Source organism: Lacrimispora indolis DSM 755 (assembly GCF_000526995.1).
Classification (GTDB): Bacteria; Bacillota; Clostridia; order Lachnospirales; family Lachnospiraceae; genus Lacrimispora; species Lacrimispora indolis.
Genome location: NZ_AZUI01000001.1, coordinates 2,997,664 through 3,055,334, shown reverse-complemented (window position 1 = coordinate 3,055,334; position 57,671 = coordinate 2,997,664). Strand labels below are relative to the sequence as shown.

Here is a 57,671-nt window from a genome sequence, read left to right as displayed (position 1 = left end):
TGTCATTTCTGGATAAGGATTCCCCGACCTCCCTGGTAATGCGCTCAATCTCTATAATACATTGATATTTGTTCTGCATTTCCTTTAGAATCTCAATCAGCATTGAATCGTCCATGTCATCCCCCTATCTACATATTTAAAAATCAAAACGGCCTGGGAGGAATGCTTCCTCCCCTCCAGGCCGGATTTTTTAACTGTTTAACCGCTGTGCCTCCTTAAAAGCCTCACGTAAATCGATAATTAAGGGCCTGACCTCCTTAATCACTTCTGAATTTCTTCCTGCCCTTATCCGGCTAAACTCATACAGAAAAAAGTCATACATCCGCCTCAGTTCAGCACTGATCTCATAATTATGATTCAACGTATCCTTTAAATAAGTGACAATATCCACCGCCCGCTGAACAGACTGTTCAAAAAGCTCAAAGTCTTCCTTTTCCAATGCGAGCTCTGCCCTAGTCAGCCGTTTAAGTAATTCATCATAAAGAAGATTGAGCATTTCTCCTGGAGTCATTGTATTAACCGTCTGTTCTTTATAATGCTGGTATCCGTATGATGCCATAATCTACACCGCCATTTCTTATGAACCGAATGAGCTCAGCCAACTGCTTTGGGAATTCATTTGTGAAATCAATGATTCCAAAGTAGTAAACTGCTTCACATAACGGTCTGTTTCTGTTGATAATTGATCCTGCAAGCGGTCTATGTAATCGTTGACGCTGTCTATACTCTTCTGTAGGTAATTGGACAGGATACTGGTAGGCGCATAAACGGAACCAGCCCTTTCAATCAATATACCCTTGGTAGCACCTGTTGTGGAAGCATACTTCTCAGTAATTGTAGTAAGACGGGCCATAACGCCGCCCTTGTCCCCTGTGGTAGTATCTGCAGTCCTGGTAAATAATTTTTGTAAATCTTCTGCATTGGATTCAAGAGCTGCACGGAACTTGGTTTCATCGAATACCAGCTTTCCGTTATCTCCATAATTGGAGCTTGTGGATATCCCGAAAGACTCCAGCATGGCTTTATCCTCAGAACCACTTTCAAAAATGAAACGCATGCTGTCTGAAAGGCCTCTCAAATCAGAATCATTGAACAGCATTCCTGCCTTTGCCTTTTCTTCCCATTTAGTGATCTGATCTTCCGTCATTTCCTCTTTCTGCTCATCTGTCAGAGGTTCATAACTCCTGTTTGGTTTTGTGGTGACCTCATCATTTACTAATTTGATGATTTCATTGTAGTCTTTGATCATATCGGAAATGGCGGATACGATTTTGTCAGAGTCTGTTTTGGCATTGAACGTGACAGAATCCGTAGTATCCTGAGAATAGAAACCACCGGAGGCCTTTACAAGCGTTCCATTCTCTGCCATTACATACTCTCCGCCAGTAACTTCATTTCCATCTTTATCATAACGCTTTGCAATATCATCGACCTTTAAATAACTTCCGTCATCAGCCTTTACATAAGATCCGTTTGTGTCGTCTTTTTTATATCCAAAAGTACCGCTTACAGTAATGTTTAATCCATCCAGGCCAAAGGAGTTGCTGCCTCGTATCAGGTCAACAACCTCATCGGAGCCAGTGTATTTTACACTGACAACTGCATCCTGACCCTTGGTAACGGTATAATCTACATCTTTTTCTCCAAACAAAAGCTCTGCATCACTGCTTCCGCTAAAATCTATACTTCCGGCAGCTCCGCCTGCTGTAGATATAATGGAAAACTTGTCTGCATTCATCATATAGCTCATGGTAACGCCCGCATCGGAAGCATTAACCTTGCTGATAATATCATTAATAGTGCTGTTGTAGGAAAGTCCCTTAATATCGACGCCATTAATTGTAAGCTTCAGCTCTCTGTCGCTTACATAAGTTCCCATGGCTGTCTTCAAGTCCCCGGCCGTTGCAGCCCCCTCTTCCTCAAAATGATCGATCGCTTCATAGACACTGCTTAAGACCGTATCCGATAACTGGGAATAATTTGATGAAATCAAATTCTTTAACGTAGCAGCATCCATTCCATCTGTGACTTTGCTTCCAAGATTATCGATCAACTCCAAGGCCTTTACTGATCCCGAAAAATAAGTGGTTTCATAATCATCTAATTTAGATCCAAGTTTATCTGCAATTCCATTTAATCCGGAATTTATAAGAGAAGCTGAAAGATTCAGACGATTCGACTCCCCATACTCCACTTTCAAAGCTCCCGTCTTGCCGATCACTCCATTGTCAGCGGAGGATATGGACAATATAGAGGAGTTGTCAGCCGTATTGGTAGCCGGATTCATGGTCTCAAATTTCAATTGATAACCACCGTTCTTGGTGTCCTCCTGAACTCCTACCTTGATTCTGCCTGTTCCGAACGCCTTGCCCAGCTTTGTTTCTAAATCAGCAGCAATGGATTCTAAGGATGCTTTATCATCACTGCCTATCATTGCCTGAATCTCCTCTGTACTGGCAAATTGTATGGATTTGGTGGTTCCATTGTAAGTAAAGCTGATGTTCTTTCCACCTACCCGCTCTGCAAAAGACTTCTCTTCAAAAAAGGACTGCGTCCTGCCCAGCAGTTCCGATGACAGTCCTTCGGAAGTGATGGTTTTATCCGCTTCAGATAGACTGTCAATATTATTAATACCAAGAGCTGCAAGCGCCGTTTTACTTCCCCCTGCAAGCTTAATGGTATTCCCTGCTTTATCAGCAGATTTGAAATTCAGTTTAAAAGGAGTACCTGAAGGATCCCCGGAATTTGACGGATCAGCTTCAACTTTAATAACATCTGCCAATGTCTTTCCATCTCCAATAGAAACATTCTTAAGAGCCTTGGTGATGGATTCCTGCGCTTTCGCGCCATTGGAATAATCGTAGGTAAAGCCATCTTTTGTCGTACCGCTGCTTAAGGAAACAGTATACGTCTTGCTGCCATATTGAAAAGAAAGACTCTGTCCCTCCAAGGTGCTGACATCCTCTGTTCCCAAATTAATACTGCCTGTTGTCAGCAACTGATCGGATACTGCTCCTGTGGAAGACATACTGGCATCCTTTGCCAGCTGCTTCACCCCCACGATGGACATGGAATCTGCAAGGGATGAGCTTCCTGATACGCTGATATACTTGCTGTTGTCCCCAATTGCCGTAATACTGCTCTTTGCCCAAAAGCTGGGGCTGGAAATATTGGTTGACTGATTGACATAGGAGGTATACTTTTGTGAAAATTCCACAAGCTTGGAGCTGATGGAGCGATAAGCCTCCTGCTTCCATAAGTAAGTTTGTTTTTGTTTCTGCTGCTTTGCAATCTTAGCTCTTGTAGCCGTAGTCATTCCCTCGATCAGGCTGTCCCTGTCCAGGCCGCTGACAAGACCGCCGTAGCCCCGGATAGAAGAAACACTGCTGACGCTGCTTGAAATCGATGCCATATAGAACTCCTTTCTAAATATGTACACAAGCCAATTTTCGTCAAAAATCGGTTTTTTTATTGTTTTCGCTATACTTATTTATCGACATATTGTATACTTAAGATAATAGTATTATCTTAATTTATGAATGGAGGAAACGAAGTTGTCAACTGTAATTGCTATTACAAATCAAAAGGGCGGCGTAGGCAAAACAACCACTTCCTGCTCTCTTGCCTGCGGTCTGGCCATGCATCATAAAAGAGTCCTGGCAGTAGATTTGGATCCGCAGGGTAACTTAGGCTTCAGCCTTGGCCTTGAAATCGAATCCTGCGCCACCATATACGAAGTCCTCAAAGGAACCGCTACCCTGCAGGAGGCAATCCGGTCTTCAAAATACTGTGATGTAATATCTTCCAACATTCTCTTAAGCGGAGCTGAACTGGAATTTTCAGGAAAGCAGAGGGAATGCATGCTGAAAAACATACTCTCTACCGTGGCCGGTTATTATGATTACATTATTATTGATACTCCTCCTGCGCTGAACATTCTGACCGTCAATGCCTATGCGGCGGCAGACTATCTGATCATTCCCATGGTTCCGGAGATTTTAAGCCTGTTAGGGGTTTCCCAGATCAAGGAGACGATCAATACAGTCCGTTCCTCCGTCAACCCGGACCTGGTTGTTTTGGGAATCCTGCTTAATAAATATAACCCAAGAACACTTCTTTCCAGAGAAGTAAAAGAGATGGCACAAAATATTGCGGTTCAGATCGGCACCACCGTATTCGACACTCATATCCGGTCCAGTGTTTCCGTTGCGGAAGCACCTGCTCAAGGAGAAAGCCTTCTGGATTATGCGCCCCGATCTAATCCTGCCTTGGACTATAAAGCACTGGTTGCTGAGGTCCTGGATCGGATTAAACAGCGCAAGAATTAACACCTTGAGAGGAGCTTAAGCAATGGCAAGAAAAAGCAGTAAAACGGCCCATGTCATGAATCTGTTGGCCGGCGATGATTCCGAATCCTCAAAAACAGAAGCGGCAAAGGAAAATATTGCCGCCAGCCTCACAGCAGAACCGGGCGGAACTATTAAGGAATTGACAGTTTTGGCCCAGCAGGCCTCTATCCAAACCCAGGACGGACCATTGACTCCATCCCCCATTTCCATTATCGATATGTCATCCACAGCACCTGACCCTGTTGCAGAATTAATAAGACATCAGCTGGAGGAGGAGGAAAACAGCGGGGAAGATTCATCGCTTTCCATACAGGAGATGCCGGACGATCCGCCTTCTCCTTCCTCAAAAGAAGAAGATTTAAATGCAGAAGACTCTCCCTTAGAGGAGACTCAGCTCCAGAATGAAAGACCTTCTGACGAAGCTCTTTTATCTGAATCGCCCGTTTCCAAGCCCTTAGACTATAAGTACTTGAATGTCATGGAATATGTGGTAAAAAGCAAGGCAAAGGAATATATGGAGAAATTCGGTGTATGCCTGTGCGACCATTGCATCGCTGACGTAACAGCCCTGGCCCTGACCAACCTTCCGCCCAAATATATTGTTGTGGAACCACCTTCCGCATCTCCGCTTTTGAACTTTTATTCCAACCGTTTTTCCCAGCATATCATTGTGGAACTGACAAAGGCCTGTTCCGTTGTAAAAGAAAACCCACACCATTAGGCGTGGGTTTTTTCTTATTAGTTCTCCGATTCCTGAGATGCACTGCTTGTAAGACCTTTCCATATCTCATTTACGGCTTCCACACAATCCATATATGTTTGTGCCAGCAGGCCGGAAGGTATACCTAATTGATCTGCTAAAGCTTTCACATTCTTCCATTCCGCTTTTTCATAACTCAGAATGAGTTTGTAGAGAGTTCCGCAAATTCCCTCCTGCCTGATAAGCGCATCCTTTATTTCCTGGGCCACCGGCACTTCCTCCAGTATTTCCTCTAAAGGAGCATCAATCATATACTGCAGAGTAGAGAACATTCCCATCATATAGATCTCAGACCGGATGATCGGAAGGCCCTGTACATGATCGGAAAGAGCCATGGCAAAATTGGCCCGCAGGAAGGACACCTTCATGGTGGCCTCCAGGGATTCATCATTGTCAAAATCATTATTAAAGCTTAAGAGATATACCCACTGCTTTAACTGGCTGATTCCCATGGTTACCAACGCCTGACGTATGGAAGATACTCTCCGGCGCAAAGCAAAGTAAGCGGAATTGACAATTTTAAGAAGAGCATAGGTCAATGCTGCATCACGCTTTATGATTTCTTCTATCTGCTCAATATCCGGCTCATCCTTTGATACTTCAACAACCAGCTGGAAGAAGTTCCCTTCCAGGAATTCCATACGGTTCACCTTTTTCGCCATTGCCTCGGCTACATAGCTGCCTTCCGCAAAGTCAGCTCCAATTTCCAGAGCCAGATCATAATCTTCCTTTGTGTTGACCCCGGTTGCAACGCATCTCTTATCAAAGCCCTTCATGGTATTGATAAGATTCATCAGCGAAATCCGCTCTTTTGCATTATTTTTATTTCTGATATCAATCTTTATGTAAGTGGCAAAATCCAGCATGGAAAAATATTTGGGAGAAAACTGAAAATCATTAATGGCAAAAACATAGCCTTCTGCCCTGTATTTCCTGATGATGGTAGGTGACAAGGGATGGATCATCACATGGTCTTCAATTTGAATTACCATTTTCTCCTTGTCAAAAATCTTTGGCGTATTACGAAACAGCAAGGAAGGAGTAAATGTTACAAAAGTGAGCTTATCACGAAAAATACTTTCCGTATTTTGCATCAGAAAACCAGCAATGGTATCAGCCGCTGCGACATCGGAGCTGCTGTATAGCGAGTCATAATCTTTCTGAAACAATATCTCATAGCCGATAATCCTGTCCTCCTTCAGTGCCTTTATGGGCTGCCGGGTGACATACTTATCCATTCTTTTCCCTCCTTTGAAGCAAATGATCGATTACTTCAACCAAATGGCCGATCTCCGGTTTGCTTAACTGTTCGTCAGCTCCTAACTGCTTTCCTTTGATCATTAATTCCTGATTGATCATGGAAGAGAAAATGACCAGAGGTATATGCTTTAAGTTCTTATCTTCCTTTACCAGCTTGGTCAGGCGATGCCCATCCATTTCCGGCATTTCAATGTCCGTAATGATCAGGCCTACCTTCTTATTTAAATCTGAATCGGACCGGACCTTAACCAGGAAATCCCACGCCTCCTGACCGTTATTTTTAAAGGTCAGATTATTATAGCCGGCTTTCTTAAGAGCCGCTTCTATCATCTTTGTCAGAAGGATGGAATCCTCTGCAATGAGAATCGGGCAGTCAATGGTCTCTCTTTGCCCCAGCTTGTTGATTTCATCTAACTGGATCCCGGTTTCCGGCGCAATGTCCGCCACGATCTTTTCAAAGTCCAGAATGGTAACTAAATCAGAACCGCACTGCGCAATTCCTGTTGCCACGCCTTCCTCCCCCCGGCTTATAGTATCATCCGGCTTCTGTATGTTCTTCCATGAGATACGGCTGATTCCAACGACGCTGTGAACCCGGAACGCAATGTGCAGCTTGTTAAAATTCGTGATAATGAATAAGTCCTTGCTCTGTTTTTCCGTTGCTTTTCCGGTCAGGTACTGAGGAAGGTCAATCACAGTAAGAAGGATATCTCTCGGCTTAAAGATACCTTCTACAGAAGGATGGGCATGAGGAATGGGCTTCACCTTATCTGACATCATAATTTCACGTACTTTGGCAACATTAATTCCATACAATTCACCATAAATGGTAAATTCCATTATTTCTATCTCATTGGTTCCTGACTCTAATAAAATATCTGTTTCTGCCATAGCTCTTCTCCTTTATCCCAATATAATCCAGCAAAAACATCTGCCTAATAAAATATCGGCATCCTTTAGCCGGTTCATAATGTTTACAAAACAATTTCCGCTCTGCCATAAGTCCGAATTTTCACCATACCGGTGCTCACATCAAAGGTCATGGTCCGTGCATAATTTTCTCCCACATCCGCAGCAGCAAGCCGGACTCCCTCTGAGTGAAGAATCTGTTTCACACTGACAATATTACGGGCACCGATATTCCCAAGCGTGCTGTTTCCCTGCAATTCGAACATTTTGGCCCCCCCGGCAATTTTAGCGATCAGTCTGGGTTTCCTGGCTCCCATTATTTCAATTTTTCGAAACGTTTCTGCAAGTCCTGTATCTGCATACTTAAATATATTGCCGTCTCCCGCTCCAAATACCTCGGGCAGCATAATATGCACAAGGGCTCCCAGCTTGATCATGGGATCATACAGACTGATTCCGATACAGGAACCAAGTGCATAAGTAATCAGAATACCCTCTTGCCTTGCAAACTTCATGTCTGCAATTCCAACCGTTAATTGTTTATCCATTGGCTATCCCCAGCTTTTCCATTAAAAAGTTCAATGACTGTATATCCGGCATCATCAGCAAGTCACTGTGAAGAACTTTCCCCCCTATAACAAATTGGCCGCTGATCATCATCATCTTATCTGTCTGATAACCAAATTCCACCATTGGCACGCTTAAAATTCCGCCCAGCATATTAACGGCGATATCAGGAACTGATAAATTGATCGTAACGTCGCTAAGGGAGGACATGGCATTCACATAAGAAGAGATGATGATATTTCCGATCTCCTCCAACGCTGAGGTTTCCAAAACATTCAGCTGGTAATAATCTTCAATATTCTGCTGCATGACACTGGTTAAGACTTCATTGATAAAATCCAGCTTCAGGATAAACAGCATCAATCCATTAATCTCACCGGTCATCTTGACCAGAATAGCAGCTACAATTTCTTCCGGATCTCCCAGATATTTAATGGCTTCATTATAGCCCAGGATCTTCACATCCGGAAGTGTCATACGAACAGTTTTCCCTAACAAGGAGGACAGCGCAGTGGCCGCATTTCCTGTGCCTATGCTGCCGATTTCCCTGATGAGATCCAGGCCCAGACTATTCATTTCATCGTAACGCGTTATTTTCATGATATCGCCCTCTTTCCTCATTACTCACGGGATTTACCGCAGAGAATTTATTGTCGACTCAACCTCATCAGAAGTCTGCACCATTTTAAGCGCATAGGAATATGCTCTCTGCGCCTCGATCAATCTGGTCATCTCCTGGGCAAAATCCACTCCAGACTCCTCTAAGGCTCCCTTTATTACCTTGGCTTTTTCAAGCAGAATCGGTTCTCCGCTTTTTGCGGTTACCGTGTAGACATTATCTCCCTGACTCTCTATGCCGTCCCTTCTTGCAAAGGTATACACCCCTATTGCCCGGGGATCATGCTCTCCTTCCTCCAATTCCGTCTCTTCCTCTTCTTCCTCAGTCTCATCTCCCGGATATGTGGCAGGCTTTACGTCATAGGAGATCTCTTCCTGGTCCATATTAAGGACCCGTTTGTTGTCTGAATTCACCAGATAGAACTTGTCCTCCATTTGTGACAGCTGGAAGCGCCCGTCACGGGAATAGGAAACTTCACCGGTAACAGGATCTTTTAGCATGAAAAAGCCTTCACCGGCAATGGCGTAATCGTGGTCAAGGCCGGTTTCCTTATAAGCCATGGCAGTAAAATCCGTCTTTGACTGGTCAACCCTTGTCCCGCTTCCGGATTTCGCTCCATCCTGTCCCTGGGCATTTCTAAGCTCAGCATGCACCAAATCTGAAAAAACACTGTACTGGGCTTTAAAGCCTACAGTATTTACATTAGCCACATTATTTGAAACTATATTGAGCTTTGTCTGCTGGCCTAAAGCCCCTAAAGCACCTATGTAAAATGACTGTTCCATTTATCCTTCCTCCCTTATACTCTGCCTATATCACTGACAATCCTGCCCATAAGCTGGTCATACATCTTAAGCACCTGCGCAGCACTTTGGGAAGCCCTTTGGCTGCTTATCATGGAAGTCATCTCATCAATGGGATCAATATTAGAACGTTCTATCGCTTTCCATTGGACTCCCCCATTGGCTGCAGTTCCCTCCGCCGTGGTTGTAAATGTACCGTTATCACCCTTAACAAGCTGGGTATAATCTGCAAAATCCACTACTCCGATCTTTCCTAAAAGGACAGGTTCCGTATCCTCTGAGTCCCCGCCGTCTTCGTCAGTTCCCAGGCCCTTTAAGGGTTCTTCATAAATATTTCCTAATTGATCAACGGTAATATGATCTGAAGGAAGCTCTATGGGGTTTCCGTCTTCTCCCAGAACCCTTCCCAAAGAGGATAAACAAAGATACCCCTCGTCATCCAGACGGAAGGAACCATTTCTCGTATAAAGATGATTTCCGTTTGAATCCTCAATGGCAAAAAATCCAGGCTTTGTAAGGGCAAAGTCTAGATTTCCCCCTGTCTCCTCCACCGTTCCCTGGTCATAAGACGTTTTCGTGGTTCTGGCGGTACGAATCATGGATACTGATCCGATCTCCACAGGATTGCTTTTATCCCGGTTGCCATTTCTGTAGAGCATCTCATCCTTAAACGTGGTACTGACCAGCTTGTCTGATTTATAGCCTGGAGTACTGACATTGACCATATTGTTGCTGATCACATTTAAATTACGATTCTGATACAGCATTCCTGATGCCAGATTATAAAATCCATGAAACATAGCATTTTACCCCTTTCCTGTTACCCATTTATAAAACCCGTCAGATACAGCTTCAGCTTTTGAATCGCATTAGAATGAATCTGTGAGATTCTCGGCTCGCTGACATTCATGACCTGTGCAATCTCCTTCATATTTAATTCGTCCATATAATACAACGAAATAACCTTTTGCTCATTTTCTTTTAAATTATTTATTGCATGAACCAGGATCTGCTTAAATTCTTCCTGCAGATAATGATCTTCTGGTTGTTCATTTTCATTGACAGCCGGAAGCTGCACCGTTTTTTTATTGTCGTTTCCTGCCTCCAGAACCATATCCAGGGACAGCACACTGTAGACATTGGTTTTGCCAAGGGCTTCCTGGTATTTTTCCAGGCTGATGTCCATATATTCCGCGGTTTCCTTTGGAGAAGGAAAACGGCCCAGGCGGTTGCACAATTCCATAACCGCATTATCCAGCTCCTTGGCATTCTTCCTCACACTTCTTGGAATCCAGTCCTGCTTTCGCGCCATATCAATGATCATGCCGCGGATCCTCTTGGAAATGTAGGTTTCAAATTTAACGTTCATTTCCGGATCAAATTTCTCAATTCCGCTCATAATGGTCAGCACGCCTTCATTGACAATATCCTCCACCTGGGCAAAGCTTAAATATACATCCCTCATCTGAATGGAAATACTTCTGACCATATACATATAGCGCATGACCAGCTCATGCTTCATCTTGATATCTTTTGTCCGCTTATATTTAATTAATAAATCTTCATTGGTATATTGGGTGAAATCCTGTTCCATTCCGACTAACACCGCCTTTCTGACATAATACCCTGTCAAATGGTGATATTTCCAACTGCCTGAATCTGAATATTATTTGCAATCTCGTTAAATGAAAGGACATATACATTGGGATAGAACTGTTCGATCAAACGGTAAAAATACAGTCTGACAACCTGGCTTGTAAGGATGACCGGCTTTTGATCTAAGTCGCTGAATTTCTTGATCTGATCCCCCAGCTGACTGACCACAGACTGCATTACATCCGGACTGAGGGCCAGATAAACGCCCTGTTCTCCCTTTGCCATGCTTCCGATAATGTTTTTTTCCAGCTCTGCATCCAGAGTAAGAACCTTCATTTGTCCTCCGTCACAGAACATCCTGGTTATGGTCCTCTTTAAGGCAATTCTAATATTCTCAGTAATAACATCCATATCTCTGGTAGTTGGAATCGAGTCTACAATGGTTTCCAGTATAGTCTCCATATCCTTGATGGGTACGCCTTCCTTTAAAAGATTGTTGAGAATCTTCTGGAAGCTGCTGTAAGTAAACTGATTTGGAAACAGTTCATCAACCAGTTCTGCAGAATGCTTCTTTACGTTTTCTAACAGCTGCATGACCTCCTGACGCCCTAACAATTCATAGGCGTGCTGCCTGATGGTTTCAGACAAATGAGTCAGCATAACGGAAAGGGGATCAATGACCGTATAACCGTATATTTCCGCCATTTCCTTGTTCTCAGGACGGATCCACTTGCTTGGGATTCCATAAGCCGGTTCCACTGTTTCGATCCCGTCAACTTCCCCGGAAAGAGTGGGAGGCTCTAATGCCAGATAATAATCCACCAGGATCTCTCCTCTGGCCACTTCTTCGCCCCTGATCTTAATAATATACTGATTGGTGTTTAAGCTTGAGCTGTCCCTCAGCCTGACGGAAGGTATGACAAATCCCATGTCCTGGGCATATTGCCTTCTGAAAATGACGATCCTGTTAATCATCTTGCCGCCGCTGTTTTCATCAATCAACGGAATCAGACTGTAGCCGAATTCCATTTCTATAGGCTCAACATTGATGAGCGAATATACATTGTTTACATCCCGGTAATAGGATTCTTCATCTGCTGCAGGCTGAGCACTTTCTTCCATCATGGAGGCTGCCGCAGTTTCCTGGTTTCTCACTGCCGCCTGCCTTACCTTCTGCTGCAAATGGTAACCCGCCGCCACCAGCATGACTGCCATAATCGCCAGCTGAACCTTTGGCATTCCGGGAACCAGTATGAGAATGGCCATAACAAAGCCGGTGATCATAATGGCATTAGGCTGAGCCAGGAACTGAGCAGAAACGTCTTCATTCAAGCTGCCTTCTGAAACAGCTCTGGTAACGATCATACCTGTGGCCGTTGAAATCAAAAGAGCCGGAAGCTGAGAGACAAGTCCGTCACCCACTGTTGCAATGGAATAAACGGTTAAAACCTGGTCAAAGGGCATATTTGACTGCACCATACCAATGATGGTTCCGCCGATAAAGTTAATGGCGGTAACGATTATGGACATGATGGCGTCTCCCTTTACAAACTTGGTAGCACCATCCATGGCTCCGTAAAAATCCGCTTCTTTCTGGATCTTATACCGTCTTAATTTGGCTTCCTGTTCATTGATCAGGCCTGAGCTTAAATCCGCATCAATGGCCATCTGCTTACCCGGCATGGCATCCAGAGTAAATCTGGCCGCAACCTCTGATACACGCTCCGTACCCTTTGTAATAACAAGGAAGTTTACCAATACGAGGATCAGGAATATGATAAAACCAACGACTATATTTCCCTGTAATACAAAATCACCAAAGGCCTTGATCACCTGGCCGGATGATCCCTGGTGGGATAAGATGTTACGCGTGGTAGACACGTTTAACCCCAGACGCAGCAGGGTGGTAACCAAAAGCAGAGCCGGAAAGATGGAAAACTCCAATGGCTCTCTTATGTTCATGGTTATCAATAAGATTATCATGGAAAGAGAAATATTTATGATAATCATTACATCCAATAAAAATGGAGGCAATGGGATAATCAACAGAAGTACGATCGTAATAACAAAAAATACTACGGAATTTTTCAGTAAATTCTTCATTCTTTTACACCATTTCTTTCAAGTATCTCTGCCGCTTTTATCTACTCAATAATCTTGTTATTCATACGGTATACGTAAACAAGAATTTCGGCAACCATGCCGTAATATTCCGGCGGGATCTCAGCTCCCACCTGGGTGCCGGCGTAAATCCCTCTGGCTAAGGGCTTATTCTCAAGCACATACACCCCATTTTCCTCACCTACTGCTACAATTCTAAGAGCCAGTTCATCCTGGCCTTTTGCCACCAGTACAGGTGCACTGTCCTTTTCAATATCATACCGTAACGCCACCGCGTAATGGGTAGGATTACGTACAATCACATCTGCAGTAGGGACCGCCTGCATCATTCTGGAACGGGCACGTTCTCTCTGAATGTTACGGATCCTCCCCTTGATTTCAGGGTTTCCTTCCGTCTGTTTGTATTCTTCCTTTAATTCCTGCTTTGACATCTTGATCTGGCGTTCAAAATCCCACCACTGGTAAAAATAGTCAAATCCGGCAATTGCCAGAAATATGATAGACACCTTTACGATCATTTCAAGAATGGCATTCAGCACATAAACCGCTGAATCCTGAAGTTCCATGTCAATGGTCCTCGCCACCGCTCTTAAATCCCCTTTAATGATCTGGTAAAGGATCAGGATCAAAATTGTGATTTTTATTATGCTCTTTAACAGCTCCACAAGGCTTTTAAACGAAAGGATATTCTTGATACCTTTAAGCGGGTTCAGCCGGTCGAATTTAGGAGCCATATTACTTTGGGTAAAAAGAAATCTTGTCTGTACTCCTGTGGCAACCACTGCCAAGAGGACCGAAACCAGAAGAATGGGAAGAGAAGCCTTTGCAACGGCTACCACCGTATCTATATATGCCTTTGTCGTATAATCGGACAAGGTCTCAGCCGATGCTGCCAGGCTTACGTACTTTATCATGTAATTCCGCAGGGTTTTGTACATGAGCGGAAACAACAGCTTAAGCATCATGAATATGCCGAGAAGGGAAGCAACCATTACCACATCTTTACTGACGGCAACGTGGCCCTTCTTTCGTTCATCCTTCCGTTTTTTCGGTGTGGCTTTCTCGGTTTTTGAATCACCTGCCATTGCCGTTCATCACATCCTTTCCTCTTTTCCGGACATGCTTTCCGGACAGGGACCGTCCAGCTTTAGGGCCTGCCCCGCTTTATCGGGCACCAGGCGTCAAGTTTATACCCGCAGGGTGTTTACTAAACGCTTATAAAAGCCTGATCATGCTCTGGACCGTAAGAAGCATCTGAGTTATTACATCGCCCAAATAATCTGACATGGGAGAAAACAGGAAAACCAGCATAAGAAGCCCAAGTATGAGCTTTGCCTGTATATTTACAACAAACACGTTGATCTGAGGAATCATTTTCATCAGGATTCCAACTGCTATTTCCGTTATAAATTCAATTGCTATAATAGGAAATGAAAATTTAATGGCCATGATTATGCATTGAATGAATACCTCAATCATCGCCCACGCCACTTTTGTTCCTAAAACTACCTGCCCGTAGGGAACTGTCTCGGCAGATTTGATAAGCAGCTTGATCAGAGCCAGATGGCCATCCACCGCAAAGAAAAGAAGAATGAAATACACATTCCAAAGGCCTCCGGTAATAGCGACCTGAGCGTTGCTCTGAGGGTCATAGATTGTTGCCATGGACAATCCCATCTGGAAATCAATAATGGAGCCTGCAAAGGTGATGACCATGAGAAACAAGTCCATAACAAAACCAATGATATAGCCCATGATAAACTCTTTTATTATCAGTACCGCAAATTCTATGGAATTGACCGGTTCCGGTACCTGGGCTGCTGAAAAGGAATAGATCAGGAGAGTGAATACCATGACCATTCCGCCCTTTACAACATTGGGAATATTCCTTCTTCCCAGAATCGGATTCAGCAGGATAAAGCCTGACATCCTCATGAAAATCAGGGAAAACAGCATCATTTGTCCTATTTCCGGCATTTAAACATTCCTTTCCCTTTATCCTAACATGGTGCTGAAAATATGTATGGTAAAATCGCAAAGAGTATCCATCATATTGCTCCCCATCATCAAAAGGATCAGCCCTATGACGATCAGCTTGGGGACAAAAGTAATGGTCTGCTCGTGAATCTGTGTTGCGGCCTGCAGAATGGAAATAATAACACCGATCACCATACTCACCACCAGTACCGGACCAGCCAGCTTTACAGCCAGCCCAAACATCTCATACATCAAACTGCTAAGTGCAACTTCCGTCATATTCTATCCTCCCGTCAGTAGTGAAAACTCTTCACCAGATTTGTAAACAAAAGCTCCCAGCCATTCACTGTCACGAATAAAAGCAGCTTAAAGGGAAGGGAAATCATAGCCGGAGGAAGCATGACCATACCCATGGACATAAGGGTACTTGATACAACAATGTCCACCAGCATAAATGGCAGGAAGATCATAAAACCGGCCGTAAATGCCCTTTTTAACTCAGAGGTCATAAATGACGGAATTACCACTGTCATTGGAAGATCCTCTATGTTTTCCGGCATATCCGTATTTGACAAATCAACAAAAAGATTCAGGGTCGTTTTCTCTGTCTGCTTCAGCATAAACTTCTTCATAGGAGCCTGAGCCCGGTTCAGGGCCTCTCCCTGGCTGATTTCCTCCTTTATATACGGCTGGTAAGCGTTGGTATTCACATCCTTTATTACGGGATCCATAATAAACAAAGTCAAAAACAGCGCAATCCCTACAAGCACCATATTGGGAGGAGTCTGCTGGATTCCCAAGGCATTTCTGGTAAAAGATAAGATAATGACAATCCTGGTAAAGGATGTCATCATCACTAATATAGAGGGCAGCAATGAAATGATGGTCAGAATGAGAAAAAGCTCCAGGGTCGGCACCCTTCCGCCGTTTATATTAACCAAGGCATCTGTATTCATTCCATTCCTCCTCACAAATCTTTCTTGTGTCTGTCTGTGTATTTCTTTAATATGTTTTTAAAATTTTCGTACCCATCTGCCCCAAAAGAAGGAGGAGCACCTGTCTCTTTGGGAACTTCCTCTTCAGAAAGCTCCGCAAGCAGAGTTATTTGAGAAGAAGCAATACCAATCAGATAATAACGGCTCCCAGCGCGGATAACCGCTACTGCTTTATCCTGTCCAAGGGGAAGCCTGTCCAGCATCTGCATACAGGTTCCGCCCCGCTTCATACCGATTCCATTTCCAAGGCTCTTTGTAAACAGATGACTTAAGTATAGAACCAAAATGGTAAGAATCAGTACCGATGCCAGACTAATTATACTGCTCAATAAAGCCACTTCCTCTCTAATCTACGTTCTTCTTCGTGATTTCCGTGATACGAATGCCGAAATTATCGTCAACCACGACCACATCACCTTTGGCGATACACCGGCCGTTTACATATAAATCCACCTGATCACCAGCCAGCTTGTCCAGTATGACCAAAGAACCCTTGGTAAATTCAAGAATTTCCTTTACCAGCTTTCTGGTTCTGCCGATCTCAACAGAGACCTCCAGAGGCACGCCCATGATCAGTTCCCGGTTTTCCTCCTGCTCCTCATAAGTCGCCTCGCCTTCCCGTAAACTGTTCTGGGGAATCGGCTTGACGTTTATGGTCTTAGGTTCCTGAACTTCCTTCTTTGGAGTGCTTTGCTGCCCGCTTTGCAGCTGCAGGATCATCTGCTGCATTTGCTGTATCATCTGCTGCTGCATCTGCATCTGCTGCATCATCTGCTGAACCGCCATCCGGTCCGTTTCGGACATCTGACTTGCGGGAGCCATAGACGGAGCCGGCTGCTGCTCTGTTTTAGGTGGTTCCGGAGCCATGCTGCCCGCCAAAAGCTTCTCGATCTCTTCCTGTGATAAAATGCCGCCACTTGAATGAACTGGCTCCGGTGCCTTTTGAGGTTCTGGGGCCGGTTCAGGCTGTACGCTGCCCGCTAAAAGCCTTTCGATCTCTTCCTGAGAGAGAATTCCTCCGCCTGACATGGAAGGGGCCGGCTCTGGAGCCTGTGTTGGTGTTGGGGCCGGTACCGGTGCCGGAGCTGGTTCCGGATCCTGTGCCTCGTTCTCCTGAGGAAAAAAGTCCTCCAACCAATTCCTTTGCAAGGCTTGGAGGCATTACATTAATAAACTCACTTTCCAGCTGGTCTGCAATCTTTAATGTGAATCCCACGACTACCATAAGGTCTTCATTATGATAATATTTTTCCTTGAAATCATTGATATCTGCAATTTCAAAGGAAGTTGGGGTTGAAATATTAACGGTCTTACTTAGGAATTCAGACAGAGCCGTTGCAGATGAACCCATCATCTGATTCATGACCTCACAAATAGCACTGATATTCAGTTCATTCAGCTCAAACTCTTCCTCAGGGGTTTCCATCCCCATCAGCATATCTACAATTACTTTTACATCATGTCTCTTTAAAAGCATGAGATTACTTCCGCTAAGTCCTGCTATGTAAGTAATCTCCACCCCTATCGCCGGTTCCAGGTTTGAAATTTCAAATTCATCCTTTGACAATACCTTGACCACTGGTGTGGTGATATCAACTCTGGCATTGAGCATGGTAGATACTGCTGTGGCTGAGGCACCCAGGCTTATATTCAGTATTTCACCTATGGCATCAATCTCAAATGCGCTAAAATTCTTCGAATCCATACAACTCTTCTCCCTCTATACTCATTTAGCCCTCTATGCCATATACGCATTACTTCCCGATTTCCAACGCCTTGGAAGCCATTGTCTTCACTGCATTAAATGCAGTTATGTTGGCTTCATAAGACCTGGTTGCAGACATACTGTCCACAGTTTCCTTAATCAGGTCCACATTAGGCATCTGCACATAGCCATTTTCATCCGCATCTGGATGTTCCGGGCTGTAGACGGACTTGAAGGGACTGGTATCTTCCACGATCTGTGAAACCCGAACTCCTCCGGTGCTCTGCTGCCGGCCTAAACCAGCCGCATTCATCAGGACCCTCCGGAAATTGTTTTCACTCCTGGCCTCAAGAACTACCATCTTTCTCCGGTAAGGGCCACCGGCTTCTGTCCTTGTAGTATCAATATTTGCAATATTCTCCGATGCAATATCCAGCCGAAGACGTTGTGCCGTCATTGCCGACGCACTGATGTTCATAGAACTTAAGAACGACATATGTACCCTCCTCCAGTATAAGACCTAGCCGATGATACCTGTGACTGTTTTCAGTATACGGTCTGGTTTGAAAGGTTTCACTATAAAGTCCTTTGCGCCGGATTTGATCGCTTCGATTACCATACTCTCCTGTCCCATAGCGGAGCACATAACAACAGCCGCATTGGGCGCTTTGGCCTTGATAAGCTTTAGTGCCTCCAGCCCATCCATATTGGGCATGGTAATATCCATGATTACCAGGTCCGGATTAATTTCTGAAAACATCTGTACTGCCTGCGCTCCATCGGAAGCTTCATACAAATCGGTATATCCGTTCTTTGTCAAAGTATCCTTAATCATCATTCTCATAAAAGCCGCATCATCTACTAATAATATTTTCGCCATTTCTTTGCATCTCCTTTTATCATCCTTAATTCTTTATGTAATCCCTGACTCAGCTTTCACCGGTCTGGTAATTTCCTTCTTCAACAAGGTCTTCGATCCGAACCGCCACATTCCGTTTATGGACGCCAAGCTGGCCTCTGAACCATGGCTGGTTTTCCACATACAGCTGTACGTTTGAATCCTTCGGGGTGCCTAAATTAATGACATCTCCCACATGAAGATTGTATACATCATCAAGGGTAATCACCGCTTCTCCTACCTGGGCATGAACCAGTAAATCGGAAGCCTTAATGCTGTTCATGATTTCCTGTTTATTATCCTGACTGTTAGCCTCATCCCCCATAGCACTGTGCTTCCGTTTATCCATGGTATCAAAAATGTTCATGAGCAGATTTCCCGGAATGCAGACATTAAGTCTTCCTGAGCACTCCTTCATATCTACATCAATGACAACGATAGCAATGGTTTCATCCACACCAATTTCCTGGAACATGCTTGGATTTTCCTCCAGCCTGTCCAGTTCAAAATTCAGATTAATATAGCTTGACCACGAATCCTTTAACGCACCTATTATATATTGGATCACTCTTCGGTATAAAACCACCTCAATTTCCGTATAGGTATAAGATGCGTCAACAGCCGTATCATCTCCCACTCCTCCCAGCATGCGGTCAATAAGGCTTAACATCAGTGTCATGCTGACATTGATCAAAAGCGGAGGGTTCTTGGAATTATCCGGCAGCGATACATTGACAATCGTAAGAACATCATTATCACCAAGCGCATTGCCAAACTCATAATACCTTTGTTCCTCTACAGTAACTACCGACAATTCACTGGATGTACGGAATAAACTGTTGATCTGGGAACCGGCAATTCTGGAATAATTGTCAAAGATACTTTTTAAAATTTTTAATTTATCCTTTGTAAACTTTTTAGGACTGTAAAAATCATACTTCCTGTATTTTATTTCATTTTCTTTCTTTTCAATCTCCTCGATAGGCTCATCTGTTCCCTGCAGGGAATTGAGCAGCGCGTCAATCTGACTTTGGGATAATATTTCAGCCATCTGTTTCACTCCCGCTAATTATTTAATTGCCTGTTTCTTCCTGACTGTTATGATATACCTGGTTATAGTATTCCTCCAGGGACTTTTCTACCGTATCATTCTTGGTTATCAAGATTTCCACACGACGGTTTTTGGCCCGTCCGTCTTCCGTATCAAACTGCGCAATCGGACGGAACTGTCCAAAGCTTAAACCCACCAGCTTTTCCGGTGAAACGGCATTTTTGCTTTGGAGATAGATAATAACTTCCGCGGAACGCTGGGCAGACAGCATTCTGTCATTACGGATATTATTCGGCCTTGCCGGGTTCCCTTGGGATGTATGCCCCAACACCTGAACTTCTTTTATAGAATTATTTGCCTGTAACATAGCAGCAGCAAATTGATCGAGAACGTCTTTTCCTTCCTGCCTGAGAACCGAACTGTCTCCGTCAAAAAATACTTTATCACGAAATGAAATAAATGTGAAGCCGTCCCCTCGACTAATTTCCACACTATCCTGCATATTTCGCTCCTCAACGATCTGTTTCAAGACCAGATACAACTCATCGAAATCTGTAGCCCCGCCGCTCTCGTCGGGAATGCCGCCTGTCAAGTCCCCCTCGCCTTCCGTTACCTTGGCATCCAGTACAACCTGGTCCGATTCTTCCAAGGCGCTGGGATTAAAGCTTTGCACCAACAGCTTCCATTTGGACTGGTCAACGGAGGACATAGAATACAGAAGGACGAAGAAGCACAGCAATAATGTAACCATGTCTCCATATGTATCCATCCAGCTTCCAAGCTCTTCCGGCTTCTTATCTTTCTTTATCATACAACCACCTGTTTCCCTGTTTTAAGTAACCGCCCATGATCCAAAAGGGCCTATGATGCTGCCGAAGCATCTTCTTTTCCGGTATTGCCGGTTTTTTTCTTCATAATTTTATTCTGTTGTCCCTGGGACAGATAAGACAGCAGCTTTTCTTCCAGATACTTGGGATTATCTCCTGCCTGGATGGACAATACGCCTTCAATAATGATTTGTTTATATAACATTTCCTCATCATTTCGGATACGAAGTTTTTTTGCCATCGGTCCAAACAGCAGATGGGCCAGAACACAGCCATAAAAAGTGGTAATCAAGGCAACCGACATATCAGCTCCCAGACTGTTTGAGCTTCCGCTTTCCATATTCATACTCTTCAGCATATTAACAAGTCCCACCAAAGTGCCGATCATACCAAAAGCCGGAGCCACTGAGGTTCCCTTTTCGTACATGCTGACATCCTGATCATGGCGCTCTGACATGGCTGCCACCTCACTTTCCAGCATTTCCCTGATCTTTTCTGCATCCATTGCATCCACGATCAGCATAACGCTTTGCTTAAGAAAGGGGTCCTTAATTCCGTTCGCCTGTTCCTCTAAGACTAAAAGTCCTTTTTTTCTGGCTGTCTTAGCCATCTCCACCAGGGTGTCAATGACCTTTTCCGCATTGTACCTTTGGGGACTGAGCATGATTCCGATATGCTTCGGAATCTGTGCAAGAACTTTGAATGGGTAGCTGGCGATCAAAGCTGCGATTGTACCTCCAACAACAATGATAACACTGGGCATATCAATGAAATTTCCGATTTTCTCCATCCCGATTCCATAAATAATCAAAACAATTCCCAATACCCAGCCAACAATCAACGATATATCCATGAATAACCTCCCATAGCCCAGGCAATGCCTGGATTAAACTTTCATTCTCTGCGCGCATGCATATATTCGGGCATTATACTCAATCACTCGGTTTATGATCTCATCTACACTTTCTTTTACCACATAGTGCTTTCCGCTGACCAATATTACATTTGATTCCGGTATGGATTCAACCCTTTCAATCTGTCCGCAGTTAATTACAAATTCCTCGTCATTGAGCCTTGTCAGACGAATCATAGCTTTCTCTCCCTTTAGTCCGGGGAGGCGGCCTCCGCCTCCCCGAATCACTGTAAAAGCATATTATTAACGCTTCATATTAACCAGTTCGTCAAGCATTTGGTCTGTTACCGTAATGATCTTTGAGTTCGCCTGGAACCCTCTCTGAGTGGTGATCATCTCGGTCATTTCCGTAGCCAGATCAACCTTTGCCTGCTCTAAATAATTGCCAAGGATACGTCCTTCCGTTCCTCCGCCCTCATAAACGCTTACATTTCCGGTATTGGCGCCAAGAGTATAATAGTAGCCGCTGTCTTTTTCAAGACCGCCTGTATTCTGTACGCCTGCCAGGGCGATCTTACCGATTACAATGGTAACACCATCCTCAGAATTACCAACCACCGTACCATCTGTCTGAATCTTATAATTGGTTAAGGAGGCCAGGGTGTCATCTGCCGAAGCATTGCCAACTGCTGTGGAAGTAGCTGAATTCTGAGCGGTTGTCAATGTTTTCTCTGCATTTTCCACTGCCGTTTTAGCCGCAGTCAGCTTTGCTGATGCCGCATCAACTGCCTGCTTTGCAGAATCCCGCAGGCCTTCCGGAGATTTGTCCTCAATCTTTGACAGTTCTGTCTGAATTTTATCCAGTGCAGCCTTTGTTGTGGTATAAGCGGTTTTCTTTGTCTCGTAATCAGGATCTGTAGAGGAATCCGACATAATATAAGCCGAGTATGCCGCTGTGTAATCCGTCACAGCTTCATTTAATTCCGTTACTTTAGTCGGATCTAAGGCAGTTGCTTTCCTAACGTTGGCCTGGGCTACAATAAATGCACTGTTTGCCTCGTCATATTCTGTCTTTTTGTCAAGATAATCTGTCTTTGCAGCTGTGTTGTCCTTGTCCTCCAGCCACAACCGGTATGCATCATCCATGGCAGTCTTTTTTGCATCCATATCGGCTTTTGCTGCATCTACGCCGGCGGCAGCATATTTCGTGTTATAATTATCGTTGGCAGTAATGTAAGCATCCCTTGCATTTCCCAACTCTGCATCCATTGCATTAAATAATGCTCTTGCCTCTTCCAGATTCTTTTTTGCTTCTGCAATTTTATCCGCGGCTTTCTTATCGCTTACACTTGCCATATCAGACTTTGTCGGGATTTTTAGGGGAGTCAGGGCCGTTGTATCAAAGCTGGAGCCATCGGTTAAGTCTCCGGTTCTTGTAAAGCCGTACACATAATTACCTGAATCATCGGTCAGATAACCGTTTCCATCCACCTGGAACTTACCAACTCTGGAAAGATACAGACCGCTTGATTTAAGCGCATCTTCTTCACCAAGGGGGAGAGATCCACCGTTAATCATGGGACCTACGATAAAGAACCCGGTACCGTCAATCATACAATCCAAGCCACTGGCAGAGGGAGCCATGCCTCCTTTACCAAAGTCATATGAAATGGAACCTGTGGTAACTCCATATCCTACCTGTCCTGCATTGGTTCCGCCGTAGCCTCCTGTCTCGGTGCTGCCTCCCGAGCTGGAAGATGTGGTCTGGTACATGGTGTCCTTAAAAGACATACTCGCCGCTTTGTATCCCCATGTATTAACGTTAGCTATATTGTTTCCGATGATATCCATTTTTGACTGGTGAGCCCTAAGACCTGCCACACCAGCGAACATTGATTTGACCATACAATATGTTTCCTTTCTTTTGTGTAATTACCATCCTTCCCCAGTCAATCGGACATGGGGGAAAAGCCTCCATAAATGGTCCAGCTATAATAAGATGGCGCTGTCAATATTTGTAAAAATGTTTTCCTTCATTTCGCTTCCTGACATGGTGGTTACAACTGTGTTGTTGGGAACATTCACAATAAACGCTCCCTTTTCGCTGATAATAACCACATCTTTTGCACCTTTTGACCGGGCTTTTTCCACTGCGGACTGCAGGTCATTTAAAAATGGCTCCGACATCTCAATTCCGCGCTGGTTGACCCGCTCTGCAGCATGCCTGGAAAATTGAAGCTCGTCCTTGCTTCCAATACGGCTCTTCAGTACATCGCCAAAGCTGCTGCCGCACTGGGACGCTGCTGCCGCACTCCGCAGTTTCAGCTGCCTGACATCCTCATATTGGTTTACTTTGTTTATCATAGTTCCTCACCTCCGTCTCCCTCAGCAAAACTCTACTGATTCGTATCTGTGTCGGCATTTGGATCAACAGTTGTATCAGTATCCGTATCAGTGTCGGTGTCAGTATCCGTGTCAGGGTCCGTCTCTTCAACATCCTCAGAAGGAGCATGTCCCTTTTCATAAACAGACATAACATTGGCAATGGAATATCCGGTATCATCATCATCATTGATGTAAAGTGTGGGAATACCGCTGAAAATATCCACTCTTGTTACTGTTCCAGTGATCTTTTTTAGCTGACCGGTTTTATCTGTGGTGGCAAGCATTACCTCTTTTCCCATCATGGAAGTTCCATAGTTAATGGTATTGATCTGGGAAAAATCTTCCATAGCGGTGGAGAAATTGTTCATTGCCTGCATCATGGCGATCTGGGTCATTTGAGTCATCATCTCCGAGTTGTCCATGGGATTTGACATGTCCTGATTTTGAAGCTGTGCAGCCAGAAGCTTAAAAAAACCATCCGTTGTCAGCTCGCCGCTGCTTGAAGTTGTGGAGCTGCTTGTAAGTGCGTTTATAAGAGAACTGTAGTTGTTCACTGAACTTACATCTGCCATCTTTTCTCTCCTTATCTATCGTGTTTCGCTGTCTTCCGTATTGCCTGTTTCAAAGATTCCAAGTCTCAGCTTTTGGATGAAATCCTCACGGCTTTCTTCCTTCCTGTTTTCGTGCTGCGGCTGGTGCTGTTCCTGTCCGCTGCCCTGTTCATTCTGATTGTTCAGATAATCTGCGCCCTGCTTGTCCACCAGAATCTGAACCGGACGTTCCAGATTGTTTTCCAGAATCGACCCTAATTCTCCGGCTGACTGGGATAACAGTTTTAAGGTTCTGCTCTCTGAACACAGAACAGATACGCTGACCTGGCTGTCCTCATAAGAAACCTTGATTCGGATCTTGCCCAGATTATGAGGCTCCAGCTGTACATCCAGCTCTCCTCTGCCTGCTTGGATCTGTTTTAAAATCTGCTGGGACAGTTTTGACTCTAATCCTTCCAGACTCTCAGCATTTACCGTCGTATAAGCGATCTCATCCTTTTGGGGCTGAATATGCAGGACACGATTGGGTTCATGAGAGGTTTCCCGTGAAATTCCCGGATTTTCTTCCAGCTTCTTTTCGTCTTTCTCAACAAAAGCCGTTTTCTCCTCTGACTTCCCTTTTTGTACAGGCATAACTGCCTCTTCCTCTTTTCTCACCGGGACCGTATCAAATGTCCCATTGAGCTGCATTGCTCCCAGAATGCCATTTTCGCCTTCCTGGTCAGAACCTGCTTCATTGGCCTGTCCCAAACCTTCCAGGCTCAAAGATTCCTTTTGGCCTGCGGATCGCTTTGGCTCTGCCATTGCCGGCATTCCAATTTCATCTGCCAGACTTATATCAGGCATCTTTCCCCCTGCTTCCGGTAAAACGGCTGCCGCAGCATCTTCCTCAAATACAAGCTCTTGTCCGGGTTTCTCGGTTAAATTCTGAAACCGGAGCTGGTTCAACGCCTGGAACTGATCCAAGGCCTGCGTCTTTTCGCCTTCCTTAAGCATCACTCCCTGAACGTTATCGGTCCCAGTGTCCTCCGCCGGTTTCTGGCCCAGCCCCTGCCCCATCAATCGAAGCATTTCTCCCGGATTCTGCGTTTCCACCGCTCCGGCAGCCACCAGAACCGCTGCAGTTTCAACCGCCGCGTTTTCTGTCATGTTTCCGGAATCCTTAGTTTCTTCATTTCCGCCGTCTTTCTTCTGGCTCTTGCTTTTCAGCATTGTCTTGAAACCGGAAAATCCATCTACTGCCTTTTCTTCCTTCTTCCGTGTCCCCGTCATCTGCCTTGTCAATAAGTCTATGCTGCTGTTTTTTACTTCCGCCATCTTTTCCCTCCTTTCCTTTTAGCCGTACGGCATATGATTTCTATGGTAAACTGCCAAAGCTTGTTTCTCCGGCAGAATCACCTGTTGCTGCGAACTGACATGGTGTTGGAAACAAATTCCTCAATGAACAGTTCTTCACTGCGCTGTACTTCTTTGTTATACAAAGTCAGCTTTTTTTCTTTTAATTTCTCAATGGAAGCTTTCTCTTTTCTGGCTTCTACCACCTGGAAGCGCTTCTGCTCCTCTTTTCTTTTAAGCGTCAGCAATACTCCCTGTTCTGCCAGGATCTTCTTCTCCATATGGGTGATATATGTTTCATATTCACGCATGGCATTGATGGAAATCCCTGTCTGCGCTTCTTCTTTAAATCTTACACAGGCAGCATTCCTCTGGTCGGCCAGCATATTGATCTTATTCTCCTGCTGCGCAACCTTGGCCAGTATCTGAGCATGTTCGCTTTTCAAATTGTCTAAAGCCTGATCCTTGTAATTTAAAACCGTATCAAGAGGGAAGTTAAATTTTTTCATCTTCATCCTCCTTTCCAAAGCCTACGCTAAGATCGATTTCATCTTAATCAGTATATTTTCATAGGTGTCATTTTCCTGAATCCCCTGGCACAGGAACTGGTTGACCTTGTCAATCCTGGCAATAGCCAAATCCAGCTTGGGATTGGTTCCGCTTTTATATGCGCCAATTGAAATCAAATCTTCATTTTTCTCATAAATGCTTAAGATATCCCTGATTTCCGAAGCAAGTTTCCGGTGTTCCTCGGACACGATATTGGTCATCAGACGGGAAATACTGGCGCTTACATCAATGGCTGGGAAATGATTTGCATTTGCCAGTTTTCTGCTTAAAACGATGTGTCCATCCACAATACCTCTTACGGTATCTGCGATGGGTTCATTGGTATCATCACCTTCCACCAGAACCGTATAAATTCCGGTAATGGAACCTTCCCCAAAATTACCGCTTCGTTCCAGAAGCTTGGGAAATTCCGCGTATATGGAAGGAGTATATCCTCTGGCCACCGGCGGTTCCCCGATGGCAAGGCCTATTTCTCTCTGAGCCATGGCAAACCGTGTCAGAGAGTCCATCATCAGCAGCACATCCTTGCCCTGGTTTTTAAAATATTCCGCTATGGTGGTTGCCACCAGAGGGCACTTCATGCGAAGCATGGCCGGCTGATCCGATGTAGCCACCACCAGGACAGATCGCTCCATCCCTTCCGGCCCTAAATCCTTTTCTATAAATTCCCTTACCTCTCGGCCTCGCTCGCCTACAAGGGCCACCACATTGATATCAGCCTTAACGTTTCTGGCGATCATTCCCAAGAGAGTACTCTTACCAACTCCGCTCCCTGCAAAAATTCCGATACGCTGCCCTTTTCCAATGGTATTCATTCCATCAATGGCTTTGACTCCGAATTCCAGCTTGTCCGTAATGGGAGGACGGGTCAAGGGATTGATATAGGGGTTTTCCACATAATAGTATCTTGAAGAATCAAAGGGGCCTTTTCCATCCATTGGTTCTCCCTTTGCATCAATGATCCGTCCTCTTAAAAAATCTCCTACCGGGATCTTTAAACGGCGTTTCGTATTGCGCACAAAGCTGCCCGCGGCAATTCCATTCATATTTTCGTAGGCCATAAGCTGGATTTTATCATCCTTAAAGCCCACTACTTCTACGGGAATCTGCTCTTTCCTGTCTTCGTTATAAATATAGGCAATGTCCCCGATACTGGCCTTTCCGCCGGAGGCTTCCATAGACATCCCCACAATATTTTCGATCTTTCCGATGTGATCAACGGTCTCAGTCTTCATTATGAGATCAGACAGTTCTTTAAACATGAGGACACCTCCTGCTACAGTCTTGCGTTATTGAGAATTCCCTTTATATTTTCGATCTGGGTATTCACGCTGACATCAATAATCTCTTCCGGCAATTCAATGATACAGGTGCCATCCTCCGCATGATCCATGGCAATAATTTTGATGTTTCCAGAAATATGGGACAATTCATTTAGCAAGCCCACATCTCCCTGTATCATCATCCCTGCATCCTTTTGCGAAACATAGATTTTCACCCACTGGGTCTTTTTCAGCTTACCGGCAGCGGCAGCGATCATCCGCTTGATGATCTCTCCGCTGGATTTTAAACTGGTCTGAATGATCTTTTCTGCTATGGTCAAAGTAATTTTCTTCAAATCATCCATATATCTTTCCAGAATTCTTTCTTTCTCTTCCGTAACACATTCAATGGTGGTCTTCATGGCCGCCTGGAATTCTTCTATCTTGAGATCCAATTCCGCTTTATGATCCTCATAGGCTTTCTTGCAACCTTCCGAAAACCCTGCCTCATAGCCTTCTTCATACCCTGCCGCCTTCGCCTCAGCACGGATCTTTTCTGCCTCTTCTTTGGCTTGATCCGTAATCTCCCCGGCCATTTTTAAAGCATTTTCATAATATACTTCGGCAGCCTGAAGATATTCCTCATCAGCATCGTCCCGGAACTGCTCAATCTTTTGCTCTTCCTCTTCTTCCGTTTTTGCCTTTACTATGATATCTTCAAACGCCAGGTCAAATCCATACTCTAAAACATGACTTGAAAGCTGTGCGCCCTTAATAATATTAGACAATGATATCATCCTTTCCGCCCTTGCTGATAATCAGCTCGCCTTCTTCCTCCAGACGCCTGATGATACCAACAATTCTCTGCTGAGCCTCTTCTACATCTCTTAAGCGGACATTGACTGTAACTTCCATATCGGACTGAATGCTATCCTTCATACGGGTTGACATATTACTGAAAATAACATCTGCAATCTGCTTATTTGCATTCTTAAGCGCATAAACCATATCTTTCATATCGCATTCGCGGATAAAACGCTGGATGGAGCGGTTGTCCATGGTGATGATATCCTCGAATACGAACATCTTTTTGCGAATGGTATCTGCCAGTTCCGCATCTTTTCTGCCCAACTCGTCGAAGATAAGCTTTTCGTTTCCCCTGTCCATATGGTTCATAACGTTTGCAATATAATCGATACCGCCAACCGTTGTGTAATCGGTGGTAAGAATGCCGGAGAACTTCTTCTTTATCTCACTTTCCACAAGCCTTATTGCCTCAGGAGAGGCACTCTCCATCCTGGCGATGGACTCCACCACCCGGAAACGTTTTTCAGGCGGAAGCTCGGAAATGAGCTGTGCTGCCATTTCTTCATTTGTGTAGGAAAGAACCAGGGCAATCGTCTGTGCCCTCTCATGCTGCAGCACTGAAATCAAATTCTTTGAATCGCTCTTTCTGATGAACCCAAATGACCTGGATTTTAAGGACTGAGTAACCTTCTGAAGCAGGCTGTTTGCCGTGCTTTCCCCAAATGCCTTTTCCAAAACCGTTCTTGCATATTCCAGGCCTCCGTCAGTGACCACTTTCTGTGTCAGGCAGGTCTTATAAAAATCATCCAGTACGGCTTCCGTTGCATCAGCTTCCACATGCCCCAGTTTTGCCACTTCAACGGTTAATTTTTCAATGTCTTCCTCACTCAGGTACTTATATATTTTGGAAGCCTTATCCACACCGAGTGAAACAATAACTATTGCCGCTTTTTGCTCAGGCGTTAAGTTAGTTGTCATTATTGTTTCCTCCGTTCAACCATGTTTTCAACAGCTGGGCTGATATCTCAGGATTTTGTTCTGCAAAGTCACGGACACTTTCACGCAGCTCTGCACCCCTGTCCTCTTCGGGAACCAGGATCTCTCTTTCTCTTTCGTCTTCCTGTTCTTCCGAAAGTTCCGGAAGAATGGGAACATCCTCCTGACTGTCTCCCATATCCGCCATAAGAGCTTTTTTCTTTCTTCTGCGTCTCACTGCAAGAATTATGATCAGCAAGAGCAGGAACACTCCTGCCAGTGCACCGATTAAAATCCACTGATTTACAAGAATACCATCTGTTCCTACCTCGACAGGAGTTTCCGGCTGTTTCGGAACATCCACGGTGTAGAAGGGCGCTGCAACAGCAGTGATTTTCTCCGCCCGGTCTGCCTGAGCAATTCCTGCCGCATTACCGGCCAAATTCCGGATATCATCAGCCGTCAAGGTTCCGAAACCGTTTCCATTCACGATTACAGAAACCGTTAAATTCTCCAGACTGCCGGGATTAACCTGTCCCTGTTCCTTGATCTGGTTTAAAAGATACTTTCTGGTCAGGCTGCTGGAACCATAAGCATTATTATCCCCTGCAGCTCCTCCTGCATTATACTGAGGAATATCCGCATTGGCCTCTGATCCGGCCACTCCGGAAGCGGTCTGCCCATCTCCTGAATACTCCCGGTATATGGATTCCTCAGAAGTAAGTCCCGTCTTATCATTCTCGTCGATCTTCTCCGGTACATTGTATACAGTACTCTCCCGGATCAGCTTTTCCATATTTACAGTGCCTTTTACGGATACGCGTACATTTCCATTTCCGTACACAGGTCCCAGGACATTCATAACCTTTGCTGCAATCTGGTCTTCTATAAGCTTTGCGATCTCTTCTCCTGTCTTTCCAGAATTTATATCCTCTTCCCCGGAATCAGTAGAGACCTCTTTTCCGTTGCCGTCAAACACTGCAACATTTCCAATGACCATACCAGGAATACTTCTTGAAATAAGAAGCTGAATGGATTTGGCCTGTTCTTCTGTAGGGGAACCGCCGTCTTTCATCACGACAACAGCCTGGGCACTCGCTTCCTGCGCATTGTCTTCCGATAATGCGTACTTGGAAGTTTCTCCCAGGGCTATGGTTACGTATGCTTCCTGAACCCCATCGAACAGCTGGATCGTAGACCCAATTCTTGTTTCCAAATCATAAAGCTTAAAGGTCTGACGGTCTGAGTCAGTTGTCATAAGGTTTACATTGTTTTTGAATACATCATATGTAAAGCCGCTTTTGGGATATCCCTCAGATACCAGCTTTGCCTTGGTCATATCCATCTGGGCTGTCGGCACCAGAATATCCCCATCATGATATTGATAGTCAACCTTGTCTTCCTGCAGCTTACCTATTATTTGTTTCGCTTCTTCACTGCCAACGCCTGTAAACATGACATCATACGGCTTTTCCCGCATGGACAGTGCCATAATTATCGCGCCGGCCACAACAGCCACGCCTACAACAGAAGCAATTATAATCTTCTTTGCTTTGTCACTTAACTTACCTAAAAATCCCTTAATTTTTTCCATCGTGCCTGTCCGCCCCGTTATCTACTTATATATTAATTCTTATCATCTCATTATAAGCTTCCAGCGCTTTATTCCTAAGGGCTGTTAAAAGCTCTGCCGATAACTGGGCCTTTGCCGCTGCCGCCGGTACTGTGTGGGCATCATCGATCTGCCCTGTGGACAGCAGGTACTCCTGCATTGTCAGATTTTCATCCGTACTTCTGACGTTCTGAATCGCTTCTTTAAATATATCCTGAAACATGGTGCTTCCGGTTTGTCCGGAAGTCACCTTTTTTTCACTTCCTATGTCCGCAATGGAACTTATGGGGACCATTGGCGTTATAAACATCTGCTGCATTGTATGTACCTCCTGTTTTAACCTTTAATTATTGTACGAAGCCTGGTTATCTCACTGTTTAATGCATTGATCTCATATTGGTACTGAAGAGTGGTCCTTGCCAATTCCACACTTTCCACATCCGTATTGACGTTGTTTCCATCCATTCGGGCGGACTCATCATGTGTATTTCGTACAAAGTATCTGGAACCATTTATGATATTGCCGATATCCTTAGAAGTACCCTCTCTTCCTGCCATCAGGCGTTTGCGAAACTCATCTTCAAAGGTTACATATTGGGCTTTATATCCAGGAGTGTCTCCATTGGCAATATTGTTCATGGTTATCTGCTGCTTTGACCAGAGATAATCTAATGTTTTCTCCGCCATGGAAATGTTGTTTCCAAATATTGAATTCATAATTTTGTTCCTCACTTTTATCACTTCCGGCAAAGCGCCTGAGAAGTGTATTTAGCTGAATAAAAACTGCATAACAGTTAAATATCGACAGCCTTTTCCCAAAATCGATTTTTTTTTGTAATTTTTTCTACTTTATTTTACATTTTATTACAAATAATGTCAAGAAAGTTCTGCCATTATAGTCCGGAATCTTAGACTATTTTCTGCCGTAAGATGCAATAACTCTTGATTTATCTACATTTCTTCAGGAAATAGGTGTAAATTATTTCCAGCCAAGGGATAAACTTTGGGGGATATTCGGCCCTTTTTAGGCTTTATCTGAAGCTTTTTCAAGTCTCCGAGCTGATTTTGGTCGCTGATTTTTAATTTATCCGGTTATATTTCCTCCTTTTTTTATTTATTTATTGTTGTTATTGAAACTCGATGCAAAAAATGACGAATTTTGTAGATTGGTGTTTTTTTCCATTATACAATTAAGAAGGGGGTTTGTAAAGAAAATAGGATGGGGTGGGAGAATGTGATTTACCGAGTGGTTGTTTGGAAATTTACTTTTCGTATTATCAAATATAATCTAGAAACAAAATTAATTTACCGCACTTAATATATTATGAAATATATATCACATAGACTTCCAATTTTCTCATGCCTAGAAATACTGTTTTATCTAAAAAATTCTTTTATTTCTGCCGAATAACAGATCATCGAATAGAACAGTTTTTACAGACGTTGGAAAAATACTGGTATATAGACTTGCAATAGTACTACGATTCGTGGTTTTGGGCTTGTCAATAGTTCCATGAAAATAATGTTTCTTCCGCAAACAGTTTCAATTTTCTTTGACGAATAGATATTTTTAGGATAAGCATAGATCAAAATCTCAAACATATCTTTAGTTCTACTGCTGAATATTTTGCCTTTGGAAGAAAATCTTGATGCACTTTGTGCAATCAAAACTCTCCAATTCACGCTTTGCCAGTGAGACAGAGGCATTATCAGAAACCAGAACTTTCAAACTCAACAGAAAAACCGGTTAGTAGTTCTGGCTGAGTTCGGTATAATATTTAGTAGTGTAATTGGTTATTAAAGTAATTAACGATATCACTGATTACAGACTCTTTAGGGTCCGTTTCTCTGTTTTATGTACAAAAAAGGGGCTAAAGCCCCTGTAGATTACTCCTCCTCCATTCCATTCTCGCATAGTAATACCATCATAGTATTCTTATCGCTAACATTATTTTCAACCCAATTTTATTCTCTCCATTCCAAAGCGAACGGCATTTGTTCAAGTTCATAATAGTCCACACCCACTCCAAAACCATAGAACTCAAGTGCAGTTCGCCGATATTCAAGTTCTCCACCCGGTGTAAGCAAAACAAAATATTTGCCGCTTTGTCCATACAACATATGAGGAGCTATTGACATTACTTCCAGCTTTGAAGCTTCCAATGACGGTATGGTAATAATATCATCAGGTTTTGCACCCATAGCACAAAGTGCAAGATAATTCGGCAAAAGAGAAATTTCGTCGCTCCATAAAACCAAGCGGCGCAAGCCGATTGGTAAATCTTTTTTTGCATCTTTGGTAGAAGGCATTCCTGCCATGGCCTCTAACATTTTCATTGCAAGCGTATAACTTCGTTCTGGCTTTAAATGCATGATAAAATCAGTAAAATGACCTCGTTCATAAATTACATCATTCATCTCTACAAAGGCAGCTCGTGGATTATTGGCACAAAAATCTCGAATAACCTTATTTAAACTCATGATTTGCATGTGGAATTCAGCATTGTGTGGTTCACTATCACGAAAATAATCATACTCCGGCCCGGTCATTAGAACAAGTCGTGTTTTGTCTGGTAGACGCTCTGCAAGCCATTCCAAGTTTTCACGAAACCGTTGAGGAGATATCAGTCCCAAAGATATAAAATTTCGGGAAAGCCACTCTTTCCTTTCCCCATCCTCAACGTTTAGGATAGGGGTATAGGAACCGCTTTTACTGTTTGATAATACAACGCGCATTTGAGGAAATTCTTTACTCTGATAAATATCTAAAGCGAAATCATCGTGGAACGACATACATACATAATCATATTCCTTCTCAAAAATCTTCGTGGCAAATGCGGTTCGTCCGGTATAGTTATGGAAATGAGTGCGACAGTAGATCTTTTCCTGTTCATTCATTTCAAAGCAACTGCGTATGTATTCAGTCGCAACATTCACACCGCGAGCATCACCATTAAACGTATTACATTCGAAATGCACGTTTGTGAACGGCAACGCCATATGTCCGACCATGTAATACAAGTCACATGCACCAAGTGCGTAGATTTGCAATTTATCGAACTTGGAAACATCCGAGCAGGATTGAGCCGATACAGGTCGTACCCTGGTTTCATCATCCAAAGTTATGTAATCAGGAACGGAAATATTGGGTGATACGAGCGATGCTGTTTCACCTGAAATCATCAAATGCGGGAAACCCAACATTGCATACACATATTGCTCAATGCCAAGGTTTATAATTCTGCACGAAAACAAGAAATGTTCCAGTTCGTCTCCTTTAAGACAATACCAGCCAATAATACCATGGTCTCCAAAACGATCATACACACGAATTGTAGCACTCTCGAAAGCGGGGTTTCGCAACAAGTCATTTACCTCGTCAAACGAAATGCGCTTTTTTGTGAAGTTCAACTGATTGGTACGCATAATCATATCATGAACGCGCTCAGCATCTTCAGGCGCTGTAGGTGACACGCAAATATGAATATCACTCTTACGCAGAAAATCCTCATTATCGTTGGAATATTGGCGGGCACTAAAACGCTCCTGCAATAATTTGTACTGTTCCAGGCGTTTATGCTGCGGATCCGGCTTCCCTGTAGCACCAGGAAGATCACACAAACGGTTAAGGTCTTGTGCAGCAAGAATTTGTATTCCAGGATTGTAAAAACTCACTTCCTCAAGATTTGTGTTATTATCATCTACAAACAAAACATTGGGCGCACGAAGCTGCATATCAGCTATAATCCTCTTCACCGCCCCACCTTTTGGCGTGAATTCGATATGCGGAAACACAAAGTAGTCCCAAATCTGTGCCTCGCATAATACAGCCTTGGCCTTATCAAAGTCATTTTTAGAACAAATCGAGTTGACAATCCCCCGATTTGTCAACTCTTTCACAATATTAATATTGTTTTGAGGTATAGTAATGTAACCCTCCTCAGCAAGCGTGCCATGCCAAAATGTTTCATCCAAATCCCAAATGACAAGTTTAATCTGTTCATTATTCATATGCCTACCCCTGTTCTGTTCCATAACGAATACAGCTAATATATATTACTTTAACCCAATCTAGCCTTAACACTCTCAAGAATCTTCTTTGCTATGGTACCGTCCGAATTCGGGAATTCCCGTATGCGGAATTCGGCACGCGCTTCACGTTTTGAGTCCTCGCCATTTTCAATCTCTCGCAGAAATGCATCCAATGGGGCGAACACGCTCTGTTCCGTATATAACCGCATACTTTCTACATCTGAGCCATCATCCGGCAGTGGCTCATCGAAATTCTCGTGAGCAATTGCACTGTAAAAAGGGCTTCTCAAACGCGCCGCCAGTGCACTTTTGGAATCTTCTCTCCCCAAAAGAAATACCGGAAGATCCAGAAACAACGAATCCATCACGATAGAGCTTGGAAACAGTGAAACAACAGCATTGGAATACATATAAGCAGGTGTAATGCTTGGCGTACGATCTAAAATCATTCTCTCGTGCGCATGTGCAAAATCAAGCATGACCTGCATTTCGATGGACATCTTCATCAGGAATGCCTGTGGGTGTGGCCGCCATATAAGGAATAAATTTTCGTTTTGCGCGACCGAATCAATGAGCCGGCGCACACCAGGATGAGTCACAACTCCTTCTGCCATATAAGTATAGTGGGTATTCAGAAAAATTACGCGGCGTTTCCCAATTGCCGACTCCCATTCCGGATATCGGGTAAAATTTCCGTGTATCTTGGCATCATATAGGCAGTCACATTTTGGATGCCCAAATTCCAACGCTTTTCTCTCCAACAGAGTACCTTTCGTATATTGTTTACAAAACGCCTTACTCTGAGCAATATATATATCACAACGCTGTATAGAATCCAATCCGGTAAGATTGTTTTCATACGACTTTCCCAATGCACTGGAAGCGGCTATGCCATAAGGTATATAAACCATGCAGTCCGTATTCTTTCTAATGTTTTGAGACTGAAACTTCGGGATATTAACTCCGTCATAAGGCTGATTATAAAACACAACATCCGGCAAATCTTCCTCAAAACTGTATGCGTCATAGTGCGTGTTTGGAATCCCTGCAGGGGTAAGATAATCCTCCCAAATGAACTTTGTGCCTACGTTTGTATTACGCATAATAGGAATGATTACCACTTCAGTTTCAAACATAGGATCGCTAGAAAACACATCGTATACGCTTTTCATAGTTTCCCATGTATTATCATAGTATGGAAGAAAAAGAGCCTTGTACTTATCGGGTTTTAATTCAAACTTTATACTATTTTCAATCTTATTCAGTTGCCGCCGCAACGGCTTTTCGCCTATTTCTCCGTTATATGCCCTATATAATAGATCACAATATTCTTCCAGCAGTTCAACCGCATTTGTACCTTTGCCTTCTATTTTCTCAATAAATTCACCAATATGAAGAGCACCACTTTGACAACTTTCATATAAATGCTCCGACTGCGCTTCCCTGATTGTTTCGAGCAATTCCAATAGTTGCCGCTGATGTCGCTTTCTCATGTTCGACTTCCTTCCTGTATTTTCCTTGCAAAAATGAGAGTTTAAAAATGTCGTACCTTCAACACCCCGATAAATCACACTGCATACAGCATAAAATTCGTGGGAATCAGGTCCCCTCCATAATAACGTAAATAAAATTTATAATCAGGATTCATCGCTTCTATCATGCGCGGAATCTTTATTATATCCTCGAAGTCATAGTACAGTGCAATAATAAGATTTGGATGATTCTTATTTATATGACCTTTTGCCCCCATCAAAACCTGGCTCTCATATCCATCGACATCAATGTTCAAAATATCGATTGCTTCGGCCACATCCAAATCAAGAGAAACGGTTCTGACCGGAATGGCTTCCTTATCAGAAGTAATATGAGACATAATTGGATCATCTCCACTGGCATCAAAAGGTTTTTCCCCTTGGAAGGAGTCAAGCCCCATGGGCCGTATCTGGATGTTTTCAAATCCTTTCAGATTTTCCTCCAGCTTCCTGGCTGAGGAGTCATTGGGTTCATAACAAATAATCTCCCTATAGTCTCTTCCATAAGTTTTTATATAATTAAGACTGGTATTTCCAAAATAAGCACCAGCATCCACAAAAACCTTTCCCCTTCCCTCTGGGATAAGGTCCAAATCATAGTAATCCTCCTGCCCTTTCTTTATTCGAGAAAGTCTGTCTGTATCCAAAGATATCCAGTTCTTCAAAATCGCTGTAAGTATCTTTTTTGACTGATAATCAGACAACTTTTGATAAAGCCACAAAAAGTCTTCCCAGCTATTTTTTACACAGGCAATTCTTCTTTCCAATGCTCTGTAATTATCTTCCGCCGGTCTTATCTCGCCCCAAAGGTGAAAACGGGAAAAGTTTTCTGCATAAGTATCTATTACTCCGCCATAAGCCTTGTTCAACTCAAACAATTTATTTTTAAACGAATCCATCAGCTCAGGGATCTCCTTGGAATGAACACCCTTCATAAAAGCAAGATATTCCCAATCCAGTTCATTACGGCAGTCAAAGCCTGGAAATTCTTCCCTGACCTCTTCCTCTGAAGCAGAATACAGCAATGCCTGATTTTGTTCTAATAGCTTTCTTTCTTCCAAAGACAACAAACCGTAAATCCGCTCCTCTAAGGCAGAAAAATAAGCCAGCTTAGAAGACTTCAACAGAAAAAGCCGATCCTTTGCAGAAGAAAGATCATAAAGTTTCGACAAAAATCCAAAAGTAGCCTGAGCCGTCTCTTCTTCCCCGGATTCCTTTTTCAAAAGTAGAAGAATTTCTTTTACCACAGCTTCCTGATAAGGGTTTGCTCTTAAAGCTAAAACTCCGTATCGGATCATGTCAGACGGTTGCCCCAGCTTTTTGTATGACATAAAAATCTTCCTGTATACACTGGAGAGATTCCCTGCTATAGCCAGATTGCTGAGCATCCGGTGCTTATCCAGTTGCGAAAGTGCAAGTTCCAGATAAAAACGTCCCTTCTCTTCCATTCCCTGTTGATAATACCAAAATCCCAGCCAATATTCCACATCTGGGGAAATGCAATCATTGTCTTTGGCTTTCTGATATATAGAAAGGACTTCTTTCTCTCCTTCCCAACGGGTCATATACTTAATTTTGAGTAAGTTGCAATAAGTCGCATCCTTCCTATCTATCATGACAGACTCTCCCATATGTTCCATCACACGGATGTAAGCGGACTCAGCCTCTTTAAGTTTCCCCTCAGCCAAAAGTGTATCACCCAGATAGGACCAGGCATTATAATTTTCTGGTTCCCTTTCCACCTCCTGCTCCAGCAGAGAAAGATTACGTCCTATTTTTCCAGTCTCTTTATAGGCAGCATCACTATATCCTGTGTGATAGATGGTAAGCATATCTGTTGCATCAAGAGTTACAACCTTATCACCTCCCCTAAAGGAAAGCTGTTCATGAATCCGGTTTTCATAACGGAGTAAGGGTGTATTCTTAAATATACGGCTCTGCATAGCAGTAGAAAACACCTCTCCCGAATCATTTAAGTTGGCTAACATGCTCCTTATAATTCTAGGTCTTTTCTTGAGGGAAAACTGCTTTTCAACCCTGCTAAGCAAAGGCAAGATCTTCCTGGCATCTTCTTCCGAAAAATATTCGTCTGCATCCAAAAACGCAATCCAATCTCCCTGCGCTTGCTCCAGGGCAAAATTTTTTGCAGCGGAAAAATCATCGTTCCAAGGGAAATAGAACACTTTTGCCCCCATTTCCTCTGCAATCCGGACAGTATTATCAGATGAACCGGTATCCACAACAATTTGTTCACAGACAATTCCCTTTCCCCAGCTCAAAGCATGCCGGATATTCTTCTCCTCATTCTTAACAATCATACACTGGGAAAGCCGAACTGTAGGCTTCATAGAAAATCTCCTCCTGATTTACGATAAAATAACCCCCGGAAGAAAATCCTTCCGGGGGAAATGAAAGAAACAATTACCGTAATAACTGTAATACTCCCTGAGGAAGCTGATTTGCCTGAGCAAGCATAGCCTGGGAAGACTGTACAAGGATATTGTTCTTTGTATAGTTCATCATTTCCTGAGCCATGTCAACATCACGGATACGGCTCTCAGCTGCTGTCATGTTCTCAGAAGTTACACCCAAGTTGTTGATGGTGTGCTCCAGACGGTTCTGTAAAGCACCCAAATCACCGCGAGTGGAGGATACAGTATTAATAGCATTCTTAATCAGTTTAATCGCACTGGAAGCGCCACTTTGAGTACTTAAGTCAACTCCATTGATTCCTAAGGACTTGGAGCTCATACTCTTGACACTAACTGTCAACTTATTAAAGTCATCAGCTGTATCTCCAATCTGCAATGTCAAACCAGTACCATCACCTGTGACACCAGAGTCTGCCGCCGGTGTTGCCTGTCCTGCAAACTTACCTACAAGACCAGTTGCAAGTGATTCAGCTGTATCAGCACCGTTAGCTGTAAATTCAATCTTACCTAAACCAGCTTCAGTTAAGTCAATTACACCAGTATCTCCAGTACCAAGGGCACCTGTTCCAAGAGCGGTTCCATCAGACTTTTTAACAGCTTTTTCAAGATCAATAACGATATCCTTAGAAGATCCATCTTCCTTTAAAATCGTAACAACAACTTCGTTCGTCTTAGCACCAGCACCATTAGTTGCGGTACCAGCTGCAACTGAAACTGTATCACCTGACGCCAGAGACATTCCAGAAAACTTTGTAACTACTGTACTTCCAATTACAGTTCCTGCTGCAGGCTGGGTGCTAAGCTTTGTTGATGACTTACCCATGCTGCCATCTAACAGATTGATACCATTGAAGTTTGTACCCTGAGAGATACGATCAATTTCATCTGTTAAAGATTTAACTTCCTTCTGAAGGTTTTCACGGTCAACAGCATCCTGATAGGTTCCATTTGCAGACTGTCCAGCCAGCTCAACCATACGGTTTAACATGGAGTGAACCTCTGTTAATGCACCTTCAGCGGTCTGGATTAAAGAGATACCATCGTTGGCATTTTTCTGAGCAGTCTCAAGACCTGTGATCTGTGCTCTCATCTTTTCAGAGATAGCAAGACCTGCAGCGTCATCGCCTGCGCGGTTGATTCTGTAACCAGAAGATAATTTCTCAAGGTTCTTGGATACTGCTGTGTTATTGCTGCCTAACTGTCTGTAAGAGTTGATTGCAGCGATGTTGTGTTGAATTCTCATAGATAATTTCCTCCTTGAATGTGTTACAGGGAATTCCTTTTCCCTGCATGATATGTTTTTCCTGAATCAGGAAATAAGTAATGCTTTTGATGGAATCCTGCGGGGTACCATCCGCATTCATGATTCCAGACATTTGACACTTGTGTCTTTGGGAAGTCTACTTCCTTTCATCTACATTATCGTACCGATAGGAATAAAAAATAAGTCTTTTTTTGAAATATTTAAAATATTTTATGGCAGCTGAGAACAGGTTAGGACCATGTCATTAGTTGAAAAGGAGGATATACATCTGCATATCCCCCTTTCCTTAAGCTCTCACATTCACAAACTGACCAATCCCGTCTGTAGGGGGTTGCCTGGAAACCGCCGCATCAGCCATCTGAAGCAATCCGGCGGCGGCAAGTTCCTGGGAATCAATGGCCTTTTTCGCAACATTGATTCCTGCACTCTGCTGTACTCTTGCAAGGCTCATTTCCATACTGATCGCACCAATATCCATACTTTCATCTCCAAATAAATCCCTTTTTTTAAACAATATTAATCCTTTTTTTTATAAAATATTCCTATCTTCCAAAACGGCAACCAATGTTTCGACTTTATCATTGACTTTTCCTATTTTTTTGCTAGTATACTTCTAAACTTGTTAACCTGAAATTAATATCTTTAAGTTTACGAGTTGTAATGTCCTGTTTAATTAACAGTATTTCAAGCTAATCATAAATGGGCTTTAGCTTCTTCTCCATCAATGCAGCTGTGACATATAAATCCTCTTTGATTAATTCCATACAAAACCCACCGTTTTATATAGTCATATCATACTATATCCGAAATGTAAAATATAGTCAGCTACCGCACAATTAATAGTGAGGAATAATTTTTTTTATTCTCATATTCCAAATTGTTGTTTTTGATTTTTTCACTTTATCCACTTTCTTTTTTATTGTTATTCACCTTACGAAGAATTCCATGATATATATAACTGTATAAGAAAATCTGCTATCTGCGTATAAAGGTAACTTTCAGACAAAACCTGGGGATTTTTTTTAAGATTAGATAATCTAACTCTTTAACTCTGTTTTTATACACTCCCACTGTGGAACAACCTTAAAATCAAGATATCGGTCATGTGCTTCGAGAAATTCCCCTCCTGGCTTATTAAAAAGATCTATTGTAGATTTTACCTCTATCTCATCATAACTTACACTACCGTTTTCCAAAAAATAATCTAGATAACTTATTTTAGAGGGATTCAGGCCCATAAGCTTTACAGTTACAATATCAGTGGAAAGTAGGTCTTGGCCGGCCACAAGTATATTTGAATATTTTGTTGTAGTGCAAAAGGGTCCTTGCCCTTCACCTGATATGACACCATCAATAATTGTAAAATAACTACGCTTTTTTTTATGCATTGATTTGTACAAATCAACAACCATCCTCCATATTGTATCATTTCCTGGCCAAGAACCCCTATGCGTTACTCTTGCCTTTTTAGCAGCTTCAAATGCCTGCAAATTCGGATATTCATCTCCACCCAACTCTGGGGAGCCAACTTTCCAATGTACTAACTGATTCTTATCAGTTACACTGCCAACTAACCCTTTTAAATTCAGTGTGGCTCCTACCTTTTGGTGTGTTTTCATTTTAGGAATGGATATATATACATCAGCATCATAAAGACTACGGCCAAAAGTGTATAATTGGTTTTCTCCTGTATGAGATTTTATGGTCTCTTCACGCTCATTAAAAACTCCTCGAAATAGGGTTGAATCAACATTATAAAGCATTGAATCTTTACCTAAATTAACCTGCACCTCTCCATTTGGATCGCCCGTTTGTGTCACCATCTTATCACGTTGTCCATAATATTTTAAATCATCACAAACTAATGGACGCATGTCTATGACTCTCAATGGTACTGAATACTTTGTTTCTAATCTTTTTATTCCAGTAAACTCCATTAATTCTGAAAAATCTGCATCTATTGAAGGATTATCTCCAATAATAATTTGGCCTTTACCGCCAAGAGCCTTCGCAGCTCTATCAGCCACAGCTTCTATTATTTTTTCATGTGTAATTACAGAATACAGTGTACCTTCATGATCGCATGAAGCCCTCCATCTCGAAGCTACCCAATTGGGCTTAATAAAAACGGACATCCCCGGTTTTATGAATTCTTCAAACGGATTATCTACATTCAAGCCTAAATCTAACATAAGTTTATTTAAAGAATGTTCAATTTCAAAATCAGAGTAGTCATAACATTTTTCAATAGCCACCTTATTTATTTTCATTTATATATCCTCTTTCCAACACATTAAGGAACATCTCCAAGGCCATTACTAACCATTTTTGATCTCCGGTCATATCATCTGTACAGTGAGGATAAAATTCCGGTCTAGAAGGACCACTCCAATCCATAAGCCATTCATTCGTCGGTCTAGGCATAGGTGTTTTTACAGGAGCTTCAAAATCACTATACAGCCGTTTAAACACCTCTCGTATTAAATATTTATTTTCACCCTCTCTAATTCTTTGTAAATCTAAAGGTACATCCAACCGTGTAGTGACATATGGGGTTTCCAGCCCTATTCCTGCCGTCTGACACGCATTTGAATAGGATCCCATAGCCTCTTCCAGAAAAAATCCACGGCAAAACTCATGAACATTGATATATCCATCATTCTCATATTGTTTTATTGGTTCATATACTGACACAGGGTTTTTCAGTACATAATAAGGTTTCACATAAGAATATCTATCAATAAACTCTCCAACCTTCCAATCTTTAGACATGAGTCCACTTAACCCACCATAATTTAAATCAGCACTTTCACCAAAGATAATTCTTTCAAATCCATCCGCTTTAGCCTTTAGACATGCCTTATATATTTGTACTTCTATAGAGTGTATAGGCGCTCCTTTATGTAACATTAAAATAGGTGCAAACTTTTCAAAATCTTCCCAATAAATCTCAATAATCTTGTGAATCAATCCACATTCTTTTGCATACTTTGCAGCCGCAACCGTTTCATCTATAACTTTTATACCAGGAACAATGCATTTAAAAGTATATACCGTAGAACCCTCCGGCATAAATTTCGCTAATACAGCCGAATCAATACCTCCTGACAAGGCCAAAGCAGCTTTGCCATCCTTTGTGCACATCTCAATTCGGGTTTCTAATGCTTTTTCCAAATCATTACTATCTTTTATTACCGTTTTCTCAGTAATATCTGTATATAAATTAGGAATCACTTTTTCCGAGAATTGTTTATTTCTGTCCGCAATCGTTCTATACATCAAAAATGAACTCATACAATACTCTTTATCTACGTTCATTTTTATACCCTCCGTCATTAAAAAATCTATTTAAACTTAAAATCCATGTGCCATAAAATTTCAAAATTCCATATTAACCTTCTTCCCTCTTATCCCTGGCTCCAATCAATGTTTCTGAGATAATTGTTGATGACACTCCTTTGGTGTATGGGAAATAGATAATCTTTATTCCAGCCTTAGCAAATTCCTTTTCATATTCCTTCCATTTCTCCGATCCATACCAGTCATCTCCTACAAATAAAACTGTAGCATCTAATTTTTTACACATAGTGAGTTTATCCATGTCGCATTGAGGTACAACTGCATCAACATACTTTACGCTTCTCACAATCTCAAGGCGATCTTCAAAAGGAATCAATGCATGCTTCCCTTTATATATTACTAAATCATCTGTCGTAACACCAACAATTAATTTATCACACATTCCTTTTGCGTTTTTCAGCAAATTCAAATGGCCAATATGGAACAAATCATAAACGCCTGCTGTATAACCTATAATCATCTTTTTCCCTTCCTCTTTATCTATTAAGTGTCTACATCTTGAAAAGATTCGTGACGAATATTTTATTCACGATTTCGGCCTCTTTTCATGATAAATGTTCATTAAAACTGAAAGACCAATAAATCAATCCCTATCAAAGCCTTGCTCTAATATTATCACAAAATGTCAAAAAAGACAGTAAAATCAATGGTTTTAAGTTTACTCAGAAAACACTATATATTGCCAGTAATTTTTCCAACATAGTGTCTCATTGGTTCTGCCGTATAAAGCACATCTCTTCAGATACAGATCAACAGCCTTGGATATTCCTTTTTTCCGGCGCAAAAGACTTTTGGCTGCATTCATTTCACAGCCCTATCAATCTGCAGCGCACCCATTTCTAAACCTTCTTTACAACAATCCAAAGTAAACCAAAACTCCACCCCACCCATCACATTCCGGACACCGCAAGACTTCCCATGGGAATCCATAATAGCCTTAACAATAGAAAGCCCAATACCACTTCCCCCATACTCCCTGGTATGTGCTTTATCCACTTTAAAAAACTTAGTCCAAAGATTTGGTAAGTCTTCCTCCGGAATATTCTGGCCGGTGTTAAACACGGTTACAAGAGCTTCTTCTCCGTTTTCTTCTGCCGTGACCACGATTTTTCGTTCTCCCTCCAAATGATTAAGGGCATTATTTAAATAGTTTGTAATAACTTCTTCTATTTTAAATTCGTCTGCAAACACAAATATGGGACCGCAATCCTCCAGCTTCACCTCTGCCTCCTTCTGCTGGATCAAAATACCGGCCGAATTGATGACACCCCGGATCAGCTCAGTCAAATCGAAGCGTTCCGGCTGAATGCTGTCATTGCCGAACTCAAGAGCAGTGAGATTAAGAAGCTGACGGACCATGGTATTCATTTTACCTGCCTCATCCATGATGACCCCGCAGTAATAATCCCTGCTGTCAGGATCCTCTGCCATTCCTTCCGTAAGTCCCTCCGCATATCCTTGAATAAGCGCGATGGGAGTCTTTAGTTCGTGGGAAACGTTGGCGATAAAGTCCTTGCGCATTTCATCGATTTTTATCTTTTCATCAATATCCTTCTGCAGCTTTTCATTGGCCGCCCGCAGCTGCCCAATGGTATCCTTCAATGTATCAGACAATTGATTCATGCTGTTTCCCAACACTCCGATCTCATCTATCTCTGTGCCGGTGTACTTCGCGTCAAAATCCAGCGCCGACATTTTCTCTGACAGATTGGCAAGCTGAAGGATGGGAGAGATCATTCTTTTTGTCGTAAAGTATATAAATATACTTCCTATAAACAAAGCTGCCACACCCACATAGGCCAGGAACCGGTTTGCCAGCAGCACACTTTCCCGGATGCTGGCAAGGGGGACGGAGATGAGAAAAATCGTTTTATTGTCAGAAAAATACCCCCAGCTTTCCAGATAATAAGAATCGGAACGCCTGTCATAGGTTTTCTGAACGATATAATTGTCATGTCTTTTTAAAATACTGGCTTCGGGTACGTTCTTTCCGAATATATAGGTCTCCACCCTGTTTCTTAAAAACTGCTGATCTCCGTTTGTGGACATAAGGGCCTCGTCTGTGGTGCTGTCGATCAGCACCATCATCAGATTGTATTTTTCTCCCATGACCCGGAACATCTTCTGAGCAGGGCCTTCATTTTTAAAATTCGGGTCATAGGTATCCTTGTAATAATCAATGATCCCCTTCCCGCTGTCATTGGCCTGTGCCACCACCTTGTCGATCTGCGTATAGGCCCTCTCCAGGGTGCGCACCTTATCCCTGGTGTAAAAGCTCTCCAGAAACCAGTTGTTCACACACCATGTGGACATAAGGACAAAGGCCATCAGACATACAAAAATTATGGCAAAACGCGCTTTGATGGAATGTTTCATTCACTCACCTTAAATGATATCCTTTCCTTACACTTCAAATTTATATCCCATTCCCCATATAGTCTTTATATAATCACCCTTCTCTCCCATCTTGTTTCTCAGCTTTTTTACATGAGTATCAATGGTCCGGGCATCTCCAAAGTAATCGTAATTCCAGACATTGTTCAGTATCTTCTCCCTGGACAGGGCAATTCCCTGGTTTTCCAGGAAATAAGCCAAAAGCTCAAATTCTTTATAACTCAAATCAATGTCCTTACCGTCAATGGTGACCTGATGGGCTGCTTTGTCAATGCAGATCCCTCCTATTTCCACTGCATCTGCGGTGACGGCATTGCTGCGCCTTAAAATGGCATCCACACGGGCCACCAGGATCTTTGGGCTGAACGGTTTGGAAATATACTCATCCACCCCTAAGTCAAAGCCCTGAAGCTCATCACGCTCTTCGCTTCTTGCGGTCAGCATAATGATGGGAACCTGGGAATATTTCCGGATGGTTTTGCAGGTCTCCCAGCCATCCATTTTAGGCATCATCACATCAAGAATAATCAGTACAATGTCCTTTTGTTCAAAAAAGATATCCACAGCTTCTTCCCCATTGGAGGCCTCGACCACAGAAAAACCTTTTACACTTAAAAAATCCTTTACCAGTTTTCTCATTCTGGCTTCATCATCCACTACCAATATCTTTAACTGTTCCATAATAACCTCCTGAAATCAGATCTTTTATATCACAAAGTATTTATCAGCCATATTGTATCAAATTGAAAGGCAGATTTCTACATTTTCACAGAGATTTCACACGGTTTGATTAGAAATAGCTGATCACCAGATTATTCCCCTTGCCTTGAAACGGTATTCCGATTCCCAAGAAGCAAAAAAGCAGATGCGCCGGAAGGAGCGCATCTGCCTTATCATATATAAAAATTATCTTAATTCAGTTGTAGGAATGGTATCCATATCATCAAATGCCTGGTTCTCTCCGCCCATTGCCCAGATGAAGGTATAGTTGCTGGTACCTGCACCGGAATGGATGCTCCAGGATGGGCTGATCACTGCCTGCTCATTCTGCATAACAATATGTCTTGTCTCATTGCCCTCGCCCATCATATGAAATACTACGTTGTTCTCCGGGATCTCGAAGTACATGTAGATCTCCATACGTCTTTCATGAGTATGAGATGGCATGGTGTTCCATACGCTGCCCGGATCCAGAACAGTCAATCCCATGGACAGCTGGCAGGTCTCCAGTACGTCCGGATGAATGAACTGGTTGATCACACGTTTGTTGGATGTCTCCATGGCGCCTAAAGGCTTCTTGGCTGCCTTTTCAATGGGGATGAAGGTGGTCTTGCAGGACTTATGGGCCGGTGCACTTACCATATAGAATTTAGCCGGGTTTGATGCATCCTCGCTTGTGAAGGTCACTTCTTTTGTTCCCTTGGTGATATATAAGCAATCCTTATATCCCATCTTAAATTCTTCCCCGTCTGCAACGATCTTTCCGGCGCCTCCAATGTTGAAAATGCCGACTTCCCGTCTTTCAAGGAAATAGCTTGTACCGAAATTTTTCCAGATATCAATTCCCTTGTCAATGGAAACAGCTTCTGTTGTAGGCATACAGCCTAAGGTCACCATGCGGTCTACGTGAGAATATACGGCAACTACCTCATTGGCAATGTATAAATTTTCAATTAAAAATTCATTTCTGGTTTCTTCTGTTGTGTAACGTTTGAAATCCTTCTGATTTGCTGAATAGCGGATATCCATTTATTAAAAACCTCCTTATTTAATTAATTTAGAAATAACTGACCAGCTTCATCGTATCATAATGAGATTTTTAATTCAATATCTTCTTGGATATATTGTTAAAAAGAACATAAATTCTTGTTTTTTACTTGAAAAGTAAGCGAATACAGGAGGAATTATCCATTTTTTTCCTGAACTGCAATTTTAAATTTGCTCACTTCTTTACGCAGCAAATCAGCCTGCGCGGAAAGCTCTTCGCTGGAGGCGGAGCTTTCTTCTGCTGTAGCCGCATTGCTCTGTACTACAGCTGATATCTGGGTAATTCCGTAAGTCACCTGATTCATGGCAGCTGTCTGCTCCCGGGATGCCTTTTCCACGGTTTCCATGAGTTCACGCACATGCCTTGCCTGGTTGGACACGTCCATGAGAATGGCTGCATTTTCCTGGGCAGTGGTCATTCCTCCCTTTACGGCATGGGAGGCGTTTTCAACCAGCACGGCAGTCCGTTTTGCGGCCTGGGCTGCCTGAGCCGCCAGGCTGCGGACTTCATCAGCAACAACGGCAAACCCCTTACCCGCTTCCCCAGCCCGCGCTGCCTCCACTGCAGCATTCAGCGCCAGTAAATTTGTCTGAGAAGCAATTCCATCGATAGACTTTGTAATTTTACCGATTTCATCAGAGGTCTTTTTTATTTCGTCCATTGCATTCAGCATTTGCTTCATTTTATCATTGCTTTCTTCTACCCGGTCAACGGTCTGCTCCACGCATCCGGTCGCTTCCTCTATATGGGCGGAGCTTTCCTCCACCTGGATGGAAACCTCTGTAATTGATGCGGAAAGCTGTTCAATGGTTCCTGCCTGCTCGGTCGCTCCTGCAGCCAATGCCTGGGCAGCGTCAGCCACCTGGGAAGAACCGGCACTCACCTGGTCAGCCGACTGATGGATAACCTGCAGTGTCTGGTTGAGCTGCTGGTAAATCAGAAGAAGAGAATCGTGAATGGGCGCAAAATCGCCGGAATATTCTTTTTCCACAGGAAGCGTCATATCACCTTGTGCCATATGTTCCAAATGTACGGTAATGTCATCTACCACATCACGCATCTGGATTATCAGCTCATCGGTTGCCTGGGACAGCACCTCCATCTCGTCCTTTGTCTGGCAGACGGGTACAGGAAGTGTATGCACATCTCCTGCGGCCAAAAGCTTCAGCCTGCCTGCAATGGGGCTTAGTGGCGCGGTTATACGGTTCAGAAGAACGGCAAGGACCAAAAGGCCGATTACGCAGATGCCAATGGACACTCCAAGAAGCAGCAATATTTCAAATACCTTCTGCTTTTGATAATTTGCAACCGCACCGTCAATATCGTCGATGTAATTTCCTGTACTGATATTCCAGTCATAGGGTTCAAATTTTAAGGTATAAGCTCTCTTTGCGAACATGCCATCCTGTCCCGGTTTGGTAAAGTAATAATCCGTATATCCGCCGCCGGACATTGAACCGCTTTCGATCAAATTGCGGATATAATAATTTCCGGCCAGATCCTGTTCATCATAACGCTCTTTCCCCTCGTAATCGGGGTTCATATGTACGGCGCATAATCCTGTGGATGTATCCGCCCAGAAATACCCGTTTCCGCCGCCATAACGGGTATCCCGCACAATGGCCTCCGCATTTTTACGAGCTTCCTGCTCTGTGATCTCACCGTTTTCATATCGTTTATTATTGGTCTCCAATACGCTCACAAGGCTTTCCACCGCTGTTTTGATGTTTGTATCAAAGCTTTGATAGCTTGAGTCAATCCAATTCTGATACGCGCGGTTCAAGCTTACATAAAAAATTGCCGTCAATAGTAAAATTGTACTGAAAACTAAAACACTTACAAATAAAATAAGTTTGCCTCTTACCTGCAATCTGTATCTTTTCTGTTCATCCATGCTGCGCTTCCTCCGTGATTGCATAAACTTTTCTTTCATGCAATATCATACCGCGCCTGAGAAATTTGTCAATGAAACTTTGCGCAGAATTGTATGAAACTATTTAAAATCTCACTTTTTTTCATGGAAATAGTTTGGGAAGTGAACCTGGGATTGCCGCTAATGTGAAATAATTAATAGTTGCCTTTACAAAGTATTTTTCTGTGGCAGGTACCGTAAATTTTCCTGTTTCAGCATTCAAGAATTCTGAAATAAATTTATTTCAAAAAGTTCTTGACGAAAACAATATTAGTAACTAAAATAGTTACTAAAGGAGGTATCTATGTATTCAAGTAAATTATCGGTAAGCATCCATATTTTAAGTGTGATCGCACTGATGGGAACGCAGCCTGCCACCTCCGAGTACATTGCCACCAGCATCAATACCAACCCTGCTCTTGTCCGCCGATTGATGAGCCGTTTAAAGAAGGCAAATCTAATTAAAACGAGTACCAGGCTTGGCGCAACAGGGCTTGCTAAAAATGCAGAAGACATTACGCTTCTTAATATTTTCCTTGCAGTAGAAGATCATACGGATCTGTTCAGCATTCATGGCAACACAAATCATGATTGTCCTGTGGGCGCAAAAATTGAAAACACGCTGAAGCATTTATACGGCACCATACAAACCGCAACCGAAGAAAAATTGTCTGCTATCACACTGGCAGACATCACAAAAGAATTTCATTCATAAATCAAGGAGGGCAAGCTGTTTCTGGAAACCCTAAAGACAGTTCCGGATGCTGCTCCTGTATTTCCATTCCCACGGAAGCCTGCAAGACCCTTAACTTTTTACGCGTTATTGAAAATGTAAACTGGGTGGGAGTGTCACCTTCGGCAGATTTTGGTGCCGGAGAAGCAACGGTTCCCATTGTAGGGAAGGATCATTTGCTGACGTCTTCCAACGGCCAGTCTATTGTAACCAGCGGAGCCATGGCAGCCGCCATTGTGAATGAGATAGAAGATCTCCAGTTCATCCGAACAAGATTTACCGTTTGCAACCAGTAAATAACAAAAAAATAATATAATAAACGGAGGTACATGATTATGAGTAAAACCATTGGAATTATTACAGGCAGTTTGAGAAAAAATTCTTTCTCCGGAAGTATTGCAGACTACATCAGTGAACACGCACCGGCAGGCTATGAAGTGAAAAACATCGACATCAGCAGGCTTCCACTTTACAATCAGGATTACGATGGTCAGGACATTTCCGAATATACAACGTTTCGTGAGGATGTCAAGTCTTTGGATGCCGTGCTGTTCATCACGCCAGAGCACAACCGCTCCATCCCAGCCGCATTGAAAAATGCACTTGATATCGGCTCACGTCCTTATGGTGAAAATGTTTGGAACGGCAAGCCGGGCGCTGTGATCAGCCAGTCTCCCGGAGGGATCGGGGGCTTTGGAGCAAATCATCATCTGCGCCAGGTGCTGGCATTTCTCAATGTTTTGACCCTTGCCCAGCCGGAAGCATACATCGGTGCTTACCACACATTAATTGATGAAAACGGTGCGCTAAGCAACGAAGGCACTAAGGACTTTATTAATGGATTTTTAGCCGCTTTTGCAGCTTGGATTGAAAAGGTTTCCTAAATTACACCGGGGAAACAGCAGAAGCTTCTGCTGTTTCCCTTATTTCTTATATCGACCTAAAAATAAACTGCCGGTCATGGCGGTTCTGACACCTTGAAAGAGGAAAGAGAGGAGGGTTTTTAATGAAAGTAGAGATATGGATTGATTTTGTCTGCCCCTTCTGTTATTTGGGTGAGATAAAGTTTGAAAAGGCCTTGGCAGAATTTGAGCACAAGGAGGATGTGGAACTGGTTTTCCGAAGCTTTCAGCTGCATAAGTCAGGCGTACATACAAAAGACAAGGATATTCATCAGGTCGTTGCGGAGAAATACCACATCAGTTATGCTCAGGCCAAGGCAAACAATGCCAGGATTGCCGAAGCAGGAAACGAAGCAGGCCTTCACTACGATTTTGACCGTGTAAAACTTAACACCTCGGAATTAGCCCACCAGATTATGCAGTACGCCAAAAGATTCCAAAAGGAAGGTACCTTGATCAAGCGGTACTTTAAAGCCTATTTTGAAGAAGGCATGGACATTGGCGATGAAACGGCACTTTTGCAAATTGCGGAGGAAGTTGGGCTGAATGTTCTTCCGCTAAAACGTGAACTTGAACGCGGCACGTTGAAAAAAGGGTTGCAAGAGGATGAAGCCGCAGCCCGCCGGCTTGGAATTAATAGCATTCCGTACTTTATCATTGACGGAGAATATGCGGTGTCCGGAGCGCAGGATGAACAGTACTTTTTAACAGCCATAAAAAAGGCCTATGCCAAAAAATAACCATAGAAATGGGGAATATCTGACTGAAGCTTGCGGAACACAGGATATTACCTCATCAGAATCCGCCCTTACAGGCAAACGAAAAATACCGCCAGCCGATCATTGGCTGGCGGTAAAAAATCCCTTAATTGTTCAGATTCCATTTGGCGGCAATGATATTATAATTGTTTTTCAGCCGTTCATTATGGGGATCATATTGAAGGGCACTCTTTGCATGTTCCAGGGATTCCTTCGTCATGCCCAGCCAAAAGGCAGCTATGGAGCAATAATCATCCGGGGTATAGTCCCAGGAATACCCCATATTGACAAAAGTTTTTGATTTCTCTTTTATTTTTAAAGCTTCTTTTGTCAGGAAATACGTCATTGACCAGTCTTTTAATTCATAGCACATTTTAGAAAACTCCACATAGTGGTCGCGTATATCAGGCACTTCTGCAATGGCTTTATAATACCAGGCGTATGCCTCTTTCAAATACCCTGTTTTATAGCAGGATTTTGCAATCCAGCGCATTGCGGCACATCTTTCATCGCTCCATACGGCAGAAGGCATTGCAAGATATTCCTTAAGGGTCTCAATGCATTTCTTCCATTGGCTCTTGTACATATATTCTCTGCCAAGATAATACCGCATTCTCTCATCCTCCGGAGCCTCCTCTACTGCAAGCTCCAAAAGGGGAAGATAAGAACCGCGGGATTTATCTGGGTCAGGGTAATGACTGAGAACCATGCCCTCAATATATATGGTTTCAACGGGCAGTTTTTCTGTGTATTGGAGAAATTCATGAACAGGGCATTTCCAGCGGAAGCCCATCCGGCTATGCACTTTAAAATAATAAAATTGTATATCAGGAGTCCCGTCTTCCTTAAGGCTCCAGTTATAAAGATATCTGCCCCATTTTGCGGCCGGCATGGGATTTTTCGGCTTATGATTAAGCCATGCCTCCTCCAGCTTGTTCCGCCAGCCCGGCTCAAATAACTCATCCAAGTCCGTACAAACGCAGATGTCTGCATCTTCCGGAACATGATCCAGTGAAATATTCCGTGCCACATCAAACCGCCAGGGCTTCACTATATCCACATATACAACCGCCCCACGTTCTCTCAGTTTCTCAACGGTCCCATCCTCGGAGCCGGTATCCGTGACTACAATCAAATCAGCCTCACTCATGGAGTCCATCCACTTATCTACAAATTGTACCTCATTTTTGCAAATTGCATAAACACAAATTTTTAGTTTCATGAGTGTCCCTCCGCTTTTTCCTGTTTTTTGATCTTATCTTCAACCGTCAACAGATTATTCTGCAGCCTTTTGTTATCAGGGGCCATGCTCAGGGCCTTCCGGGCATACTCTCCGGCTTTCTCATACATGCCCATATTATAAGCGCTGATGGAGCTGTAATCATATAAGGCATATCCCCAGCTCTCCGGATCAACCAGATAGCTTCCTGTGCTTTCCGTGATAGCTAATCCCTTTTCCGCCATGGCATAAACCAAGGGCCAGTTTTTTTCCTTGTAACCTGATTTCACCAGAGCAAGATATGGTTCCCTTACATCCGGGCATTCTGCCAGCGCCCGGAAGAGCCATAATCTGGCCTCTTTTAAATTTCCTTTTTCTTCATAACATTTGGCAATAAAACGCATAGACGCACTGCGTTCCTCATTCCATTTAGCTGTTGGAATGGAAAGGTGCTTCTTCAGTGTTTCAATTCCCTTGTCATAATTTTTATAATACACATACTCTCTTCCAAGCCAGAACGTTGCCCTGTCATCAAGGGGATTCTCCTGAACCGACAATTCCAAAAGGGGAAGATATTGGCTTCTTGGTTTTGACAAATCCGGATAATGATTTAAGACAAGCCCCTTGATCCATGTGATTTTTTCAAGGCCCGGTCCGCTGTATTCCAGGATCTCATGAACCGGATGCACCCAACGGTAGCCATGGCGGCTATGGATTTTTTCCATGGGATACTGCTTTTGTGGTGTGCCGTCAGGGTTGCAGGCAAATGTAAATAAATATCGTGCGCGGGTTTGTTCCGGTTTCCATAAGTCTTCCAGCTTCTGCCGCCATCCAGGCTCAAAAACCTCGTCTAAGTCATTGGAAACACAGATATCAGCATCCTCGGGGACATGACTTAATGCCACATTGCGGGCAGTGTCAAACCTCCACGGCGATATGGTCTCTTCATAAACGATGGCTCCTCTTTCCCGAAGCCTTTCAACTGTATGATCGGTTGAGCCTGTATCCGTTACAATGACTGCATCGGCTTCAGATACGGCATCCATCCAGCGATCCACAAACTGTTCTTCGTTTTTACTGATTGCATATACGCAAATTTTATATTGGTTCACTTCCACCGACTCCTTTAAGCATAATTAATCGTCTTATTTTATTCTACTGATTCAATATATGCATCCTGCAGCTTATCTTGTGAAGAAACGGCCTTCAGGAGCCATTGGAGCGGCGCAGCCTTAATCTTTATTTCATGGAAGGATCCTTATTTGGGGCCAATGGTTTTCTGCCAGCTTCACAACGGAAGCAAAGTATTTTCAAATAATTTCTTCCACTGCCTGTTTCCAATACTTTTCCGGGACATTGGGCCATATACAATTTCCGGTTTCATCATTGCATAATGACATTGCCCTTTCCAGCACCATACTATGTGATACATTTCCCTTTCGCAATAAATTTTCAGTAACCATACACCAATAGGGCGCATGGTTATCCAGCCCTGATGTATGAATCTCTTTTATTGCACTTTCCAGATCATATTCCAGGCTGACAAATTCCTCTTTCCACTGATTGTCCACTTCATGCAAAAGCAGAAACTGCGATTTTCCCCCACTATACATGGGAAGCCCAACAGATCCTGCATTCAATACAATTTTTCCTTTGTTCTCAATTTTACCCTGGATATGTGTATGACCGCATAATATAAGAGATGAATCCATCCTTTCCATGATCTCAAATGTTTTCTCATCGTCTGGTAACAGCTTTTGATTTGTTTTGTAAGGCGAGCCATGACATATCGTTATCTGTGGCATATTTCCTATGGTAATATTCTGGGATATTGGCAACTCTTTAAAAAAATCCATGTCTCTTTCGGACAAATGTTTATACGCATACAGCAAGCAACCAGTTGTCGAATCGTTGTCCAACGGTACAAACCGGTTATTTTGATAATTTATCCAATAATCTTCTTTATTTCCCTTGATGAAATAACATTCATAATCAGCAGACAGCTCATAAATTTTCTTCATGGTTTTATCCGGATAGGCCAATTCACCAACATAATCGCCCAGAAAAATAAATGTTTTTATACCCTTTGATAATACATGCTCAATGCACCTTTCCAATGCAATGTAGTTGCTGTGAATATCCGATAAAACTGCAACAGCCATATCCCGCTCCCCCTGAATCCCTGTTTTTACATGGTATAAATAATTCATATTTCCATGGATCATGATTTTTAACGATCAAAACGAAAAGACTCACTAATTTCTTAAATTTACTTAATCTTACGAACAAAACGTTTTTTTGTTCTTGTTTTAATAATTACGAATATTTATTATACTCTCCGATCGGAAAAGGATTCTCTAATCCCAACACTCTCGGCCATAGGCCTGTGCCGTCAATAATAAAACCCATGATCATTCCCATATGGCTATGTAAATGCCTGAACTGGGCCAAAATCAAAGTGAAACGATTGTATTCACAATCAGGCGGAGTACCCAACAGCTGATTATCCGTTAACTGCGAAAGATAAGTTTTTATTTTTATATCAATACCGGCAAAATAATGATTTATTTCTTCCCTTGAAAGATGTTTGCCTGGGCGTACTTCCAGGTTGTTTAGATCAAACAATATTAATTTCTCAGCTTCTTCATTACATGATAGCACAGGTAATGGCCGTTTTCCGTTTTAAGCCTATGATATTCCACAGGGATATACCCTCTGTGAACATACATTCCATAAGCAGGCAGAGAGGCATCTAATACGATCTGGGAATGATGGTTGAAAATGATTCTTTCCAGTTCATCCATTATGGCCGTTCCGAATCCATTGCCCTGATATTGGGGTAATACAAACAGTCTGCTTATTTCATTTCCATTGATGCTTCCGGTACCGATGATTCTGTCATCATCCTGGATCAGGTACACCCCTCCGTCCATAATGGCTTTTTTAATCCCCTCATCAGAATGGTGGCAAAGAAAAAAATCAACGGCTCCTTTGGGATAATAATCAGGATATACCGTCTCAATTGTAGTTTTCACTATAAATTTTACCGTATGAAAATGCTTAACCGAGGCTTTTATCAGCTTCATTGAAGGCTCCTGTCATAGATCAATTTGCATTTTATATTTTATTAATGATGATTTCATGAGAAATACCATGGAAACTTTGCTTAATACGCCTGACTTAGGGTTTTGCCCGTAAATTGACTTTAAATGAAACGTGAGGGAATCTTGTATATTTTCATAAAGAAAATATGGATTTAATATCTCTCCATAACTTTTTAGAAACAGCATTGATGATCAACTCTTCTACTGCTGAAACGCTTGCAATAAAACAAACGAAAATAGTTGTTGTGTATAATCCTAATCCAATATATAAAAACGGGAAACAAAACAAAGCGATCCCTGTTGCTTTATTCGCATACGTATGCAAAAAGGCCGGCTGCCTGTATCGTATAAAACCAATGACCAAAGATGCCAGGCGGATGACCGCAATAATAATGATCCAATAAATGCCCCACAAAGGCAATTGAAAGCGGGGAACAAATAAGAACAACAAAGCCGCAGCCATAAAAACATCTGCAATGCTATCCAGAATCTGACCCTTTTTGCTTACCATATTCATTTTCCGGGCAATGATCCCGTCTAAAACATCACTGAGACCGCACAAAAAATATACAATAAAAAATTGACCTGAAAATGGTGTCAGGACCAGCAAAACCGCAGTTCCTAATATTCTTGATATGGTGATTAAGTTGGGAATGTTCTTCATTTGAACCTCCAGCATTTTAATAAAACCAAATCTCTTCACAGATTCCTTTTCTCCCTGCCGTCTGAAGCCGGCATGACACCGGCTCCTGCGGCAGTCTTTGGCTGCGCTTTAACCTTTATTCCGCATCAACGCCATATACCACTTCATAAATTTCCTTCTTATATGGCTTAAACTCCTCCTCGGTGACAGGCTTTCCATAGCTCATGATCCACAATGGGATGGGTCTGTCCCCAGGCTTTAAAGGCATCTGCTCATAGTAAAAGGTGTTGGTGTGAAATCCCAGCCTGCCGTAAAATCCGGCTCTGCTTCTGGTCATAGGGTCCTTCTCTGTGATTGGCTCTATTTCCAAAAACACAGGTTTTTTCCCTTCTCTCATGACCTCCTGTACCAGCTGTTTTCCATACCCTTTTCCCCTGCATGCTTCCGTTGTTGCCAGATGCTCCAAAAAGACACAGGAGGGAAGATCCCAGTATCCCAGAAACGCCAGAATCTTTCCTTCCTCTTCTATAACTCGGACTCCATAACAGGGATCACCGAAAACCCTTTTCTGATCGTCTTTGGTCCGGCGCTCAATGTCAGGAAATGATTCCTTGTAAATTCGGTATATTTCCTCAAAACGGGTCTGCGGGTTCTTTAACAACATAATATCAATCTCCTAATCCTTTATCTATACTTGTTTCTGTCTATCAGTGTATCATCCTCCTTCAAAAGAAGCAATGGAAAAGCCTGCCCTCGTTACCGGGCAGGCTGCATTTCTTTTATCTCATTATTTAATGGTGATTCTGCCCTGACCTGCAGGATTTGCATAAT

60 protein-coding genes and 1 pseudogene (2 of these 61 only partly in view) are annotated in these 57,671 nt (G+C 43.0%); 6 read left to right on the top strand and 55 right to left on the bottom strand.

What is annotated here, in order from left to right; translation table 11 throughout:
- The 3 genes from K401_RS0114645 to fliD form a co-directional block, all read right to left on the bottom strand.
- Positions 1–115, bottom strand: partial view of a hypothetical protein gene (locus tag K401_RS0114645; protein WP_024293652.1) — the 5' portion only. The gene continues 284 nt to the left of window position 1, outside the view; the window shows 115 of its 399 coding nt (coding positions 1–115); its start codon is at positions 113–115; the stop codon falls past the left edge of the window.
- Between the two features lie 75 nt (positions 116–190).
- On the bottom strand, positions 191–559 hold the full coding sequence (fliS, locus tag K401_RS0114640; RefSeq protein ID WP_024293651.1) for a flagellar export chaperone FliS: 369 nt from the start codon (positions 557–559) through the stop codon (positions 191–193).
- An 18-nt stretch (positions 560–577) separates the two neighbouring features.
- Entirely contained in the window at positions 578–3,412 is a 2,835-nt protein-coding gene (fliD, locus tag K401_RS0114635) for a flagellar filament capping protein FliD (protein ID WP_024293650.1), read from the bottom strand.
- A 142-nt stretch (positions 3,413–3,554) separates the two neighbouring features.
- Between fliD and K401_RS0114630 the strand changes: the two genes are divergently transcribed.
- Positions 3,555–4,328, top strand: a complete 774-nt coding sequence (locus K401_RS0114630; RefSeq protein WP_024293649.1) for a ParA family protein — start codon at positions 3,555–3,557, stop codon at positions 4,326–4,328.
- 22 nt (positions 4,329–4,350) lie between these two features.
- Positions 4,351–5,070, top strand: coding sequence for a late competence development ComFB family protein (locus tag K401_RS31900; protein WP_024293648.1), 720 nt, complete (start codon positions 4,351–4,353; stop codon positions 5,068–5,070).
- 17 nt (positions 5,071–5,087) lie between these two features.
- On the opposite strand, the gene K401_RS0114620 is transcribed toward K401_RS31900, so the two are convergent.
- The 44 genes and pseudogenes from K401_RS0114620 to K401_RS0114405 form a co-directional block, all read right to left on the bottom strand.
- On the bottom strand, positions 5,088–6,347 hold the full coding sequence (locus K401_RS0114620) for an EAL and HDOD domain-containing protein (protein ID WP_024293647.1): 1,260 nt from the start codon (positions 6,345–6,347) through the stop codon (positions 5,088–5,090).
- Entirely contained in the window at positions 6,340–7,260 is a 921-nt protein-coding gene (locus K401_RS0114615) for a chemotaxis protein (RefSeq protein WP_024293646.1), read from the bottom strand. The genes K401_RS0114620 and K401_RS0114615 overlap by 8 nt, the downstream gene beginning before the upstream one ends.
- Before the next feature lie 83 nt (positions 7,261–7,343).
- Entirely contained in the window at positions 7,344–7,826 is a 483-nt protein-coding gene (locus K401_RS0114610) for a chemotaxis protein CheD (RefSeq protein ID WP_024293645.1), read from the bottom strand.
- A complete protein-coding gene (locus K401_RS0114605; RefSeq protein WP_024293644.1) occupies positions 7,819–8,445 on the bottom strand; it encodes a chemotaxis protein CheC in 627 nt (208 codons plus the stop codon). The genes K401_RS0114610 and K401_RS0114605 overlap by 8 nt, the downstream gene beginning before the upstream one ends.
- A 33-nt stretch (positions 8,446–8,478) precedes the next feature.
- A complete protein-coding gene (locus K401_RS0114600) occupies positions 8,479–9,249 on the bottom strand; it encodes a flagellar hook-basal body protein (RefSeq protein ID WP_024293643.1) in 771 nt (256 codons plus the stop codon).
- 14 nt (positions 9,250–9,263) lie between these two features.
- Positions 9,264–10,067, bottom strand: coding sequence for a flagellar hook-basal body protein (locus tag K401_RS0114595; RefSeq protein WP_024293642.1), 804 nt, complete (start codon positions 10,065–10,067; stop codon positions 9,264–9,266).
- 20 nt (positions 10,068–10,087) lie between these two features.
- Positions 10,088–10,861 carry a sigma-70 family RNA polymerase sigma factor gene (locus K401_RS0114590; protein WP_024293641.1) on the bottom strand — a complete coding sequence of 258 codons (774 nt, stop codon included), beginning with the start codon at positions 10,859–10,861 and terminating at the stop codon, positions 10,088–10,090.
- Between the two features lie 35 nt (positions 10,862–10,896).
- Positions 10,897–12,966 (bottom strand): flagellar biosynthesis protein FlhA, encoded by a 2,070-nt coding sequence (gene flhA, locus K401_RS0114585; protein WP_024293640.1) that lies wholly within the window; start codon positions 12,964–12,966, stop codon positions 10,897–10,899.
- Between the two features lie 41 nt (positions 12,967–13,007).
- On the bottom strand, positions 13,008–14,069 hold the full coding sequence (flhB, locus tag K401_RS0114580) for a flagellar biosynthesis protein FlhB (RefSeq protein WP_024293639.1): 1,062 nt from the start codon (positions 14,067–14,069) through the stop codon (positions 13,008–13,010).
- Positions 14,070–14,199: 130 nt separating this feature from the next.
- The gene (gene fliR / locus K401_RS0114575) at positions 14,200–14,961 is read right to left on the bottom strand and encodes a flagellar biosynthetic protein FliR (protein WP_024293638.1); all 762 of its coding nucleotides are present in this window, start codon (positions 14,959–14,961) and stop codon (positions 14,200–14,202) included.
- A gap of 18 nt (positions 14,962–14,979) precedes the next feature.
- Positions 14,980–15,240 carry a flagellar biosynthetic protein FliQ gene (locus K401_RS0114570; protein WP_024293637.1) on the bottom strand — a complete coding sequence of 87 codons (261 nt, stop codon included), beginning with the start codon at positions 15,238–15,240 and terminating at the stop codon, positions 14,980–14,982.
- Between the two features lie 14 nt (positions 15,241–15,254).
- Positions 15,255–15,917 carry a flagellar type III secretion system pore protein FliP gene (fliP, locus tag K401_RS0114565; RefSeq protein ID WP_024293636.1) on the bottom strand — a complete coding sequence of 221 codons (663 nt, stop codon included), beginning with the start codon at positions 15,915–15,917 and terminating at the stop codon, positions 15,255–15,257.
- Positions 15,918–15,928: 11 nt separating this feature from the next.
- Positions 15,929–16,285 (bottom strand): flagellar biosynthetic protein FliO, encoded by a 357-nt coding sequence (locus tag K401_RS0114560; RefSeq protein ID WP_024293635.1) that lies wholly within the window; start codon positions 16,283–16,285, stop codon positions 15,929–15,931.
- Between the two features lie 16 nt (positions 16,286–16,301).
- Positions 16,302–17,661, bottom strand: a pseudogene (gene fliN / locus K401_RS34065) (flagellar motor switch protein FliN).
- A gap of 49 nt (positions 17,662–17,710) precedes the next feature.
- Positions 17,711–18,157: a flagellar basal body rod protein FlgC gene (flgC, locus tag K401_RS0114550; protein ID WP_024293634.1), complete on the bottom strand. Its 447-nt coding sequence runs from the start codon at positions 18,155–18,157 to the stop codon at positions 17,711–17,713.
- A 24-nt stretch (positions 18,158–18,181) separates the two neighbouring features.
- Positions 18,182–18,541 (bottom strand): response regulator, encoded by a 360-nt coding sequence (locus K401_RS0114545; protein WP_024293633.1) that lies wholly within the window; start codon positions 18,539–18,541, stop codon positions 18,182–18,184.
- A 49-nt stretch (positions 18,542–18,590) separates the two neighbouring features.
- Positions 18,591–19,610 (bottom strand): flagellar motor switch protein FliM, encoded by a 1,020-nt coding sequence (locus tag K401_RS0114540; RefSeq protein WP_024293632.1) that lies wholly within the window; start codon positions 19,608–19,610, stop codon positions 18,591–18,593.
- Positions 19,611–19,632: 22 nt separating this feature from the next.
- The gene (locus tag K401_RS0114535; RefSeq protein WP_024293631.1) at positions 19,633–20,421 is read right to left on the bottom strand and encodes an OmpA/MotB family protein; all 789 of its coding nucleotides are present in this window, start codon (positions 20,419–20,421) and stop codon (positions 19,633–19,635) included.
- Between the two features lie 50 nt (positions 20,422–20,471).
- On the bottom strand, positions 20,472–21,290 hold the full coding sequence (locus K401_RS0114530) for a motility protein A (RefSeq protein ID WP_024293630.1): 819 nt from the start codon (positions 21,288–21,290) through the stop codon (positions 20,472–20,474).
- Positions 21,291–21,323: 33 nt separating this feature from the next.
- Entirely contained in the window at positions 21,324–21,527 is a 204-nt protein-coding gene (locus K401_RS0114525) for a flagellar FlbD family protein (RefSeq protein ID WP_024293629.1), read from the bottom strand.
- Between the two features lie 66 nt (positions 21,528–21,593).
- Positions 21,594–23,195 carry a flagellar hook-basal body complex protein gene (locus K401_RS31890; RefSeq protein WP_024293628.1) on the bottom strand — a complete coding sequence of 534 codons (1,602 nt, stop codon included), beginning with the start codon at positions 23,193–23,195 and terminating at the stop codon, positions 21,594–21,596.
- Positions 23,196–23,279: 84 nt separating this feature from the next.
- Complete coding sequence (locus K401_RS0114515; RefSeq protein ID WP_024293627.1) at positions 23,280–23,654, bottom strand: TIGR02530 family flagellar biosynthesis protein; 375 nt, start codon at positions 23,652–23,654, stop codon at positions 23,280–23,282.
- Positions 23,655–23,686: 32 nt separating this feature from the next.
- Positions 23,687–24,247, bottom strand: coding sequence for a flagellar hook capping FlgD N-terminal domain-containing protein (locus K401_RS31885; protein WP_024293626.1), 561 nt, complete (start codon positions 24,245–24,247; stop codon positions 23,687–23,689).
- 15 nt (positions 24,248–24,262) lie between these two features.
- Positions 24,263–25,543 carry a flagellar hook-length control protein FliK gene (locus tag K401_RS0114505; protein WP_024293625.1) on the bottom strand — a complete coding sequence of 427 codons (1,281 nt, stop codon included), beginning with the start codon at positions 25,541–25,543 and terminating at the stop codon, positions 24,263–24,265.
- Positions 25,544–25,620: 77 nt separating this feature from the next.
- Positions 25,621–26,070: a flagellar export protein FliJ gene (gene fliJ / locus K401_RS0114500; protein WP_024293624.1), complete on the bottom strand. Its 450-nt coding sequence runs from the start codon at positions 26,068–26,070 to the stop codon at positions 25,621–25,623.
- 21 nt (positions 26,071–26,091) lie between these two features.
- The gene (gene fliI / locus K401_RS0114495; protein ID WP_024293623.1) at positions 26,092–27,393 is read right to left on the bottom strand and encodes a flagellar protein export ATPase FliI; all 1,302 of its coding nucleotides are present in this window, start codon (positions 27,391–27,393) and stop codon (positions 26,092–26,094) included.
- Between the two features lie 14 nt (positions 27,394–27,407).
- The gene (locus K401_RS0114490; RefSeq protein WP_024293622.1) at positions 27,408–28,181 is read right to left on the bottom strand and encodes a FliH/SctL family protein; all 774 of its coding nucleotides are present in this window, start codon (positions 28,179–28,181) and stop codon (positions 27,408–27,410) included.
- Positions 28,174–29,178, bottom strand: coding sequence for a flagellar motor switch protein FliG (gene fliG, locus K401_RS0114485; protein ID WP_024293621.1), 1,005 nt, complete (start codon positions 29,176–29,178; stop codon positions 28,174–28,176). The genes K401_RS0114490 and fliG overlap by 8 nt, the downstream gene beginning before the upstream one ends.
- Positions 29,168–30,769: a flagellar basal-body MS-ring/collar protein FliF gene (gene fliF / locus K401_RS0114480; protein ID WP_024293620.1), complete on the bottom strand. Its 1,602-nt coding sequence runs from the start codon at positions 30,767–30,769 to the stop codon at positions 29,168–29,170. The genes fliG and fliF overlap by 11 nt, the downstream gene beginning before the upstream one ends.
- Before the next feature lie 25 nt (positions 30,770–30,794).
- Complete coding sequence (gene fliE / locus K401_RS0114475) at positions 30,795–31,106, bottom strand: flagellar hook-basal body complex protein FliE (RefSeq protein ID WP_024293619.1); 312 nt, start codon at positions 31,104–31,106, stop codon at positions 30,795–30,797.
- Positions 31,107–31,123: 17 nt separating this feature from the next.
- Positions 31,124–31,504 (bottom strand): flagellar basal body rod protein FlgB, encoded by a 381-nt coding sequence (gene flgB, locus K401_RS0114470; RefSeq protein WP_024293618.1) that lies wholly within the window; start codon positions 31,502–31,504, stop codon positions 31,124–31,126.
- Between the two features lie 717 nt (positions 31,505–32,221).
- Entirely contained in the window at positions 32,222–32,494 is a 273-nt protein-coding gene (locus K401_RS34405) for a transposase (RefSeq protein ID WP_498371133.1), read from the bottom strand.
- A gap of 258 nt (positions 32,495–32,752) precedes the next feature.
- Positions 32,753–34,798 carry a hypothetical protein gene (locus K401_RS31880; protein ID WP_024293617.1) on the bottom strand — a complete coding sequence of 682 codons (2,046 nt, stop codon included), beginning with the start codon at positions 34,796–34,798 and terminating at the stop codon, positions 32,753–32,755.
- A 50-nt stretch (positions 34,799–34,848) separates the two neighbouring features.
- The gene (locus tag K401_RS0114460) at positions 34,849–36,312 is read right to left on the bottom strand and encodes a CDP-glycerol glycerophosphotransferase family protein (protein ID WP_024293616.1); all 1,464 of its coding nucleotides are present in this window, start codon (positions 36,310–36,312) and stop codon (positions 34,849–34,851) included.
- 74 nt (positions 36,313–36,386) lie between these two features.
- Positions 36,387–38,699 carry an FkbM family methyltransferase gene (locus tag K401_RS31875; protein ID WP_024293615.1) on the bottom strand — a complete coding sequence of 771 codons (2,313 nt, stop codon included), beginning with the start codon at positions 38,697–38,699 and terminating at the stop codon, positions 36,387–36,389.
- 73 nt (positions 38,700–38,772) lie between these two features.
- Positions 38,773–40,026 (bottom strand): flagellin N-terminal helical domain-containing protein, encoded by a 1,254-nt coding sequence (locus K401_RS0114450; RefSeq protein WP_024293614.1) that lies wholly within the window; start codon positions 40,024–40,026, stop codon positions 38,773–38,775.
- Between the two features lie 307 nt (positions 40,027–40,333).
- Positions 40,334–40,525 carry a YjfB family protein gene (locus K401_RS0114440; RefSeq protein ID WP_024293612.1) on the bottom strand — a complete coding sequence of 64 codons (192 nt, stop codon included), beginning with the start codon at positions 40,523–40,525 and terminating at the stop codon, positions 40,334–40,336.
- A gap of 559 nt (positions 40,526–41,084) precedes the next feature.
- A complete protein-coding gene (locus K401_RS0114435) occupies positions 41,085–42,317 on the bottom strand; it encodes a DUF362 domain-containing protein (RefSeq protein WP_024293611.1) in 1,233 nt (410 codons plus the stop codon).
- Positions 42,304–43,365, bottom strand: a complete 1,062-nt coding sequence (locus K401_RS0114430) for an asparagine synthase C-terminal domain-containing protein (protein ID WP_024293610.1) — start codon at positions 43,363–43,365, stop codon at positions 42,304–42,306. Before K401_RS0114430 ends, K401_RS0114435 begins: the two co-directional genes overlap by 14 nt.
- 73 nt (positions 43,366–43,438) lie before the next feature.
- Positions 43,439–43,867: an FAD synthase family protein gene (locus K401_RS0114425; RefSeq protein WP_024293609.1), complete on the bottom strand. Its 429-nt coding sequence runs from the start codon at positions 43,865–43,867 to the stop codon at positions 43,439–43,441.
- 341 nt (positions 43,868–44,208) lie between these two features.
- The gene (locus K401_RS0114420; protein ID WP_024293608.1) at positions 44,209–45,783 is read right to left on the bottom strand and encodes a sensor histidine kinase; all 1,575 of its coding nucleotides are present in this window, start codon (positions 45,781–45,783) and stop codon (positions 44,209–44,211) included.
- Between the two features lie 27 nt (positions 45,784–45,810).
- Complete coding sequence (locus tag K401_RS0114415; RefSeq protein WP_024293607.1) at positions 45,811–46,482, bottom strand: response regulator transcription factor; 672 nt, start codon at positions 46,480–46,482, stop codon at positions 45,811–45,813.
- A 225-nt stretch (positions 46,483–46,707) separates the two neighbouring features.
- Positions 46,708–47,550, bottom strand: a complete 843-nt coding sequence (gene kduI, locus K401_RS0114410) for a 5-dehydro-4-deoxy-D-glucuronate isomerase (RefSeq protein WP_024293606.1) — start codon at positions 47,548–47,550, stop codon at positions 46,708–46,710.
- A gap of 155 nt (positions 47,551–47,705) precedes the next feature.
- Positions 47,706–49,463, bottom strand: coding sequence for a methyl-accepting chemotaxis protein (locus K401_RS0114405; RefSeq protein WP_024293605.1), 1,758 nt, complete (start codon positions 49,461–49,463; stop codon positions 47,706–47,708).
- A 322-nt stretch (positions 49,464–49,785) separates the two neighbouring features.
- On the opposite strand from K401_RS0114405, the gene K401_RS0114400 reads away from it, so the two are divergent.
- The 4 genes from K401_RS0114400 to K401_RS0114385 all read left to right on the top strand — a co-directional run bounded on the left by K401_RS0114400 (position 49,786) and on the right by K401_RS0114385 (position 51,856).
- Complete coding sequence (locus K401_RS0114400; RefSeq protein ID WP_027352437.1) at positions 49,786–50,196, top strand: Rrf2 family transcriptional regulator; 411 nt, start codon at positions 49,786–49,788, stop codon at positions 50,194–50,196.
- A gap of 131 nt (positions 50,197–50,327) precedes the next feature.
- Positions 50,328–50,510 (top strand): NAD(P)-dependent oxidoreductase, encoded by a 183-nt coding sequence (locus K401_RS0114395; protein WP_024293604.1) that lies wholly within the window; start codon positions 50,328–50,330, stop codon positions 50,508–50,510.
- 39 nt (positions 50,511–50,549) lie between these two features.
- Positions 50,550–51,098 carry an NADPH-dependent FMN reductase gene (locus K401_RS0114390; protein ID WP_024293603.1) on the top strand — a complete coding sequence of 183 codons (549 nt, stop codon included), beginning with the start codon at positions 50,550–50,552 and terminating at the stop codon, positions 51,096–51,098.
- 122 nt (positions 51,099–51,220) lie between these two features.
- Complete coding sequence (locus K401_RS0114385) at positions 51,221–51,856, top strand: DsbA family oxidoreductase (RefSeq protein WP_024293602.1); 636 nt, start codon at positions 51,221–51,223, stop codon at positions 51,854–51,856.
- 124 nt (positions 51,857–51,980) lie between these two features.
- Here the strand turns inward: K401_RS0114385 and K401_RS0114380 are convergent, their stop codons facing one another.
- The 8 genes from K401_RS0114380 to K401_RS0114345 all read right to left on the bottom strand — a co-directional run.
- Positions 51,981–53,096, bottom strand: a complete 1,116-nt coding sequence (locus tag K401_RS0114380; RefSeq protein WP_024293601.1) for a tetratricopeptide repeat-containing glycosyltransferase — start codon at positions 53,094–53,096, stop codon at positions 51,981–51,983.
- A complete protein-coding gene (locus tag K401_RS0114375) occupies positions 53,093–54,205 on the bottom strand; it encodes a tetratricopeptide repeat-containing glycosyltransferase (RefSeq protein ID WP_024293600.1) in 1,113 nt (370 codons plus the stop codon). Before K401_RS0114375 ends, K401_RS0114380 begins: the two co-directional genes overlap by 4 nt.
- A 198-nt stretch (positions 54,206–54,403) precedes the next feature.
- Positions 54,404–55,255 (bottom strand): metallophosphoesterase family protein, encoded by an 852-nt coding sequence (locus K401_RS0114370; RefSeq protein WP_024293599.1) that lies wholly within the window; start codon positions 55,253–55,255, stop codon positions 54,404–54,406.
- Between the two features lie 154 nt (positions 55,256–55,409).
- Complete coding sequence (locus tag K401_RS0114365) at positions 55,410–55,718, bottom strand: hypothetical protein (RefSeq protein ID WP_024293598.1); 309 nt, start codon at positions 55,716–55,718, stop codon at positions 55,410–55,412.
- A 2-nt stretch (positions 55,719–55,720) separates the two neighbouring features.
- Positions 55,721–56,179 carry a GNAT family N-acetyltransferase gene (locus K401_RS0114360; protein WP_024293597.1) on the bottom strand — a complete coding sequence of 153 codons (459 nt, stop codon included), beginning with the start codon at positions 56,177–56,179 and terminating at the stop codon, positions 55,721–55,723.
- 151 nt (positions 56,180–56,330) lie between these two features.
- Positions 56,331–56,900: a CDP-alcohol phosphatidyltransferase family protein gene (locus K401_RS0114355; RefSeq protein ID WP_330362249.1), complete on the bottom strand. Its 570-nt coding sequence runs from the start codon at positions 56,898–56,900 to the stop codon at positions 56,331–56,333.
- 76 nt (positions 56,901–56,976) lie between these two features.
- On the bottom strand, positions 56,977–57,504 hold the full coding sequence (locus tag K401_RS0114350; protein WP_024293595.1) for a GNAT family N-acetyltransferase: 528 nt from the start codon (positions 57,502–57,504) through the stop codon (positions 56,977–56,979).
- Positions 57,505–57,627: 123 nt separating this feature from the next.
- Positions 57,628–57,671, bottom strand: partial view of a bifunctional metallophosphatase/5'-nucleotidase gene (locus K401_RS0114345; RefSeq protein ID WP_024293594.1) — the final stretch only. 1,786 nt of this gene lie beyond the right edge of the window; 44 of the gene's 1,830 nt are visible here — the last part of the coding sequence; its start codon lies off the right edge, out of view; the stop codon is at positions 57,628–57,630.

Coding starts and splice junctions, on each gene's coding strand:
- K401_RS0114405 (WP_024293605.1), bottom strand. CDS start 49,463: ATGGATGAACAGAAAAGATACAGATTGCAGGTAAGAGGCAAACTTATT.
- K401_RS0114570 (WP_024293637.1), bottom strand. CDS start 15,240: ATGACGGAAGTTGCACTTAGCAGTTTGATGTATGAGATGTTTGGGCTG.
- K401_RS31875 (WP_024293615.1), bottom strand. CDS start 38,699: ATGAAGCCTACAGTTCGGCTTTCCCAGTGTATGATTGTTAAGAATGAG.
- flgC (WP_024293634.1), bottom strand. CDS start 18,157: ATGTCGTTCTTAAGTTCTATGAACATCAGTGCGTCGGCAATGACGGCA.
- fliD (WP_024293650.1), bottom strand. CDS start 3,412: ATGGCATCGATTTCAAGCAGCGTCAGCAGTGTTTCTTCTATCCGGGGC.
- K401_RS0114525 (WP_024293629.1), bottom strand. CDS start 21,527: ATGATTCGTCTGACAAGGCTCAATGACGAGGAATTTGTAATTAACTGC.
- K401_RS0114360 (WP_024293597.1), bottom strand. CDS start 56,179: ATGAAGCTGATAAAAGCCTCGGTTAAGCATTTTCATACGGTAAAATTT.
- fliJ (WP_024293624.1), bottom strand. CDS start 26,070: ATGAAAAAATTTAACTTCCCTCTTGATACGGTTTTAAATTACAAGGAT.
- fliI (WP_024293623.1), bottom strand. CDS start 27,393: ATGTTTAAAGAACTGTCTGATCTCATAATGAAGACTGAGACCGTTGAT.
- fliF (WP_024293620.1), bottom strand. CDS start 30,769: ATGGAAAAAATTAAGGGATTTTTAGGTAAGTTAAGTGACAAAGCAAAG.
- K401_RS0114450 (WP_024293614.1), bottom strand. CDS start 40,026: ATGAGAATTCAACACAACATCGCTGCAATCAACTCTTACAGACAGTTA.
- K401_RS0114420 (WP_024293608.1), bottom strand. CDS start 45,783: ATGAAACATTCCATCAAAGCGCGTTTTGCCATAATTTTTGTATGTCTG.
- K401_RS0114595 (WP_024293642.1), bottom strand. CDS start 10,067: ATGTTTCATGGATTTTATAATCTGGCATCAGGAATGCTGTATCAGAAT.
- kduI (WP_024293606.1), bottom strand. CDS start 47,550: ATGGATATCCGCTATTCAGCAAATCAGAAGGATTTCAAACGTTACACA.
- flhA (WP_024293640.1), bottom strand. CDS start 12,966: ATGAAGAATTTACTGAAAAATTCCGTAGTATTTTTTGTTATTACGATC.
- K401_RS0114440 (WP_024293612.1), bottom strand. CDS start 40,525: ATGGATATTGGTGCGATCAGTATGGAAATGAGCCTTGCAAGAGTACAG.
- K401_RS0114530 (WP_024293630.1), bottom strand. CDS start 21,290: ATGGATATATCGTTGATTGTTGGCTGGGTATTGGGAATTGTTTTGATT.
- K401_RS0114605 (WP_024293644.1), bottom strand. CDS start 8,445: ATGAAAATAACGCGTTACGATGAAATGAATAGTCTGGGCCTGGATCTC.
- K401_RS0114415 (WP_024293607.1), bottom strand. CDS start 46,482: ATGGAACAGTTAAAGATATTGGTAGTGGATGATGAAGCCAGAATGAGA.
- K401_RS31890 (WP_024293628.1), bottom strand. CDS start 23,195: ATGGTCAAATCAATGTTCGCTGGTGTGGCAGGTCTTAGGGCTCACCAG.
- K401_RS31900 (WP_024293648.1), top strand. CDS start 4,351: ATGGCAAGAAAAAGCAGTAAAACGGCCCATGTCATGAATCTGTTGGCC.
- K401_RS0114425 (WP_024293609.1), bottom strand. CDS start 43,867: ATGATTATAGGTTATACAGCAGGCGTTTATGATTTGTTCCATATTGGC.
- K401_RS0114610 (WP_024293645.1), bottom strand. CDS start 7,826: ATGGATAAACAATTAACGGTTGGAATTGCAGACATGAAGTTTGCAAGG.
- K401_RS0114620 (WP_024293647.1), bottom strand. CDS start 6,347: ATGGATAAGTATGTCACCCGGCAGCCCATAAAGGCACTGAAGGAGGAC.
- K401_RS0114545 (WP_024293633.1), bottom strand. CDS start 18,541: ATGGCGAAAATATTATTAGTAGATGATGCGGCTTTTATGAGAATGATG.
- fliG (WP_024293621.1), bottom strand. CDS start 29,178: ATGACAACTAACTTAACGCCTGAGCAAAAAGCGGCAATAGTTATTGTT.
- K401_RS34405 (WP_498371133.1), bottom strand. CDS start 32,494: ATGCCTCTGTCTCACTGGCAAAGCGTGAATTGGAGAGTTTTGATTGCA.
- K401_RS0114435 (WP_024293611.1), bottom strand. CDS start 42,317: ATGAAAATAAATAAGGTGGCTATTGAAAAATGTTATGACTACTCTGAT.
- K401_RS0114380 (WP_024293601.1), bottom strand. CDS start 53,096: ATGAAACTAAAAATTTGTGTTTATGCAATTTGCAAAAATGAGGTACAA.
- flhB (WP_024293639.1), bottom strand. CDS start 14,069: ATGGCAGGTGATTCAAAAACCGAGAAAGCCACACCGAAAAAACGGAAG.
- K401_RS0114540 (WP_024293632.1), bottom strand. CDS start 19,610: ATGGCTGAAATATTATCCCAAAGTCAGATTGACGCGCTGCTCAATTCC.
- fliE (WP_024293619.1), bottom strand. CDS start 31,106: ATGCAGCAGATGTTTATAACGCCAATGGTCCCCATAAGTTCCATTGCG.
- K401_RS0114390 (WP_024293603.1), top strand. CDS start 50,550: ATGAGTAAAACCATTGGAATTATTACAGGCAGTTTGAGAAAAAATTCT.
- fliP (WP_024293636.1), bottom strand. CDS start 15,917: ATGAATACAGATGCCTTGGTTAATATAAACGGCGGAAGGGTGCCGACC.
- K401_RS0114600 (WP_024293643.1), bottom strand. CDS start 9,249: ATGGAACAGTCATTTTACATAGGTGCTTTAGGGGCTTTAGGCCAGCAG.
- K401_RS0114590 (WP_024293641.1), bottom strand. CDS start 10,861: ATGGAACAGGATTTCACCCAATATACCAATGAAGATTTATTAATTAAA.
- K401_RS0114385 (WP_024293602.1), top strand. CDS start 51,221: ATGAAAGTAGAGATATGGATTGATTTTGTCTGCCCCTTCTGTTATTTG.
- K401_RS0114350 (WP_024293595.1), bottom strand. CDS start 57,504: ATGTTGTTAAAGAACCCGCAGACCCGTTTTGAGGAAATATACCGAATT.
- fliR (WP_024293638.1), bottom strand. CDS start 14,961: ATGCCGGAAATAGGACAAATGATGCTGTTTTCCCTGATTTTCATGAGG.
- K401_RS0114515 (WP_024293627.1), bottom strand. CDS start 23,654: ATGATAAACAAAGTAAACCAATATGAGGATGTCAGGCAGCTGAAACTG.
- K401_RS0114370 (WP_024293599.1), bottom strand. CDS start 55,255: ATGGCTGTTGCAGTTTTATCGGATATTCACAGCAACTACATTGCATTG.
- fliS (WP_024293651.1), bottom strand. CDS start 559: ATGGCATCATACGGATACCAGCATTATAAAGAACAGACGGTTAATACA.
- K401_RS0114430 (WP_024293610.1), bottom strand. CDS start 43,365: ATGAACGTAGATAAAGAGTATTGTATGAGTTCATTTTTGATGTATAGA.
- K401_RS0114615 (WP_024293646.1), bottom strand. CDS start 7,260: ATGGCAGAAACAGATATTTTATTAGAGTCAGGAACCAATGAGATAGAA.
- K401_RS0114535 (WP_024293631.1), bottom strand. CDS start 20,421: ATGATAAAGAAAGATAAGAAGCCGGAAGAGCTTGGAAGCTGGATGGAT.
- K401_RS31885 (WP_024293626.1), bottom strand. CDS start 24,247: ATGGCAGATGTAAGTTCAGTGAACAACTACAGTTCTCTTATAAACGCA.
- K401_RS31880 (WP_024293617.1), bottom strand. CDS start 34,798: ATGAATAATGAACAGATTAAACTTGTCATTTGGGATTTGGATGAAACA.
- K401_RS0114400 (WP_027352437.1), top strand. CDS start 49,786: ATGTATTCAAGTAAATTATCGGTAAGCATCCATATTTTAAGTGTGATC.
- flgB (WP_024293618.1), bottom strand. CDS start 31,504: ATGAATTCAATATTTGGAAACAACATTTCCATGGCGGAGAAAACATTA.
- K401_RS0114460 (WP_024293616.1), bottom strand. CDS start 36,312: ATGAGAAAGCGACATCAGCGGCAACTATTGGAATTGCTCGAAACAATC.
- K401_RS0114505 (WP_024293625.1), bottom strand. CDS start 25,543: ATGGCGGAAGTAAAAAACAGCAGCATAGACTTATTGACAAGGCAGATG.